The 54899-nt window shown below is 68.5% G+C and carries 59 protein-coding genes and 1 rRNA gene (1 of these 60 running past the window's edge); 29 read left to right on the plus strand and 31 right to left on the minus strand.

Features of this window, described 5'->3' with window-relative positions:
* Window positions 1-114: ribosomal RNA gene (rrf, locus tag G4X40_RS15125) — 5S ribosomal RNA — on the plus strand; the annotation flags it as partial.
* Window positions 115-196: 82 nt separating this feature from the next.
* Here the strand turns inward: rrf and G4X40_RS15130 are convergent.
* The 6 genes from G4X40_RS15130 to G4X40_RS15155 all read right to left on the minus strand — a co-directional run bounded on the left by G4X40_RS15130 (window position 197) and on the right by G4X40_RS15155 (window position 5139).
* A complete protein-coding gene (locus G4X40_RS15130; protein ID WP_277833644.1) occupies window positions 197-568 on the minus strand; it encodes a thiocyanate hydrolase in 372 nt (123 codons plus the stop codon).
* Between the two features lie 17 nt (window positions 569-585).
* The gene (scnC, locus tag G4X40_RS15135) at window positions 586-1326 is read right to left on the minus strand and encodes a thiocyanate hydrolase subunit gamma (protein ID WP_408642219.1); all 741 of its coding nucleotides are present in this window, start codon (window positions 1324-1326) and stop codon (window positions 586-588) included.
* Window positions 1327-1359: 33 nt separating this feature from the next.
* Entirely contained in the window at window positions 1360-2160 is an 801-nt protein-coding gene (locus tag G4X40_RS15140) for an SH3-like domain-containing protein (RefSeq protein ID WP_277834142.1), read from the minus strand.
* Window positions 2161-2358: 198 nt separating this feature from the next.
* Window positions 2359-3219: a MaoC/PaaZ C-terminal domain-containing protein gene (locus G4X40_RS15145; RefSeq protein WP_277833646.1), complete on the minus strand. Its 861-nt coding sequence runs from the start codon at window positions 3217-3219 to the stop codon at window positions 2359-2361.
* Window positions 3209-4921, minus strand: coding sequence for a 3-oxosteroid 1-dehydrogenase (gene kstD, locus G4X40_RS15150; RefSeq protein WP_277833647.1), 1713 nt, complete (start codon window positions 4919-4921; stop codon window positions 3209-3211). The genes G4X40_RS15145 and kstD overlap by 11 nt, the downstream gene beginning before the upstream one ends.
* Before the next feature lie 59 nt (window positions 4922-4980).
* Window positions 4981-5139, minus strand: a complete 159-nt coding sequence (locus G4X40_RS15155) for a hypothetical protein (protein ID WP_277833648.1) — start codon at window positions 5137-5139, stop codon at window positions 4981-4983.
* 87 nt (window positions 5140-5226) lie between these two features.
* On the opposite strand from G4X40_RS15155, the gene G4X40_RS15160 reads away from it, so the two are divergent.
* The 3 genes from G4X40_RS15160 to G4X40_RS15170 all read left to right on the plus strand — a co-directional run bounded on the left by G4X40_RS15160 (window position 5227) and on the right by G4X40_RS15170 (window position 7822).
* A complete protein-coding gene (locus tag G4X40_RS15160; RefSeq protein WP_277833650.1) occupies window positions 5227-6012 on the plus strand; it encodes a 2-keto-4-pentenoate hydratase in 786 nt (261 codons plus the stop codon).
* Between the two features lie 107 nt (window positions 6013-6119).
* Window positions 6120-6905, plus strand: coding sequence for a 2-keto-4-pentenoate hydratase (locus G4X40_RS15165; RefSeq protein ID WP_277833652.1), 786 nt, complete (start codon window positions 6120-6122; stop codon window positions 6903-6905).
* A 101-nt stretch (window positions 6906-7006) separates the two neighbouring features.
* A complete protein-coding gene (locus G4X40_RS15170; RefSeq protein WP_277833653.1) occupies window positions 7007-7822 on the plus strand; it encodes an acyl-CoA thioesterase in 816 nt (271 codons plus the stop codon).
* A 94-nt stretch (window positions 7823-7916) separates the two neighbouring features.
* On the opposite strand, the gene G4X40_RS15175 is transcribed toward G4X40_RS15170, so the two are convergent.
* Genes G4X40_RS15175 through G4X40_RS15185 form a run of 3 tightly spaced genes read right to left on the minus strand, consistent with a single transcriptional unit; the run spans window position 7917 to window position 10540 of the window.
* On the minus strand, window positions 7917-9017 hold the full coding sequence (locus G4X40_RS15175) for a ferredoxin--NADP reductase (RefSeq protein ID WP_277833654.1): 1101 nt from the start codon (window positions 9015-9017) through the stop codon (window positions 7917-7919).
* Window positions 9010-9366, minus strand: a complete 357-nt coding sequence (locus G4X40_RS15180) for a hypothetical protein (RefSeq protein WP_277833655.1) — start codon at window positions 9364-9366, stop codon at window positions 9010-9012. Before G4X40_RS15180 ends, G4X40_RS15175 begins: the two co-directional genes overlap by 8 nt.
* 4 nt (window positions 9367-9370) lie before the next feature.
* Window positions 9371-10540, minus strand: a complete 1170-nt coding sequence (locus G4X40_RS15185; protein ID WP_408642220.1) for a Rieske 2Fe-2S domain-containing protein — start codon at window positions 10538-10540, stop codon at window positions 9371-9373.
* Window positions 10541-10822: 282 nt separating this feature from the next.
* Here G4X40_RS15185 and hsaA point away from each other — a divergent pair, with 282 nt between their 5' ends.
* The 4 genes from hsaA (at window position 10823) to G4X40_RS15205 (ending at window position 14290) form a co-directional block, all read left to right on the plus strand.
* Window positions 10823-12004 (plus strand): 3-hydroxy-9,10-secoandrosta-1,3,5(10)-triene-9,17-dione monooxygenase oxygenase subunit, encoded by a 1182-nt coding sequence (gene hsaA / locus G4X40_RS15190; protein ID WP_277833659.1) that lies wholly within the window; start codon window positions 10823-10825, stop codon window positions 12002-12004.
* A 50-nt stretch (window positions 12005-12054) separates the two neighbouring features.
* On the plus strand, window positions 12055-12957 hold the full coding sequence (gene hsaC, locus G4X40_RS15195) for an iron-dependent extradiol dioxygenase HsaC (RefSeq protein ID WP_277834143.1): 903 nt from the start codon (window positions 12055-12057) through the stop codon (window positions 12955-12957).
* Complete coding sequence (hsaB, locus tag G4X40_RS15200) at window positions 12954-13565, plus strand: 3-hydroxy-9,10-secoandrosta-1,3,5(10)-triene-9,17-dione monooxygenase reductase subunit (RefSeq protein ID WP_277833661.1); 612 nt, start codon at window positions 12954-12956, stop codon at window positions 13563-13565. Before hsaC ends, hsaB begins: the two co-directional genes overlap by 4 nt.
* A gap of 188 nt (window positions 13566-13753) precedes the next feature.
* The gene (locus tag G4X40_RS15205; protein WP_277833663.1) at window positions 13754-14290 is read left to right on the plus strand and encodes a hypothetical protein; all 537 of its coding nucleotides are present in this window, start codon (window positions 13754-13756) and stop codon (window positions 14288-14290) included.
* Between the two features lie 7 nt (window positions 14291-14297).
* On the opposite strand, the gene G4X40_RS15210 is transcribed toward G4X40_RS15205, so the two are convergent.
* From G4X40_RS15210 to G4X40_RS15230, 5 genes are read right to left on the minus strand one after another with little or no spacing between them, the layout of a single operon-like run.
* A complete protein-coding gene (locus G4X40_RS15210) occupies window positions 14298-15389 on the minus strand; it encodes an acyl-CoA dehydrogenase family protein (RefSeq protein WP_277833665.1) in 1092 nt (363 codons plus the stop codon).
* Window positions 15389-16345 carry an acyl-CoA dehydrogenase family protein gene (locus G4X40_RS15215; protein ID WP_277833667.1) on the minus strand — a complete coding sequence of 319 codons (957 nt, stop codon included), beginning with the start codon at window positions 16343-16345 and terminating at the stop codon, window positions 15389-15391. The genes G4X40_RS15210 and G4X40_RS15215 overlap by 1 nt, the downstream gene beginning before the upstream one ends.
* Window positions 16342-17493, minus strand: a complete 1152-nt coding sequence (locus G4X40_RS15220; protein WP_277833668.1) for an acyl-CoA dehydrogenase family protein — start codon at window positions 17491-17493, stop codon at window positions 16342-16344. The genes G4X40_RS15215 and G4X40_RS15220 overlap by 4 nt, the downstream gene beginning before the upstream one ends.
* Window positions 17493-18416: an enoyl-CoA hydratase gene (locus G4X40_RS15225; RefSeq protein ID WP_277833670.1), complete on the minus strand. Its 924-nt coding sequence runs from the start codon at window positions 18414-18416 to the stop codon at window positions 17493-17495. Before G4X40_RS15225 ends, G4X40_RS15220 begins: the two co-directional genes overlap by 1 nt.
* Window positions 18413-19966: a FadD3 family acyl-CoA ligase gene (locus tag G4X40_RS15230; protein ID WP_277834144.1), complete on the minus strand. Its 1554-nt coding sequence runs from the start codon at window positions 19964-19966 to the stop codon at window positions 18413-18415. Before G4X40_RS15230 ends, G4X40_RS15225 begins: the two co-directional genes overlap by 4 nt.
* Before the next feature lie 95 nt (window positions 19967-20061).
* Between G4X40_RS15230 and G4X40_RS15235 the strand changes: the two genes are divergently transcribed.
* From G4X40_RS15235 to G4X40_RS15245, 3 genes are all read left to right on the plus strand, one after another.
* Window positions 20062-21249 carry an acyl-CoA dehydrogenase family protein gene (locus G4X40_RS15235; RefSeq protein WP_277834145.1) on the plus strand — a complete coding sequence of 396 codons (1188 nt, stop codon included), beginning with the start codon at window positions 20062-20064 and terminating at the stop codon, window positions 21247-21249.
* Window positions 21246-22055, plus strand: a complete 810-nt coding sequence (locus tag G4X40_RS15240; protein WP_277833672.1) for an SDR family oxidoreductase — start codon at window positions 21246-21248, stop codon at window positions 22053-22055. Before G4X40_RS15235 ends, G4X40_RS15240 begins: the two co-directional genes overlap by 4 nt.
* 106 nt (window positions 22056-22161) lie before the next feature.
* Window positions 22162-22941 (plus strand): SDR family NAD(P)-dependent oxidoreductase, encoded by a 780-nt coding sequence (locus tag G4X40_RS15245; protein ID WP_277833674.1) that lies wholly within the window; start codon window positions 22162-22164, stop codon window positions 22939-22941.
* Here G4X40_RS15245 and G4X40_RS15250 read toward each other — a convergent pair.
* Window positions 22929-23690, minus strand: a complete 762-nt coding sequence (locus G4X40_RS15250) for an SDR family NAD(P)-dependent oxidoreductase (RefSeq protein WP_277833675.1) — start codon at window positions 23688-23690, stop codon at window positions 22929-22931. The genes G4X40_RS15245 and G4X40_RS15250 overlap by 13 nt on opposite strands.
* Before the next feature lie 76 nt (window positions 23691-23766).
* Here G4X40_RS15250 and G4X40_RS15255 point away from each other — a divergent pair, with 76 nt between their 5' ends.
* From G4X40_RS15255 to G4X40_RS15275, 5 genes are all read left to right on the plus strand, one after another.
* The gene (locus tag G4X40_RS15255) at window positions 23767-24360 is read left to right on the plus strand and encodes a TetR/AcrR family transcriptional regulator (protein ID WP_277834146.1); all 594 of its coding nucleotides are present in this window, start codon (window positions 23767-23769) and stop codon (window positions 24358-24360) included.
* A gap of 9 nt (window positions 24361-24369) precedes the next feature.
* Entirely contained in the window at window positions 24370-25521 is a 1152-nt protein-coding gene (locus G4X40_RS15260; RefSeq protein ID WP_277833676.1) for an acetyl-CoA C-acetyltransferase, read from the plus strand.
* A gap of 193 nt (window positions 25522-25714) precedes the next feature.
* Entirely contained in the window at window positions 25715-26842 is a 1128-nt protein-coding gene (locus G4X40_RS15265) for an ABC transporter permease (RefSeq protein WP_277833677.1), read from the plus strand.
* Window positions 26839-27555: an ABC transporter ATP-binding protein gene (locus G4X40_RS15270; RefSeq protein ID WP_277833679.1), complete on the plus strand. Its 717-nt coding sequence runs from the start codon at window positions 26839-26841 to the stop codon at window positions 27553-27555. The genes G4X40_RS15265 and G4X40_RS15270 overlap by 4 nt, the downstream gene beginning before the upstream one ends.
* Window positions 27556-27595: 40 nt before the next feature.
* Entirely contained in the window at window positions 27596-28174 is a 579-nt protein-coding gene (locus tag G4X40_RS15275) for a TetR/AcrR family transcriptional regulator (protein WP_277833681.1), read from the plus strand.
* On the opposite strand, the gene G4X40_RS15280 is transcribed toward G4X40_RS15275, so the two are convergent.
* Window positions 28149-29543, minus strand: a complete 1395-nt coding sequence (locus G4X40_RS15280) for a cytochrome P450 (protein ID WP_277833682.1) — start codon at window positions 29541-29543, stop codon at window positions 28149-28151. The genes G4X40_RS15275 and G4X40_RS15280 overlap by 26 nt on opposite strands.
* A gap of 81 nt (window positions 29544-29624) precedes the next feature.
* Here G4X40_RS15280 and G4X40_RS15285 point away from each other — a divergent pair, with 81 nt between their 5' ends.
* Both G4X40_RS15285 and G4X40_RS15290 read left to right on the plus strand, forming a co-directional pair.
* Window positions 29625-30245 carry a TetR/AcrR family transcriptional regulator gene (locus G4X40_RS15285; RefSeq protein WP_277833684.1) on the plus strand — a complete coding sequence of 207 codons (621 nt, stop codon included), beginning with the start codon at window positions 29625-29627 and terminating at the stop codon, window positions 30243-30245.
* 49 nt (window positions 30246-30294) lie between these two features.
* Window positions 30295-30552 (plus strand): DUF2277 domain-containing protein, encoded by a 258-nt coding sequence (locus tag G4X40_RS15290; protein WP_277834148.1) that lies wholly within the window; start codon window positions 30295-30297, stop codon window positions 30550-30552.
* A gap of 144 nt (window positions 30553-30696) precedes the next feature.
* Here G4X40_RS15290 and G4X40_RS15295 read toward each other — a convergent pair whose 3' ends face one another.
* The 4 genes from G4X40_RS15295 to echA20 form a co-directional block, all read right to left on the minus strand.
* The gene (locus tag G4X40_RS15295) at window positions 30697-31764 is read right to left on the minus strand and encodes an NAD(P)H-dependent flavin oxidoreductase (RefSeq protein ID WP_277833686.1); all 1068 of its coding nucleotides are present in this window, start codon (window positions 31762-31764) and stop codon (window positions 30697-30699) included.
* A 64-nt stretch (window positions 31765-31828) separates the two neighbouring features.
* Window positions 31829-32578, minus strand: a complete 750-nt coding sequence (locus G4X40_RS15300) for a CoA-transferase subunit beta (protein ID WP_277833687.1) — start codon at window positions 32576-32578, stop codon at window positions 31829-31831.
* On the minus strand, window positions 32575-33465 hold the full coding sequence (locus G4X40_RS15305) for a CoA transferase subunit A (RefSeq protein ID WP_277833688.1): 891 nt from the start codon (window positions 33463-33465) through the stop codon (window positions 32575-32577). The genes G4X40_RS15300 and G4X40_RS15305 overlap by 4 nt, the downstream gene beginning before the upstream one ends.
* The gene (echA20, locus tag G4X40_RS15310) at window positions 33465-34250 is read right to left on the minus strand and encodes a (7aS)-7a-methyl-1,5-dioxo-2,3,5,6,7,7a-hexahydro-1H-indene-carboxyl-CoA hydrolase (RefSeq protein ID WP_277833689.1); all 786 of its coding nucleotides are present in this window, start codon (window positions 34248-34250) and stop codon (window positions 33465-33467) included. The genes G4X40_RS15305 and echA20 overlap by 1 nt, the downstream gene beginning before the upstream one ends.
* Window positions 34251-34341: 91 nt before the next feature.
* On the opposite strand from echA20, the gene G4X40_RS15315 reads away from it, so the two are divergent.
* Together G4X40_RS15315 and G4X40_RS15320 are read left to right on the plus strand one after the other, a co-directional pair.
* Window positions 34342-35118 (plus strand): SDR family oxidoreductase, encoded by a 777-nt coding sequence (locus tag G4X40_RS15315; protein WP_277833691.1) that lies wholly within the window; start codon window positions 34342-34344, stop codon window positions 35116-35118.
* Window positions 35119-35169: 51 nt separating this feature from the next.
* Complete coding sequence (locus G4X40_RS15320) at window positions 35170-36087, plus strand: SDR family oxidoreductase (protein WP_277833693.1); 918 nt, start codon at window positions 35170-35172, stop codon at window positions 36085-36087.
* Between the two features lie 58 nt (window positions 36088-36145).
* Here G4X40_RS15320 and G4X40_RS15325 read toward each other — a convergent pair whose 3' ends face one another.
* The 3 genes from G4X40_RS15325 to G4X40_RS15335 all read right to left on the minus strand — a co-directional run bounded on the left by G4X40_RS15325 (window position 36146) and on the right by G4X40_RS15335 (window position 38626).
* Window positions 36146-36562 carry a nitroreductase family deazaflavin-dependent oxidoreductase gene (locus tag G4X40_RS15325; protein WP_277834150.1) on the minus strand — a complete coding sequence of 139 codons (417 nt, stop codon included), beginning with the start codon at window positions 36560-36562 and terminating at the stop codon, window positions 36146-36148.
* Window positions 36563-36728: 166 nt separating this feature from the next.
* Window positions 36729-37406 (minus strand): GNAT family N-acetyltransferase, encoded by a 678-nt coding sequence (locus G4X40_RS15330; protein ID WP_277833695.1) that lies wholly within the window; start codon window positions 37404-37406, stop codon window positions 36729-36731.
* Between the two features lie 53 nt (window positions 37407-37459).
* Window positions 37460-38626, minus strand: coding sequence for a steroid 3-ketoacyl-CoA thiolase (locus G4X40_RS15335; protein ID WP_277833696.1), 1167 nt, complete (start codon window positions 38624-38626; stop codon window positions 37460-37462).
* 212 nt (window positions 38627-38838) lie between these two features.
* Here G4X40_RS15335 and G4X40_RS15340 point away from each other — a divergent pair, with 212 nt between their 5' ends.
* From G4X40_RS15340 to G4X40_RS15350, 3 genes are all read left to right on the plus strand, one after another.
* On the plus strand, window positions 38839-40086 hold the full coding sequence (locus G4X40_RS15340; RefSeq protein ID WP_277833698.1) for a cytochrome P450: 1248 nt from the start codon (window positions 38839-38841) through the stop codon (window positions 40084-40086).
* A 149-nt stretch (window positions 40087-40235) separates the two neighbouring features.
* Complete coding sequence (locus G4X40_RS15345; protein ID WP_277833700.1) at window positions 40236-41501, plus strand: cytochrome P450; 1266 nt, start codon at window positions 40236-40238, stop codon at window positions 41499-41501.
* Between the two features lie 293 nt (window positions 41502-41794).
* Window positions 41795-42172 (plus strand): type II toxin-antitoxin system death-on-curing family toxin, encoded by a 378-nt coding sequence (locus G4X40_RS15350; RefSeq protein WP_277833701.1) that lies wholly within the window; start codon window positions 41795-41797, stop codon window positions 42170-42172.
* Between the two features lie 54 nt (window positions 42173-42226).
* Here G4X40_RS15350 and G4X40_RS15355 read toward each other — a convergent pair whose 3' ends face one another.
* Window positions 42227-42418, minus strand: a complete 192-nt coding sequence (locus tag G4X40_RS15355) for a hypothetical protein (protein ID WP_277833702.1) — start codon at window positions 42416-42418, stop codon at window positions 42227-42229.
* A gap of 59 nt (window positions 42419-42477) precedes the next feature.
* Here G4X40_RS15355 and G4X40_RS15360 point away from each other — a divergent pair, with 59 nt between their 5' ends.
* Window positions 42478-43068: a hypothetical protein gene (locus G4X40_RS15360; protein ID WP_277833703.1), complete on the plus strand. Its 591-nt coding sequence runs from the start codon at window positions 42478-42480 to the stop codon at window positions 43066-43068.
* 45 nt (window positions 43069-43113) lie between these two features.
* Window positions 43114-44258, plus strand: a protein-coding gene (locus tag G4X40_RS15365; protein WP_277833705.1) for an IS3 family transposase whose coding sequence is annotated in 2 segments (ribosomal slippage) — window positions 43114-43387 and window positions 43387-44258 — 1146 coding nt in all. Because the reading frame shifts where the segments join, the coding sequence is not laid out codon by codon here.
* Between the two features lie 314 nt (window positions 44259-44572).
* On the opposite strand, the gene G4X40_RS15370 is transcribed toward G4X40_RS15365, so the two are convergent.
* The 4 genes from G4X40_RS15370 to G4X40_RS15385 are packed head-to-tail and all read right to left on the minus strand — an operon-like array spanning window position 44573 to window position 48281.
* Window positions 44573-44998 carry a nuclear transport factor 2 family protein gene (locus tag G4X40_RS15370; protein WP_277833707.1) on the minus strand — a complete coding sequence of 142 codons (426 nt, stop codon included), beginning with the start codon at window positions 44996-44998 and terminating at the stop codon, window positions 44573-44575.
* A 12-nt stretch (window positions 44999-45010) separates the two neighbouring features.
* Window positions 45011-46198: a thiolase domain-containing protein gene (locus G4X40_RS15375; RefSeq protein ID WP_277833708.1), complete on the minus strand. Its 1188-nt coding sequence runs from the start codon at window positions 46196-46198 to the stop codon at window positions 45011-45013.
* Window positions 46198-47289 carry a thiolase domain-containing protein gene (locus tag G4X40_RS15380; protein WP_277833709.1) on the minus strand — a complete coding sequence of 364 codons (1092 nt, stop codon included), beginning with the start codon at window positions 47287-47289 and terminating at the stop codon, window positions 46198-46200. Before G4X40_RS15380 ends, G4X40_RS15375 begins: the two co-directional genes overlap by 1 nt.
* 11 nt (window positions 47290-47300) lie before the next feature.
* A complete protein-coding gene (locus tag G4X40_RS15385; protein WP_277834151.1) occupies window positions 47301-48281 on the minus strand; it encodes a Zn-ribbon domain-containing OB-fold protein in 981 nt (326 codons plus the stop codon).
* A gap of 115 nt (window positions 48282-48396) precedes the next feature.
* On the opposite strand from G4X40_RS15385, the gene G4X40_RS15390 reads away from it, so the two are divergent.
* Both G4X40_RS15390 and G4X40_RS15395 read left to right on the plus strand, forming a co-directional pair.
* Complete coding sequence (locus G4X40_RS15390; RefSeq protein ID WP_277833710.1) at window positions 48397-49431, plus strand: LLM class F420-dependent oxidoreductase; 1035 nt, start codon at window positions 48397-48399, stop codon at window positions 49429-49431.
* Window positions 49431-49880, plus strand: coding sequence for a nuclear transport factor 2 family protein (locus G4X40_RS15395; RefSeq protein ID WP_277833711.1), 450 nt, complete (start codon window positions 49431-49433; stop codon window positions 49878-49880). The genes G4X40_RS15390 and G4X40_RS15395 overlap by 1 nt, the downstream gene beginning before the upstream one ends.
* 48 nt (window positions 49881-49928) lie before the next feature.
* On the opposite strand, the gene G4X40_RS15400 is transcribed toward G4X40_RS15395, so the two are convergent.
* Window positions 49929-50759 (minus strand): crotonase/enoyl-CoA hydratase family protein, encoded by an 831-nt coding sequence (locus G4X40_RS15400; protein WP_277833712.1) that lies wholly within the window; start codon window positions 50757-50759, stop codon window positions 49929-49931.
* A 76-nt stretch (window positions 50760-50835) separates the two neighbouring features.
* Between G4X40_RS15400 and G4X40_RS15405 the strand changes: the two genes are divergently transcribed.
* Together G4X40_RS15405 and G4X40_RS15410 are read left to right on the plus strand one after the other, a co-directional pair.
* Window positions 50836-52485 (plus strand): acyl-CoA synthetase, encoded by a 1650-nt coding sequence (locus G4X40_RS15405; RefSeq protein WP_277834152.1) that lies wholly within the window; start codon window positions 50836-50838, stop codon window positions 52483-52485.
* A complete protein-coding gene (locus tag G4X40_RS15410) occupies window positions 52485-53603 on the plus strand; it encodes an NAD(P)H-dependent flavin oxidoreductase (protein ID WP_277833714.1) in 1119 nt (372 codons plus the stop codon). Before G4X40_RS15405 ends, G4X40_RS15410 begins: the two co-directional genes overlap by 1 nt.
* A gap of 105 nt (window positions 53604-53708) precedes the next feature.
* Here G4X40_RS15410 and G4X40_RS15415 read toward each other — a convergent pair whose 3' ends face one another.
* Both G4X40_RS15415 and G4X40_RS15420 read right to left on the minus strand, forming a co-directional pair.
* Window positions 53709-54827 carry an acyl-CoA dehydrogenase family protein gene (locus G4X40_RS15415; protein ID WP_277833715.1) on the minus strand — a complete coding sequence of 373 codons (1119 nt, stop codon included), beginning with the start codon at window positions 54825-54827 and terminating at the stop codon, window positions 53709-53711.
* A gap of 26 nt (window positions 54828-54853) precedes the next feature.
* Window positions 54854-54899 carry the final stretch of an acyl-CoA dehydrogenase family protein gene (locus G4X40_RS15420; protein WP_277833717.1) on the minus strand. Its footprint extends 1136 nt past the window's final position, so only the last 46 of its 1182 coding nucleotides appear in the window; its start codon lies off the right edge, out of view — the gene reads right to left on this strand; the stop codon is at window positions 54854-54856.

Genomic DNA, 54899 nt, shown 5'->3' on the forward strand with positions numbered 1-54899 from the left:
GCGGCCATAGCGGAGCGGGAAACGCCCGGACCCATCCCGAACCCGGAAGCTAAGCCCTCCAGCGCCGATGGTACTGCACTCGACAGGGTGTGGGAGAGTAGGACACCGCCGAACACACATTCCTGAAGGCCCCCACCAGCAATGGTGGGGGCCTTCAGTGCATTCCCGGAACAATGTCCGCCGACCACCACACGCGTTACAGAGCCTCGAGGCGAGCACGCACGCTCCGTAACCGCTCGACAAGGTCCGCCTCGTCGATGATCCCTCGGGCGAGTAGTGAATGTGCCAGGGCGACGAGTTGGTTCTCCGGGTAGGGCAGCGAGTCGTAGACCGCGGTGGACAGGAGATCTTCCTCGTTGCGGCGATCTCGAAGCGGTAGTGCGCTCGCCTCCCGGTCGAGTGCCTCGCAGGTGGCGTCCAGCCTTGATCTCCACGGCGGTACGGGGTTGCCCACCCCATACTTCTCGGCCATGAGCGGCCACGCCTGTCCGCCGGCTGCGATCCGCTCCAGCGCCGGCACCCTGAGGGCGGCAACATCCTCACTCGACGGTGTGTGGTCCTGGGACATGTTCTCCTCCGGTCGGGCTATTTGCCGCCGTCGATCGGGTGTGCAGCGGGATGGACCGGACGGTCCGCGTTGGCCGTGATTCCGGGCGTGGGCAGCGCGACTCCGATGAGACAGTCGCGGGTGGCGATCTCTGCGAGTTGATCTTCACTCCAGTCCTCGGTGCCGGCGGGGCGGACCGGGAGGACCGCGAACCGGTGTTTGGAGTTGGAGTCTTCGATGCGGACCTCGACACCCTCGGGAAGGTGTAGGCCGAACTCTCCGAGCACCTGCCGCGGCCAGCGGACGATCCGGCGGCGGTAGTTCGGCGTCCGGTACCACTCCGGCGAGTTACCGAGTAGCGGTCGCGGATAGCAGGAGCACAACGTGCAGACGATCACGTGATGCAAGGTGGGCGTGTCCTCGAGTATGTGCCGTGCGGTGAAGTCGCTCGGCGTGCCGAAGCCGGTCGGCCGCAGCCAGTCGACGCCGACCTCTTTGCAAGCGGCGATGGGGTCGTCGAGCGCCAGTTGCCTGTAGCTGGGATCGCACCAGGCTTTGGCGACCAGTCGGGACCCCGGGACCGGACCCAGTTGCTCGAAGAACTCGGTGTAGCGACGGTGATCCTCGGCGGTGAACAGCCCCTTCTCGATCGCCAGTTCACGGAGGGCGATCTCCAGGACCTCGAAGTCGGTGACCTCCTCGACCATCGGCGCCCCATGGCGAGGCGGGGAATCGGACTGTGCCGTCGCGTCGCTGGGTCGCCCTGCCTTCTCGGTCATGTGTTCCTCGTCGTTGCCGGTGAATGGTCGATGTCAGCCGAACGGCTCGAGCCAGGGCTCCGAGATCTCTGCCTGGAGGGAGTCGCCGGCGCAGCCCGCATATGGCTCCCACAGGTCGGTCATGGCGAAGCGGACGATGTAGAACCACTCGGGCTTTCGGTCTTCGCGGTCGAATGCCTCGTCCTCCGGAATCGGACTTTCGTACGCCAACCGGACCACGGTCCCCGGCTTCCCCCGCAGGTACTCCTGTGTCCGTGTGTAGAAGAGCGTCGGCAGGCTGCGCACGAGCACGCGGTCACCCACAGTGAACCGGGCAGGGTCGGCCCGGCCGCTGAAACACTGCGGATCGCCCTTGCCGACCGCATCGACGTGGTGGTGGTTCCTGGTGACCGTCCTGCCGTCTCCGGTCCGCCGCGGCGCTGCCTCGAGTCGGCCCGCCCCGCTGCGAGCACGCACGTCGTCTGTGCGTTCGATCAGTTCGCGGAGCGTGATGTGTCGTTTGTCGATGAGGCAACGCGCGGCGGCGAGAACCCACCGGCCGTAATAGGGGAGGCCGAGGTAGTTGGTCCTCCCGACGTCGACGTTCCCGAGTCGCCTCCGCTCCTCGGATGTCCAGATGCCCCGCCAGCCCAGCACCTCGCACGTGATGAAGGTGTTGAGTTCCCAGAGTTCCTCGTCCTTCTCTTCGTAGAGGGCGGGTGCGTCGGGCTCGCCGCCTACGTCGTGGGGCGTCCGCATGAACGCGCGGAAGCAGGCGTGATCGATCTGGTCCGGATAGGCCCAGTCGCTGAGCTTGTGAAATGCGACGCGCAATTGACTTGCGTAGTCGTCCATGACGGAGTTGGCCACGGCCATCGCCTCCAGTGATCGGGTGGCCCGATATGGCAACGGTAGCGGTGGTCGACAGGTCGCACCGGTGATTCGGCCTGATGGGGCGGAAGTGGCCGGTGTCCGGTTCCCCATGGGTACCGACACGCAGAAACGGGGCCGACGCTGCGATACAGCGACGGCCCCGTTTCGGGTGGGACTGATTCAGCGAACGGTCAGGACCACGTCCGCGAGGACCGGCAGACCGTCGCGCTGGGGTGCAACTGCCGAGATGAGCAGCCGGCGGTCCTCGCGCCAGATGCGCACGCGCAGCGTCTCGCCGGGGAACACGACGCCGGCGAACCGGGCCTGGAAGCTCTCGACCCGCGACGCGTCGGAATCGAGCATCGCGTCCACTGCCGACTTGCAGACGATCCCGTAGGTGCACAGCCCGTGCAGGATGGGTGCGGGGAACCCCGCGGCCTTGGCGAACTCCGGATCGGAGTGCAGCGGGTTCCGGTCGCCGCACATGCGATACAGCAGTGCCTGCTGCGGCAGCACAGGGGCGTCGACCTCGGCGTCCGGCACGCGGTCCGGTAGCTCGACCTTGTCGGACGGGCCGCGCTCGCCGCCGAAGCCGCCTTCGCCGCGGGCGAAGATCGACGAGCGGGTGGTCCACAGTGGAGCGTCGTCGGCGTCGACGGTCTCGGCCTCTTGCACGATCACCGCAGCCTTGCCCTTGTCCCAGACCTCGGCGATGCGTGTCCGGGTCGTGCCGGTTCCCGCCGGCGGGATCGGGCGGTGCACGGTGACCGACTGGCTGCCGTGGACGACCTTCGCCAGGTCGATGTCGATGCCGGGGAAGGACACCTTCGGCGGCTCGGTCACATGGAAGGTGGCGGCCACCGTCGCGAAGGTCGGCAGCACCTGCGGGGTGTTGTCCCGCAGGTAGGTCAGCTCCTTCGGATCGGTCGGGCGGGCGCCGGCGCCGATGCCGAGGTGGTAGAGCTGCACGTCGGAGCTGGTCCAGCTGAACTCCTGCGCGGGCAGCTGTGCGCCGATCGCAACGGAGGGATCAATGGGCATTGGTGTCCTCCTTCGCGGCTGCCGGGGTCTTGTCCTGCCCGGCCTTGGCGACGATGTCGAGCACCGCGAGGTACGCGAAGGTCATCGCGGGACCGATCGTCGCGCCGGGGCCGGCGTAGGTGTGACCCATCACGGGAGAGCTGCAGTTGCCGGCGGCATACAGGCCCTCGATGATGCTGCCGTCCTCGCGAAGCGCGCGACCGTCGACGTCGGTGACGATGCCGCCCTTGGTGCCGAGGTCGCCCGGAACCATCTTGATCGCGTAGAACGGCGCCTTGCTGATCTCGGCGAGGCTCGGGTTCTTCAGGCGAGGATCGCCGTAGTAGTGGTCGTAGCTGCTGTCGCCGCGGCCGAAGTCCTCGTCCTTGCCGTTGCGGGCGAAGCTGTTGAACCGCTCGATCTCCGCGGTCAGCGCGTCGACCGGCAGGCCCGTCTTCTCGGCGAGTTCGGCGATCGTCCCCGCCTTCACCACGATCCCGGCCTTGAGCCAGCGACCCGGGAACGGGGTGCGCGGGGTGATGCCGGCGAAGGTGTAGCGGTTGCGGTAGCGCTGGTCGAGGATCATCCAGGTCGGGATGTTCTCGCCGGGACCCTCGCCCTGGCCGTACTCGCCGCCGTACATCGTGTGCACGGCCTCGACGTACGGGGCCGCCTCGTTGCCGAATCGCTTGCCGGAGGTGTTGACCATCATGCAGCCCGGAAGGGTGCGCTCGGAGAGCGCGAACCACGGGCCGCCGGTCAGCGGCATCGACGGACCCCACCAGGCGTCGTCCATGAAATCGACTGCCGCGCCGAGCTTCTGGCCCGCAATGATGCCGTCGCCGGTGTTCGCCTTCGCGCCGACGGTCCACTCGGTGCCGATCGGTGCGCGCTGGTACTTCTTGCGCATCTCGTCGTTGTGCTCGAAGCCGCCCGAGCCGAGGATGACTCCCTTGCGGGCGCGGATGATCTGTTCGGTGCCGTCGACGATCACCTTGACGCCCTTGACGGCTCCGTCCTCGGTGTAGAGGTCGGTCAGCGGGGTGTTCAGCAGGACCGGCACGCCGGCGTCGCGCAGGCCGAGTCGCAACCCCGCGATCAGCGCCTGGCCGCGCACCAGCAGATCCTTGCCGGTGGCCTTGGCCGCGAGGAATCGCATGCCGACCTTCATCGCGCGCATCGGCCCGCGGCGGTTACGCATGAGCAGGTTGAGCCACTTGTAGTCGGCCTGGGTGATGACGAAGTTCTTCGGAGCCTTGGCGTAGTCGGGCTCGAGGTTCTTGCGGTCCTCACCGAGCCTGTTGCCGTCGAAGATCTTCGGCTCGACCGAGCGTCCGCCGGGTCGACCACCGGGCGCCTCCGGGTAGTAATCCGAGTAGCCGGGCACCCACTGCAACTCCAGTGCGCTGTTCGCGAGCACGAACGAGAGCATCTCGGGGCCGCGCTCGAGGTAGGTGTCGATCTTCTCGGGAGCGACGACGTCGCCGATGATGCTGTGCAGGTAGGTGCGGGCCGCCTCCGCGGTATCGGTCACCCCGTCCCGCTCGAGCACCTCGTTGTTGGGGATCCACACGCCGCCACCCGAGCGGGCGGTGGAGCCGCCGTAGTGGGCGGCCTTCTCGACGATGACCGCGCTCAGGCCATGGTGGGCCGCGGTCAGGGCTGCAGTCATGCCGGCGCCACCGCTGCCGACGACGACGATGTCGTATTCCTGGTCACTCATGTAGAACAGGTTATAGAACGACCCTTGTGGAGCGCTACGCTGGATGGCCTGCGAATATGTCAGCGGTCGCCGCGTGCGATGAGCACCTGTTCCAATGCGACGGCAGGTGACGGGGCGCGGCGGGCGATGTCGCGGTTCGAGGTGCTTCCGCGAAATTCGGCGAACTGGACGCATGTCCGCGGCGGGACGAATATGATCAACTTCTGCACGATCTCCACTTCCGGCGCTCCGCCCCGGGCTGAGCGCACGTTCTGACCGCCGTGACGGAGCGCACGCCCCGCGATCGGCGCCGAGGGGTGAGAACGATGCTCTCTGCTGCGGTACGCGACGACATCGCACGACGGCTCGCGGAAGCGGAACGACGACGGCGACCGGTGACCCCGCTGTCCGTCGACCATCCGGCGATCGAGGTGCCGGACGCGTACGAGATCCAGCTGATCAACATTCGCCGCCGGACGGCGGCGGGTGCGCGCATCGTCGGCTACAAGGTGGGTCTGACCTCGAAGGTCATGCAGGAGATGATCGGAGTGGACGAACCGGACTTCGGGCACCTGCTAGAAGAGATGCGGATCGAGGAAGACCGCCCGGCCGACGCGTCACGGTTCTGCGCGGCGCGGGTGGAGGCCGAGATCGCCTTCCTCCTCGGTGCGGACCTGCCCGGTGGGCGTTGCACGGTGGACGACGTGCTCGACGCGACGGAGTTCGTCGCCCCGTCGATCGAGGTGATCGACACCCGGATCGAGGACTGGCGCATCGGAGTGTGCGACACCATCGCCGACAACGCCTCGTCGGCCGGCTTCGCCATCGGCGCCGCCAGGGTCGCTCCGGACGCGATCGACCTGGTCGGGATCGAGGCCAGCCTGCTCGCCAACGGCGAGAAGGTCGCCGCCGGCCGGAGCGATGCGGTCATGGGCCATCCCGCTCGCGCGGTGGCATGGTTCGCCGACCAGATGGACGGACTCGGTATTCATCTCAAGGCGGGCGACATCGTCCTGCCGGGCTCGTGCACCAAGGCGATCGACATCCATGCGGGCGATGAGTTCGTCGCGGACTTCACCGGATTGGGTGGGGTTCGTATCGCCTTCGGGTGATTTCACAGAGTTGCCCCGATTTCGGTCGGTCCCGATGTCGGTTACCGGCGGGACCCTCTATCGTGCCCCCTGCTCGGAAACTCACCGAGAAGAGTTGGGGGACCACGATGCTTTCTGCTGCTGTTCGGCACGACCTCGCCGGCAGGCTTTCCGATGCCGAGCGAAACCATGTCCCGATCGCACCGATCTCGGGTGCCTTCCCGGAGATCGACCTGGTGGATGCCTACGAGATCCAGCTGATCAACATCCGCCGCCGGACGGAGGCGGGAGCACGCGTCGTCGGTCACAAGGTCGGTCTGACCGCGAAGGTCATGCAGGAGGCGATCGGGGTGGACGAACCCGACTACGGTCACCTCCTCGACGACATGCACTACGACGAGTACGTGCCTGTGGACGCCTCCGGGTTCTTCGCGCCGCGGGTGGAGATCGAACTCGCCTTCGTCCTGGGCAAGGATCTGTCGGGTCGCGCGTGCACGGTCGACGAGGTGCTCGACGCGACCGAGTTCGTCACACCGTCTATCGAGTTGATCGACAGCCGGATCCGGGATTGGGAGATCACGGTCGTCGACACGGTCGCGGACAACGCGTCGGCGGTCGGTTTCCTGCTCGGGCAGGGGCGGAGCGGCCCGCGTGAGATCGACCTCACCCGTATCGACGCGACTTTGCGGGCGAACGGCGAAGTGGTGGCCGAGGGGCGTACGGATGCGGTGCTGGGTCACCCGGCGCGTGCGGTCGCCTGGCTCGCGGAACGGGTGGTGCGGTTCGGGGTCGAACTCAAGGCAGGCGACGTCATCCTGCCGGGATCGTGCACCCGGGCGGTCGATGCGCACGCCGGCGACGAGTTCGTGGCGGAGTTCGCGGGACTGGGGGAGGTCCGGGTCGCTATCAAGTGATCGTGGCATGGTGCTCCGGCGTTGCGTCGCGCCGCCGGGGATGCCCCTCCGCCGCCTGGGTATGGTTGACCGGAGTCAAGTCCCCGTCGCCAGGAGCAGCCGTGCCCGAGTCCACCCCACACCCCTTCGATCTCGCGACCGCGCTCACCGATGCGAGTGACGGCGTTCAGCGCGGCAACACCAGCGAGGCCTACGCCAACATGGTCGGTCCGTTCGGTGGGATCACCGCGGCGACGCTGCTCCGGGCGGTGCAGCGGCATCCCGACTGTCTCGGGGATCCGCTGTCGCTGACCGTCAACTATGCGGCGCCGATCACCGACGGCGCGTTCGGCGTCCGCGCCCGCCCGGTGCGGACCAACCGGTCCACCCAGCACTGGGCGATCGAACTGGTCCAGGACGGCGCGGTGACGACGACCGCGACCGCGGTGACGGGCATCCGGCGGGACACGTGGTCGTCGACAGAGGTCGCCGCCCCGGACGCGCCGCCGTTCGATCAGGTCGAGCCGGCGCCGCCGCTCGGTTTCATCAAGTGGATCGACAACTATGAACTGCGATTCGTCGTCGGTGCCATTCCGGAGGAGGCTTCGGGCGAGCAGGACGACTCGACCTCCACGCTGTGGGTGCGGGACCAGCCGGCGCGGCCGCTGGACCACGCGGCGCTGACCGCGCTGTGTGACGTGTTCTACCCGCGTGTGTTCCTGCGACAGGGTCGGTATGTCCCGGCGGGCACGGTGTCGCTGACCGTGTACTTCCACGCGCGGGCCGAGGAGCTGGCCGCCCAGGGCACCGAGCCGGTGCTCGCGACCGCACGGGCGCAGCGGTTCGGTGCCGGCTTCTTCGACCAGTCGGCGCAGTTGTTCGGACGCAACGGTGCGGTGCTGGCGACCAGTCACCAACTCGTCTACTTCAAGGCCTGAGCCCGAAAGCTGCCGGCACGGAAACGACGACGCCCGGGTGCCGCCCGGCCGATGAGGCCGATGCGACGCCCGGGCGTCGTCGTCGGTGGTGGGGTCAGCCGTCGTAGGTGACCTTGACGATGTCGGTCAGCGGCACGGCCTGGCAGCCCAGCACGATGCCGTCGGCGAGGTCCTCGTCCTCGAGGATGTCGTTGACCAGCATGTCGACCTTGCCCTCCTCGACCTGGCAGGCGCAGGCGCTGCAGGCACCCTGGCGGCAGGAGAACGGGGCGTCGAGGCCCTTGCTGAGCAGCAGGTCGAGCAGCTTGGTTCCGCGGGGCCAGTCGAAGGTGTGCTCCGTGCCGTCGAGGGTGACGGTGACGGTCGCCGGGAGCTCGTCACCGGCCTCGGGCTCCTCGAAGACGATCTCTGCGAACGGGTCGCCCTCGATCGACTGGAACACCTCGACGTGCACGCGGTGGTGGTCCATGCCGAGGTCGTGCTGCAGCGCGTCCTGGGTGGCGGACATGAACGGCCCAGGGCCGCAGATGAACGCTTCGTGCTCGCGGAACGGGGCGGCGAGCGTGCCGATCGAGGCGCGGCTGGGCAGGCCTTGCACGCTCTCGAGCCAGTGGATGACGGTGAGGCGATCCGGGTGCTCGGCCGCCAGCCGGCGCAGTTCCTCGGCGAAGATGACCGACTTCTCGTCGCGGTTGGCATAGATCAGGACGACCTTGCCCGATCCCTGGCTCAGCGCGGACTTGAGGATCGCCATGACCGGGGTGATGCCGCTGCCGGCGGCCATGAGCAGGAAGTTCTCGCCCAGATTCTTCGGGACGAACACGCCGGAGGGCTGAAGCATGTCGACGCTCATGCCCGCCGTCGCGTTGTCGCACAGCCAGTTCGACCCGTAGCCGTCGACGGTGCGCTTGACGGTCACGGTGAGCGCGGTGTCGGTGTGCGGCGAGCTCGACAGCGAGTAGCAGCGGGCGACCGAGCCGGTCAGGTCGCTGGGGATGCGCAGCGTCAGGAACTGGCCGGGCGAGTACCGGAACTTCTCCGACAGCTCCTCGGGAACCTCGAACACCAACGAGCGGGCCTCGGCCGTTTCGTCGATCACGCGACTCAGCTTGAGCTGGTGCACGTGGCTCCCGACCAGACCGACATTGGTCTGGATTCCCTCGGCGGTCGCCGTGGGCTCGATGGTGTCATTCATCAACGATGTCCTCTGAATGCGGTGCGACATGGATCAGTCCCTCACGAACAGCTTGCACGATGCTCGCCGAAAGGTCAGGGCAGGAGTCCCGGAGAGCGGACGGACGGCCGTTCTCCCCGGGCTCGTTCAAGCGAGGGCAGGTGCCGGTTGCGGAGGTCCACTGGATGCTGGTGTGGATGTCGCTGTTCTTCTTCACCAGTACGCAGGTCGAGCAGGCCCGGCACTGGACCGGCTGCAGTCCAGCGCTGGTGTAGCGCTTCTTGTCGCCTGCCGTTGCCAGTGTAATGGCCTCGACCTGGGCGCGATCGGACTGTGCGGGGGCCTTGGCCCAGTGCCGGGTGGTCGTCATGCGATCAGACCCTTGCTTCCTTGTCGGCGGCCTGCTTCTCGGCCTCCTGGCGGGCCAGGTTCTCCTGGACTTCCTGCTGCCAGTACTCGTTGGCCTTGGTGGTGTCGACCTCGTACTCGAACCGCTGGGTCATCTCCTCGGTGACCTCGGCCTTGTCGACGTAGAACTGGTCGTACCAGCGGCGCAGCTGGTAGACCGGGCCGTCCTCCTCGCACAGGAGCGGGTTCTCGATCTTGGTCTTGCTCTCCCAGATCTCCACGTCCTGCAGGAAGCCCATGCTGAAGAAGTCGGTCATCTTCTCCGCAATGGCGTCGGCGATCTTCTCGTCGACACCCTCGGGCTTCTTCACGATCAGGCCCCACTGCAGCACGAACGAGTCCTGCGAGACCGGGTAGTGGCAGTTGATCAGGACCACTTCGGTCTTGTAGCCGCCGTAGGAGTTGGTCAGCGGGTTGATCATGTACGAGGGACCGTAGTACGCGGCCACCGACTCGAGCAGCGTCTCGGCGCCGTACTTCGCGCCCAGTCCGGTGTCCGGCCGGCCCGTCGTGTTCAGCCACTGCGAGGCGACCTGCCCGTCGAACACGTTCTTGAAGTAGGTCGGGAAGGCGTAGTGAATGTAGAAGAAGTGCGCCATGTCGACCACGTTGTCGATGATCTCGCGGCAGTTGGCGCCCTCGATCAGCTTTGTGTTCCAGGTCCACGCGGTCCACTCGTCGCTGTGCGCGCCCTCGATCTCGGGGATGTAGTCCTCGGGCTCGTTGCCCTCGGGGTCGTTCCACACGAAGAGCTGCTTGTTGCGCTCGAGGGTCGGCCAGTTCCGGGTGCGCGCGCGCATCGGGATCCGCTTGGCGTACGGGATCTCCTTGCAACGGCCGTCGCCGCCCCAGCGCCAGTCGTGGAACGGGCACGCGATGTTGTCGCCCTTGACGGTGCCCTGCGACAGGTCGCCACCCATGTGCCTGCAGTAGCCGTCGAGAATCTTCAGCTCACCGTTGCTGTCCGCCCACACGACCAGCTTGGTGCCGAACGCCTCGATCGAGTGCGGCTTGCCGTCGCGGAAGGTGTCGGCCAGACCCAGGCAGTGCCACCCGCGGGCGTAGCGATCGCGGGCGGTGCCGACGTCGATCTCCCTGACCTTGTGGCTATCGGAAGCACTCTTGGTCACTGACATTGGGTTCCTCACATCCCTTGGGCTCGGTGGCACGCTCGTGCCGTGGCCGGCGCATGTCGACTGCTCGGTGGTCGGCCCCTGCAAGTAGAACAGGTTACAGAAATCGTAGCCCATCGACCACCTCCTTGTAGAGTGTCGATCCAGTGAGGTGCGTCCGACCTGCACGGCGACCCCGGTGTCGACACAAAGCAGAACCTGTTCTAGTCTCGGAGTGGTTTATGGAATTCGATCCATGAAAATCGCAGACGGGAGCGGGCAGTGGGTGGCGTGCAGGTAAGTGGCATGACGTCGGGTGAGATCGACAACCACGAGGTGATGCAGAGGCTCGACGCGTTGTTGCCGGCGCTGCGCGAGCGTGCGCAGGAGGCGGAGAACCTGCGCCGCGTGCCCGACGAGAACATCAAGGACCTGCAGGAGGCCGGCTTCTTCCGGCTGCTGCAGCCCGCTCAGTGGGGCGGCTACGAGGCCGACCCGGTGCTCTTCTACTCCGCTGTGCGCAAGCTCGCCAGCGCATGCGGTTCGACCGGCTGGGTCGCCGGCATCGTGGGTGTGCACAACTGGCACCTGGCCCTGTTCGACCAGCAGGCGCAGCAGGACGTCTGGGGCGAGAACACCGACGTGCGCATCTCGTCCTCCTACGCGCCCATGGGTGCCGGTGAGGTCGTCGACGGCGGCTACAAGGTGAACGGCTCCTGGGCATGGTCCTCGGGCTGCGACCATGCGAACTGGGTGGTCGTCGGCGGTCCGGTGATCAAGGACGGGCGCCCCGTCGACTTCGGCAGCTTCCTGATCCCGCGCTCCGAGTACGAGATCGACGACGTGTGGCACGTGGTCGGACTCAAGGGCACCGGATCGAACACGATCAAGGTCAAGGACGCGTTCGTGCCGCGGCACCGTTTCCTGAGCTTCAAGGCGATGAGCGACCTGGTGGCGCCGGGCCTCGAACAGAACACCGCGCCCGTCTACCGCATGCCCTGGGGCACCATCCACCCCACGACCATCTCGACCCCGATCGTGGGCATGGCCTACGGCGCCTACGACGCGCACGTCGAGCACCAGGGCAAGCGCGTGCGCGCGGCCTACGCCGGCGAGAAGGCCAAGGACGACCCGTTCGCCAAGGTGCGGATCGCGGAGGCGTCCAGCGACATCGACGCGGCCTGGCGTCAGCTGTCCGGCAACGTCGCGGAGGAGTACGCGCACCTGCTCGCCGGCGAAGAGGTGCCGATGAAGCTGCGCATGCGCGCGCGCCGCGACCAGGTGCGCGCCACCGGCCGCGCGATCGCGTCGATCGACCGGCTCTTCGAGGCCTCCGGCGCCACCGCGCTGCAGGAGGGCACCCCGATCCAGCGCTTCTGGCGTGACGCGCACGCCGGCCGCGTCCACGCGGCCAACGACGCCGAGCGCGCCTACGTGATGTTCGGTGCGGAGGAGTTCGGCCTGCCGATCTCCGACACGATGGTGTAGGTGCCGGACCTGATGACTGCCGAACAGCCACAGCACGACGGAGGTAGATGATGGGAATCCGTTCCCTTGCGTACATGCGCGTCGAGTCGACCGACATGGACGCCTGGCGTGAGTACGGGCTCAAGGTTCTCGGCATGGTCGAGGGCAAGGGCGCGAACCCGGACGCGCTGTACCTGCGGATGGACGATTTCCCGGCCCGGCTGGTGATCGTCCCCGGAGAGCGCGACGGGCTGTACTCGTGCGGCTGGGAGTGCGCGAACGCGCAGGAGCTCCAGGAGATCCGCGAGCGACTTGTCAAGGCGGACTGGGAGTTCGAGGAGGCCACGGCCGACGAGCTCGCCGAGCGTCGCGTGGTCGAGATGATCAAGTGCGTCGACGCGTCCGGCTCCCGGCTGGAGATCTTCCACACGATCGCGCTTCAGCACCGTCGTGTCGTGAGTCCGTACGGCCACAAGTTCGTCACCGGCGAGCAGGGCCTGGGTCACGTGGTGCTGGCGACCAAGGACGATGCGGCGGACCTGGCATTCTACCAGGATGTGCTCGGCTTCAAGCTGCGCGATTCGATGCGCCTGCCTCCGCAGGTCGTCGGGCGCCCGGCCGACGGTGAGCCCGCCTGGCTGCGGTTCCTCGGGGTCAACCCGCGCCACCACAGCCTCGCGTTTGCGCCGCTGCCCAACCCGTCCGGCATCGTGCACCTGATGGTCGAGGTGGAGAACTCCGACGATGTCGGGCTCTGCCTGGATCGGGCACTGCGCAAGAAGGTCAAGATGTCGGCGAGCCTGGGCCGGCACGTCAATGACCTCATGCTCTCGTTCTACATGAAGACCCCGGGTGGCTTCGACGTCGAATTCGGTTGTGAGGGTTTGCAGGTCGAGGACGACAGCTGGGTCGCGCGGGAGAGCACGGCCGTGAGTCTGTGGGGCCACGACTTCACGGTAGGGTTCAGGTCATGACAGAGGCGGCAAAGGACAAGGCCGGCGCGGACGAGGTTGCCATCGACCCGCGTCAACTGCGCAACATGTTCGGGCAGTTCTGCACGGGCATCACGATCATCACCGCGATGAACGGCGACGAGCCGGTCGGCTTCGCCTGCCAGTCCTTTGCCGCCCTTTCGCTCGATCCGCCGCTGGTCCTGTTCTGCCCGATGAAGACCTCGCGGGCGTGGTCGGTGATCGAGTCGACCGGCCGGTTCGGGGTCAGCATGCTCTCGGAGGCCCAGCAAGAGACCTGCGCGGTGTTCGGCTCGCGCAACCCCGACAAGTTCGCCGAGGTGCAGTGGCACCGCTCGCCGCTGGGTTCCCCGATCCTCGACGAGTCACTGGCCTGGATCGACTGCACGGTCGAGACGGTCCACGACGGTGGCGACCACTACGTCGTGTACGGACGGATCGCCGACTACGGGCACATCGGGGCGAGCAAGGACGGCAAGCAGCAGCGGCCGCTGCTGTTCTACCGAGGTCAGTACACCGGAATCGAGCCGGACAAGAACGTGCCGGCGCCGTGGCGTGCGGACCTGGACGAGTTCCTGTTCACCGCCTCGAGCCCGGACACCTGGTTGTGAGCGGCTGATCATCTCGGAAAAGGCACCCGGTCGAGTACTTCGGCCGGGTGCCTTTTCGTTGTGTGGCAGGTGAGGTCGTTGCCGCCGAACGGCCTTCGTGTCGTCGGTCGGCCGGCTTCGCCGGATCCTCAGAGATTCCTCAGAGCGGCCACAATGCGTCCACACGAGCGATTCCTACGGTTGTCGGCATGACAGATGACGACCAGCCAACCCAGCAGTTCCCCGTGTCTCCGGAGGTCCCCGGACGGGTGCCGACGCCGAAACCTCCGCTGTACAAGCGCAAGGGTGCGCTGATCGGTGCCGCGGGCGTGCTGGTCGCGGTGATGATCGGCGGAGCCGCCTGGGCGACAGTCGAATCCGGAAGTGGCGCTGCGACGACGAACACCGCCGCGCAGACGGAGACGACCCCGCACGCACATCCGCGAGCGAAGCATCGGGTGCCGGTGGTGGTAGGCACGATCGCGGCGGAGAACGGCAACACGTGGACGATCACGGAGCGGTCCGGCAAGCAGGTGAACGTCACGGTGTCGCCACAGACCAAGTGGGGGACGGCGAAAAGCCCTGCGCAGCAGACCCAGTTCCCGGTCGGTGCCGAGGTGGCCGTACAGGTGAAGAAGCCTGCGGTGCCGCCGACCGCGGTGCGGGTGGTGGCGCACAAGCCGCCGCAGCACACCGGGACCCAGCCCGGTGCGGCTCAGCAGCCTGCGGCCACCACCCCGTCGTGATCCGCGGCTAGGGAAGGCCCGCGGCGGTGGCCAGCTCGGTCAGGTAACGACGAGGTTGCCCGAACAGCTGGCTGCTGCCGTGCGCACGCTTGAAGTACAGGTGCGCGTCGTGCTCCCAGGTGATCGCGATTCCGCCGTGCAGCTGGATGGCGTCGCCCGCGACCTCCTCGAAGGCTTCCGAGCAGTACACCTTGGCCAGTCCGGCCTCGGCGGGCGAAAGCGACAGCGCCGCAGAGTACGACATCGAACGCGCGGTCTCGACCTCGACGTACAGGTCGGCCATGCGGTGCTTGAGCGCCTGGAAACTGCCGATGACGCGCCCGAACTGCTTGCGCGCCTTGGTGTATTCGACGGTTTTCTCGAGGATCTGGGCGGCGGCGCCGACCTGCTCCGCGGACAGTGCGATGACGGCGAGGTCGCGGACCCGCTCGAGCACGGCGGCCCCGTCGCCCTCGGTGAGCCGGCGGGCCGGGGTCGAGTCGAAGGTGACGGTCGCCAGCGGACGGGTCGGATCCATGGTGCCCACCCGTTCACGGCTGACGCCGGCGGCGGCCGGGTCGACCTCGAACAGCGCGGGCCCGTCCGCGGTCTGTGCAGCGACCAGCAACACGTCGGCGATCTCGCCGCCGAGCACGTAGTCCGCACGACCGGTCAGGGCGCCGTCAGCGCCGGCGCGCACCGGAAGGTCGGTGACCTCCCAGTTGCCCCAGCACAGCGCGAGCGTGGTGGCTCCCTCTGCGACGCCGGGCAGCAGGCGCTCGCACGCCTCGGTGTTTCCCGAGGCGAGCAGGGCCTGCGCTCCCAGGACGACCGAACCGAGCATGGGGGAGGGCACCAGCGCCCGGCCCAGCTCCTCGAGCACCAGGTGCGTTTCCATGGCGCCGGCGCCGATTCCGCCGAACTCCTCCGGAATGGCGAGTGCGGCGACGCCGATCTGCTCGCACAGCACCTGCCACAGCGACTCGTCGTAGCCGCGCTCGCTCTCGGCGGCCGCACGCACCGCTGCGCTGTCCGCGCGCTTGCCGACGAGATTGCGCACGGTGTCGGCCAGCGCACGCTGCTCCTCGGTGAGCAGCCCACCCTCTTCGATCGTCGCCATCACAGTGCCTCCATGACCCGGGTGCGGTGCTGCGCCGGGGTGCCCCACGCGGTGACCAGCGCGCGCGTCTTGGTCAGCCACAGCGACAGGTCGTGCTCCTGCGTGTAACCGATGGCGCCGTGCACCTGCAGCGCGATCCGCGAGGCCCGGTAGGCGGCGTCACCGCAGGCCACCTTGGCGGCGGACACGTCGCGGCTCGCGGTCGGGGAACCGTCGCGCACCGCCATGGCCGCGCCCAGCAGCAGCGGCTGCGCCATCTCGAGGCCGATCGCCACGCCGGCGAGGTGATGCTTGATCGCCTGCTGGCTGCCGATGACCCGGCCGAACTGCTTGCGCTGCTTGGCGTACTCGGTGGTGATCTCGAGCATCGCCTTGCCCAGACCCTGCAGCTGCGCGGCCGTGGCCAGCGCACCCAGGTCGAAGGCGCGGTTCGCGTCCGCCGTGCCGAGCTGCTCGGCAGTGGTGACCTCGAACAGGCGGCGGGACAGGTCCACCGAGCCGTGCACGGCGGCCGGCGTCGCGGTGGACACCGTCGATCCGTCGACCGTCAGGACCAGCTCGACCGCGTCGGCGTCGACCGCATAGGGTACGGCCGGCGGTGCGGCGACGGTCGCGAGCGAGCCCTCGGCGAGGGCCTCGAGGCGGGCCGGATCGGCCTGCGCGAGCAGGCTCGGGGCGACCGCGATGGTCTCGGCGACCGGCCCGGGGACCGCGTGCTTGCCGAGCTGTTCGACGGCGACGACCATGTCGATCGCGTCCGCACCGAGGCCGCCGTGCTCCTCGGCGATCAGCAGACCGGTCACGCCGGTCTCGGCGAGCCGCTGCCACAGCTTGACGCCGGGACCGGTGTCACCGGAGTTCCAGGCGCGGATGACCGCGGGGGTGTCGGACTTGCCCAGCAGCGAGTCGATGCTGGCGGCGAAGTCGGTGTGCGAGTTATCGAGCGCGAATCTCATCGGTCCGCCTTAGGTAGGCCGAGGAGACGCTCGGCGATGACGTTCTTCTGGATCTCGTTGGTACCGGCGTAGATCGGGCCGGAGAGCGAGAAGAGGTAGCCGTCCATCCACGGATCGGCGAGCTCGGCGCCGGGACCCTGCAGGTCCAGGGCGGTCTCGTGGGCGGCGACGTCCCATTCCGACCAGAACACCTTGTTGATGGAGGACTCGGCACCGAGTTGGCCGCCGTCGGCCAGCCGGGTGACCGTGCCCCAGGTGCTCAGTTCGTAGGCGCGCGAACCGATCCACGCGTCGACCACCCGGTCGCGCAGCGCGGTGTCGGTCGAGTCTCCCGATCGCTTCCACAGCTCGACCAGGCGGTCGGTGGTGGCGAGGAACCGGCCGGGGCTGCGCAGCGACAGGCCGCGCTCGTTGCTGGCGGTGCTCATCGCGACCCGCCAGCCCTCGTTGACGCCGCCGATGACGCCGCTGTTGTCCGCGTCGTCCGGCACGAAGACGTCCTCGAGGAAGATCTCCGCGAATCCCGGCTCGCCGTCGAGCTGATCGATCGGGCGGATGGTGACACCCTTCGACCGCAGATCGAACATGAAGTAGGTGATGCCCTTGTGGCGCTGGGCCTCCGGGTCCGAGCGGAACAGGCCGAAGCCCCAGTCCGCGAACGTCGCCCGCGAGCTCCAGGTCTTCTGCCCGTTGAGCAGCCAGCCACCGTCGACCTTGGTCGCGGTCGAGCGCAGGCTCGCCAGGTCGGAGCCGGACTCCGGCTCGGACCAGGCCTGCGCCCAGATGACGTCGGCGCGGGCCATGCTCGGCATGATCCGATCGAGCTGGGCCTTGGTGGCGTGCTCGAACAGGGTGGGAGCGAGCAGGAAGATCCCGTTCTGGCTGACCCGTCCGGGTGCGCCGGCGCGGTAGTACTCCTCCTCGAAGATCACCCACTGCTCGAGGGTGGCGTCACGGCCGCCGTACTCGGCCGGCCAGGAGACCACGGACAGCCGCGCGTCGGCGAGCTTGCGCTCCCACTCGCGGTGCGCCTCGAAGCCTTCCGCCGTGTCCATCGACGGCAACGGGTCCGCGGGTACGTTCTCCTTGAGGAACGCGCGCACTTCGTCGCGGAACGCGACTGTGGCGTCGTCGAAATCGAGATCCACTAGTTTTCTCCAGCTTTCTTCATCCCCGCGGCTGCGCCGCGCTTCATTGCTGTGGCGTCCATGCCGCCGAGGGGTCCCAGGCCGATTTCGGCATTGTGTGCGTGAGCGAAGTGGTGCAGGCCGAACACCGAGTCCATCCCGGACCGGATACCCATCAGGTCCTCACACTGGTTGACCGCCTTCTTGGTCAGGGCCAGTCCGAACTGCGGCATCGTGGCGATCCGTTCGGCCAGGTCGATCGTGGTGGTCTCCAGCTCGGCGCGGGGGACCACCCGGCTGACCATTCCCCACTCGTACGCGCGCTGCGCGGAGAACCGGTCGCCGGTGAAGAGGATCTCCTTGGCCGCGCGCGTGCCTAGCACCCAGGGGTGTGCGAAGTACTCCACGCCCGGAATGCCCATCCGGACAACGGGATCGGCGAAGAAGGCGTCCTCGGAGGCGACGATCAGGTCGCACACCCACGACAGCATCAGTCCACCGGCGATGCACGCGCCCTGCACCATCGCGATCATCGGCTTCGGCAGCTCGCGCCACCGCCGGCACATCCCGAGGTAGACCTCCATCTCGCGTGCGAAACGTTGGTCGCCGCCCGGTCGGTCGACGTGGTCCCACCACACGACCGCCTTGTTCTCGTACGAGACGTGGTGGTCGCGGCCCACGGTGCCGATGTCGTGTCCCGCGCTGAAGTGGTCGCCGTTGCCCGCCAACACGATCGCGCCGACATCGGGATCCTCGACCGCCCGCGTGAACGCGGCGTCGAGCGCGTAGGTCATCACCGAGTTCTGCGCGTTGCGGTACGCCGGCCGGTTCATCGTCACGACGGCCACGCGTCCGCGCACCTCATAGGTGACGACGTCGCCCTCGTCGGGAACGCCCTCGCCGGGGATCGGTCCGCCGGACCCCTGATCGGTCGATCCGGTCACGACGTGCTCGCCCGGAGCTCGTTCTTGAGAACCTTCCCGGAGGGGTTGCGCGGCAACGACTCCACCAGGCGGACCGAACGGGGCACCTTGAAGTTCGCGAGGTGCTCCTTGCAGAAGGCGATGACCTCCTCCTCGGTGACGGTGCGCCCGGGCTTGGTGGCGATGTACGCCCGCCCGACCTCGCCCATCCGATCGTCGGGCACGCCGATGACCGCGGACTCCGCGACGGCCTCCAGGCGGGCCAGGGTGTTCTCCACCTCGGCGGGGTACACGTTGAACCCGCCGCTGATGTACATGTCCTTGAGGCGGTCGGTGATGTCGAGGTAGCCTCGCTCGTCGAGCACGCCGACGTCGCCGGTGTGCAGCCAGCCGTCGGCGTCGATGGTTTTCGCGGTGGCCTCGGGATCGTCGAGGTACCCGAGCATGACGATGTCGCCGCGGACCAGCACCTCGCCCTGCTCGCCGATGCGGACCTCCACGCCGTCGATGGCGCGTCCGGAAGTCGTCGCGACGGTGACCGGGTCCTCGTCGGTGCGACACATGGTGACCACGACCGCCTCGGTCTGGCCGTAGGCGGTGATCACCGCGTCGTAGCCGAGTTCGGACTGCATCCGCTCGACCAGGGTGACCGGGACGGCGGCGGCACCGGTGATCGCCACGCGCAGGCTGGACAGGTCGTAGTCGTCCCGTCCGGGCAGGTCGAGGATCGACTGGTGGATGGTTGGGGCGCCGGGCAGGATGCTGATCTTCTCGTCGGCGATGGTCTGGACCACCTTGGGCACGTCGAAGAGCGCGATGGGCACGATGGTCGCGCCGTTGAGGACGCACACGATGAACCCGGCCTTGTACCCGAAGGTGTGGAAGAACGGGTTGATGATCAGGTAGCGGTCGGCATCGGTGACGTCCGCGCACGCCGCCCACGCGCGAGCGACGCCGACGGTCTGGCGGTGGGCGCTGAGCACGCCCTTGCTCTTGCCGGTGGTGCCCGAGGTGAACAGGATGTCCGCGATGTCGTCCGGCTGGACCGCGGCGGCGCGCGCGTCGGCCTGGATGTCGCTGACCGGTTCCGCGATGGCGGACAGCTGGTCCCACTCGATGACGCCCTCGGTGGGGTCGGCCGGATCGCAGGGGACCCGGATGACCGTGTGCAGTGCGCTCAGCTCGTCCGCCGACGCGGCCTCGCCCAGCTTCGCCCATCGGTCGGAGCCGAGGAAGGGGCCGACGACGAACAGGCCGGCCGCGTGCGTGCGCTCGATGATGTCGAGTGCCTCGGTGCCGGTGTAGCGCGTGTTGATCGGCACCAGGATCGCGCCGGCGTAGTGGATGGCCAGCGCCGCCTCGACCCAGTGGTGGGTGTTGGGGGCCCACACCGCGATGCGGTCGCCGGGCTCGATGCCACGGGCGATCAGCGCGCGGGCGATCGTCCGGACGCGGTCGAGCAACTCGCTGTAGGTCACTCGATAGTCGCCGTCGGCGATGGCTTCGTTCGTGCCGAACAGTTCCGCGGCGCGCCAGAGCGCGACGGGTGTGGTTCCGGGTTCTTGTGTCACTTCCGTGCGCACCCTTTCTCCTCGGCGAGGCAACACCGTCTATACAAAGCAAGTGCTTGGTAGGGTACCGTATCGCTGTGGACGATAGCCAGGGTATGGAGGGCGTCGGCGGTACCTCGCCGGAGGACGCGGCGTTTGCAGCGGAAGTGCGTCAGTGGCTCGAGGAGAATCTCTCCGGCCGGTTCGCGGAGCTCAAGGGCCTCGGTGGTCCGGGTCGCGAGCACGAGGCATTCGAAGAGCGACTCGAGTGGGACAGGCATCTCGCAGCAGCGGGATGGACCTGCCTCGGGTGGCCCAAGGAGTACGGCGGCCGCGAGGCGTCGGTCAGTCAGCAGATCATCTTTCATCAGGAATACGCGCGGGCGAACGCGCCGGCGCGGGTCAGTCACATCGGTGAGGAGCTGCTCGGGCCGACGCTGATCGCGTTCGGCACCGAGGAGCAGAAGCAGCGCTTCCTGCCGGGCATCAAGAACGTGTCGGAACTGTGGTGCCAGGGCTATTCCGAGCCCGGCGCCGGTTCCGACCTGGCGGGCGTGTCGACCAGCGCCCGACTGGACGGCGACAGCTGGGTGATCAACGGACAGAAGGTGTGGACCTCGCTGGCCCACCTGTCCGACTGGTGCTTCGTGGTCGCCCGCACCGAGCCCGGGTCGTCCCGGCATCAGGGCCTGTCGTACCTGCTGGTCCCCATGGACCAGGACGGCATCGAGGTGCGCCCGATCGTCCAGCTCACCGGAACCTCCGAGTTCAACGAGGTGTTCTTCACCGACGCCCGCACCGAGGCGGACCTCGTGGTCGGCGAGCCCGGACAGGGCTGGAAGATCGCGATGGGCACCTTGGCGTTCGAGCGCGGCGTCGCCACCCTCGGCCAACAGGTGCAGTTCGCGCGCGAACTCGACAAGATCATCGCGCTGGCCGAGAGCAACGGGACCGCGCAGGACCCGATCGTGCGCGAGAAGATCACCCGCGCCTGGGTCGGGCTGCAGGTGATGCGCTCGCACGCGATGCGGACCCTGGGTGAGGGCAACACCGAGGTGCCCGGTGCGCCGTCGGTGGCCAAGCTGCTGTGGGCCAACTGGCACCGCGATCTGGGCGAGCTCGCCATGGAGATCGCCGGGGCGCCCTCGCTTCTCGCCGAAGGACCCGAGGGCGAAGAGCTCGACGAGTGGCAGCGGCTGTACCTGTTCACCCGCGCCGACACCATCTACGGCGGATCCAACGAGATCCAGCGCAACATCATCGCCGAGCGTGTGCTCGGCCTTCCGCGAGAGGCACGCCCGTGACCGCATCAGCCAAGTCCCCGTTGTCCGTCGCCCCCGAGGAGATCGAGGGCCACAACCTGCTCAAGGGTAAGAAGGTCGTCGTGACGGCCGCGGCCGGCACCGGCATCGGGTTCGCCACCGCCCGGCGCGCGCTGCTCGAGGGCGCCGACGTCCTGGTCTCCGATTTCCACGAGCGCCGCCTCGGCGAGACCGTCGAGAAGCTGTCGGCCGAGTTCGCCGCGCAGCAGGTCGAGTCGTTCGTGTGTGACGTCTCGAGCACCGAGCAGATCGACGCCCTCATCGCTGCCTCCGCCGAGAAGCTCGGCCGCATCGACGTGCTCGTCAACAACGCGGGCCTCGGCGGCGAGACCCCGATCGTCGACATGACCGACGAGCAGTGGGACCGGGTCCTCGACATCACCCTGAACAGCACCTTCCGTGCCACCCGCGCGGCGCTGCGCTACTTCAAGTCGGTCGACCACAACGGGGTGCTGGTCAACAACGCCTCGGTGCTCGGCTGGCGCGCGCAGCACTCGCAGTCGCACTATGCCGCGGCGAAGGCCGGCGTCATGGCGCTGACCCGCTGCTCGGCGATCGAGGCCGCCGAGTACGGCGTCCGCATCAACGCGGTCTCGCCGTCCATCGCCAAGCACCCGTTCCTGGCGAAGGTCACCAGCGACGAGCTGCTCGACAGTCTCGCCTCACGCGAGGCCTACGGCCGCGCCGCCGAGGTGTGGGAGATCGCGTCGGTCATCGCGATGCTCGCGAGCGACTACACGACCTACATGACCGGCGAGATCGTCTCGGTCTCGAGCCAGCGGGCCTGACCCGGCCGGCCGGCACTGCAGGCCCTCACTTCCGCTGCGCCCACGCCCGGGTGGCCCGCGGTCCGTTCCCGGACCGAACGGCCACCCGGGCGTTAGCCTTTTATCCGTGCGCATACGCGAACGCGTGGCCTTGGTGACCGGCGCCTCATCCGGTATCGGATGGGAGACCGCGGTGCTGTTGGCCGAGCGTGGGGCGAAGCTGGTCGTGCACGGACGCGACGAACGCCGGCTGGCCGAGTTGTCCGCGCGCACCGGCGCCATCGCGGTGGTCGCCGACCTCGCCCGCCCAGACGAACTGAACCGGCTGGTGCAGCAGGCGCAGGCCGCGCACGGCCGGATCGATCTGCTTGTCAACAATGCCGGGCTCGGCTGGGCGGGGCCGTTCGCCGCGATGCCCCAGCGTGACATCGCGGAGCTGTCCGCAGTGAACCTGGGCGCCCCGATCGCACTGACCCGGGCCGTGCTGCCCGACATGATCGAGCGCGGATACGGGCACCTGATGTTCGTCTCGTCCATCGTCGCCCGCACCGCGGTGGCCGGCGAGGCGCTGTACGCCGGTACGAAGTCCGGGCTCGACACCTTCGCCGCGAGTCTGCGGATGGAGTTGCGCGGCACCGGGGTCGGTGTCGGGGTCGTCGTCCCAGGGGTGGTCGACACGGCCTTCTTCGAGCGCCGCGGCAGGACCTACGGGCGACGGCGGCCCCGTCCGCTCGAGCCGGCTGCGGTGGCCGACGCGCTGGTCCGGGCGGTCGAGCGCGACCGCCCGGAGGTGTATCGGCCCGCCTGGTTGCGCTGGCCGGTGGCGGTCCGGGGTGCGGCGCCGGCGACCTACCTCCGGCTGGCCGCACGATTCGGCGGTCAGACCGAATACGGTCAGACCGAATAGCCGCCGTCGACGTCGAGCTTCTGGCCGGTGATGAACTGCGCGGCGTCGCTCGCGAGGAACTCGACGGCCGCGGCGATGTCGTCCGCGGTGCCGAAACGTCCCAGTGGGATGCGCTCGCGGGCGACCGAGAGGGCCCGCTCGTCGAGTTCGCGTGACGAGATCAACCGCTCGGCCATGCCGTCGGTGAGCATGCCGGGGCCGACCGCGTTGACGCGCACACCGTAACGGCCCTCCTCGGCGGCGAAGGCCCGCACGAGTTGATCGATGGCGCCCTTGGTGCCGGCCGACAGTCCGTCGCGTACCGGGTAGCGGGAGGTGGCCGCCGTGGTGATCGCGACGATGGCGCCCGAGCTCTCGCGCAGCGCCGGCAGACAGGCGTGGACCACCGCGAAGAAGCCGCCGGCCTCGGCTTCGAGCTGGCGGGCGTACGTGCGAGGGTCGACGCGCGACAGGTGGACCATCGGCACGTGCGGGCCCGCGGCGTGGACCAGGGTGCGGATGCCGTCGAAACGGTCGCACACCTCGGCCACCGCGGCCGCGACGGCGTCCGGGTCGGTCACGTCGAGCCGGAACGCCGCCGCGACGCGCCCGGCGGCGGCGAGTTCGTCGACCAGTTCCTGGGCGGCCTCGGGCCGCGACCGGTAGGTCAGTGCGACCGGGCCGCGGGAGGCCAGGCGCCGCACGACCGCCGCGCCGAGCCCGCCGGAACCACCGGTGACGAGGGTTGCTTCCACTGCTGTGTCCACCATCCCGATACCCTAGCAAGCGCTTGGTTGATAGTATGGTCACGTGACTACCGATCAGGCGGGGAAAGTCGCGCCCGTGATGTCCGAACGTCGGGCCGAATTGCTGCGCATCGCCGCAGGGCTGTTCGCCGAGCGCGGCCTGCGCGCCACGACCGTGCGTGACATCGCCGACGCCGCAGGGATCCTCTCGGGCAGCCTCTACCACCACTTCGATTCCAAGGAGTCGATGGTCGACGAGATCCTCTCCGGGTTCCTCGACGAGTTGTTCGGCCGATACCAGGAGATCGTGGCCTCCGGGCTCGACTCGCGGTCCACGCTCGAGGCGCTTGTCGAGGCGTCTTTCGAGGCCATCGACGCCCGGCACGCGGCGGTGGCGATCTATCAGGACGAGGCGAAGCACCTGGCGACACTGCCGCGCTTCGACTACCTCGACAAGCGCAACCGCGAGTTCCGGCAGCTGTGGATGACGGTGCTCCGGGAAGGCGTCGCCGACGGCACCTTCCGCGCCGATCTCGACGTGGACGTCGCCTATCGCTTCATGCGCGACACGGTGTGGGTGGCCGTGCGCTGGTACCGGCCCGGTGGCGCCAGAACAGCCGACGTGATTGCCAAGCAGTACCTTTCGATCGTGCTCGACGGGATCTCCGCCCCGGCCGGCACCGACAACTCCTAGGAGACTCGCATGCCAGAAGCATTCATCATCGACGCGCTGCGCACCCCGACCGGCAAGCGCGGCGGCGCGCTCGCCGGGATGCACCCGGCCGACATGGGCGCGCACGTGCTCAAGGCCGTGGTCGAGCGCAACGACTTCGACCCCGCCGACGTCGACGACGTGATCTTCGGCTGCGTCGATGCCATCGGCGGCCAGGCCGGCAACATCGCGCGCACGTCGTGGCTCGCCGCCGGTCTGCCCGACGCGGTCCCCGGCACCACCGTCGACCGTCAGTGCGGCTCGTCGCAGCAGGCGATCCACTTCGCCGCCCAGGCCGTGATGAGCGGCACCGCCGACCTGATCGTCGCCGGCGGCGTCCAGAACATGAGCCAGATCCCGATCAGTGCCGCGATGATCGCCGGCAAGGAGTTCGGCTTCGACGACCCGTTCACCGGGTCGAAGGGCTGGGTCGAGCGCTACGGCACCCAGGAGGTCTCGCAGTTCCGCGGCGCCGACATGATCGCGCAGAAGTGGGACATCTCGCGTCTCGACATGGAGGAGTGGGCGCTGCAGAGCCACACCCGCGCCCGTGCCGCGATCGCCGAGGGCCGCTTCGAGCGGGAGACCGTCCCGGTCGGAGACTTCACCACCGACCAGGGGCCCCGTGAGACCTCGATGGAGAAGATGGCCGGACTGCCGGTGCTGGCCGAGGGCAGCCGGCTGACCGCCGCTGTCGCCAGCCAGATCTCCGATGCCGCCTCGGCCACGCTGGTCGCGTCCGAGGCCGCGGTCAAGCGCTTCGGGCTCAAGCCTCGCGCCCGCATCCACCACATGAGCGTGCGTGGCGCCGACCCGATCTTCATGCTGTCCGCGCCGATCCCGGCGACCGAGTACGCGCTGAAGAAGGCCGGCCTGACCATCGGCGACATCGACGAGGTCGAGATCAACGAGGCCTTCGCGCCGGTCGTCATCTCCTGGCTCAAGGAGACCGGCGCCGACCCGGCCAAGGTCAACCCGAACGGCGGCGGCATCGCGCTGGGTCACCCGCTGGGCGCGACCGGCGCCAAGCTGTTCTCCACCATGCTCTGCGAACTCGAGCGCACCGGCGGCCGCTACGGCCTGCAGACGATGTGCGAGGGCGGCGGCACTGCCAACGTCACCATCATCGAGCGCCTCGGCTAGTCCGAACCTGCGGCACACAGCCGGTGGGCGTCACGGAATCCGTGGCGCCCACCGGCTTTCGTGCGTCTGGGGGCCGTGCGGTATTCGTCGTGACCGGTGCCGCCCTGCCCCACACCTTCTTGCCGACGCCACGTTGGTATCTTTGCTGACGGTGCGTCGGGAAAATGCGGCGACCGGACGGTGAGGAGAAGTGATGTTCTTTCTGGCCCGGCGTGAACTGTGGTTTGCGCGGTCGAGATTCGGGTTGATGGGAGGTGTCGTCGCGCTCATCGCCGTGTTGATGGTGATGTTGTCCGGACTGTCGTCCGGTCTCGTCGAGGACGGCGTGTCCGGGTTGAAGGCGATGCCGGTCGACGATTTCGCGTTCGCCGCGGGCACCAAGACCGATTCGGCCTTCTCCCGCAGCGTCGTGGACATGCGGCAGGTGCAGGCGTGGAAGTCGCGGCCGGACGTGGCCGACGCGGCGCCGTTCGGCAACGCACTGGTCAATGCGCACTCGTCGCGGGGTGTGGCGATCGACCTGGCGTTGTTCGGCGTCGAACCGGGCTCCTACCTGGCCCCCGCCGTGGCGCAGGGCGAACGGATGGGCAGTGCGGACGGCATCGTGGTGAGCAAGACGGCGCTGGACGCGGGCCTGCACATCGGCGACACCGTGACCGTCGACCGGCTCGGCACGACCATGAAGGTGGTCGGCGCCACCGGGGACAAGCAGACCTTCGGCCATGTCGACGTCGCCTACGTCCCGCTGCACCTGTGGCAGTCGATCCACGCCGGCGCCGAACCCGGCGAGCCCGTGCGACCCGAGGCCTACCAGGAGGCCAGTGCGGTCGCGATCCGCGCACAAGCCGGACAGTCGGTCGACCTTGCCGCCGGCGACGCGGCGGCCGGTACCTCGGCGATGGCGATCAAGGCGTCGTTCGACGCGTCGCCGGGCTATTCCGCCGAGATGTCGACGATGACATTGATCAAGGTGTTCTTGTATGCGATCTCCGCGCTCGTGGTCGGCGCGTTCTTCACGGTGTGGACCATCCAGCGCCGACCGGAGTTGGCGGTGCTGCGCGCGGTCGGCGCCCCGACCGGCTATCTGCTGCGCGACGGGGTGATGCAGGCGCTGATCGTGCTCGTCGTGTCGACCGGGGCCGGGGTGCTGGTCGGCGTGGCCGGCGCAAGCCTGATCAGCGGTATGCCGTTCGCCCTCGAAACCGGCCCGGTCGCGCTCGGTGCGGCCCTGCTGGTCGTGCTGGGCCTGCTCGGCGCCGCGGCCGCCATCGTCCGTATCGCCAGGGTCGACCCGCTGACCGCACTCGGAGGAAACCGATGACCGCCACCGAACCCACCACGGCGCTGGGGCTCGCCGTGACCGACGTCAGCCTCACCCTCGGCGACGGCGAGGCGACCGTCGCCGCACTCGACCACGTGTCGCTGTCCGTCGAGCCCGGCGAGTTGGTGGCCGTCGTCGGGCCCTCCGGCTCGGGCAAATCCAGCCTGCTCGCGGTGGCCGGCGGGCTGACCACGCCGGACGGCGGGACCGTCACGGTCGCCGGCACCGACGTTGCCGCACTGAGCAGACGCCGCCGCACCCGGTTCCGGCTCGAGCACATCGGATTCGTGTTCCAATCCGGCAATCTGCTGCCGGCGCTGACCGCCGTCGACCAGTTGCGGCTGATGACCCGCATCGACGGGGCCGCCACCGGGCGTGATCCGATGCAATTGCTCGACGAGGTGGGCATGGCGGACAAGGCCGGTCGCCGGCCGCACCAGCTCTCGGGCGGGGAACGCCAGCGGGTCGGCATCGCGCGGGCATTGATGGCCCGTCCGTCGCTGTTGCTGGTGGACGAGCCGACCGCGGCGCTCGACCGGGCGCGTAGCCACGACGTGGTCGAACTGCTTGCGCGGGAGACCGCGCGGGCGCGGGTCGCCACGGTGATGGTCACCCACGACCACGACGTCCTACGGCACTGCGATCGGGTCCTGGAGATGGTCGATGGGAAACTGTCTGGCGGCACCGTCACCGGAGCGGTGCAGCCGAGGTGAGATGACCGAGGTGAACGACTGACGAGAGGCAGGAGCACTCGTGCCGAAGATCCAGGCGGCCACGGTTGCGGAGCACCGGGCGACCCAACGCCGGACCCTGCTCGACGCGGCGCGGGCGCTGCTCGCCGAGAAGCCTGCCGATCCACCGACCCTGGCCGAGGTGGCGGCCAGGGCCGGGCTCGCGCGACCGAGCGTCTACCAGTACTTCGCTTCCCGCGAGGACCTGTTCAGTGTGGTCCTCGAAGAGGCCTTTCCACGCTGGTCGGCGCGGGTGTCCGCCGAGATGGAGCGGGCTGGGGGACCCGGCGAGAAGGTGCTCGCCTACGCGCGGGCGAACCTCGAGTTGGTCGCCGAGGGCGAACATACCCTCGCCCGGTCGCTGGCCGCGTTCGCCGCCGGCGGGGAGTTCGCCGATCGCAGCCGGGTGTTGCACCAACAGTTGGGCACCCCGCTGACGCAGGCGCTCACCGACCTGGGTGCCGCCGACCCCGCTGTGACGGCGAAGCTGATCAACGCCGTCGTGAATGCCGGCTCGCAGTTGATCGAGTCCGGCGCCACGTTGGACTCGACCGCCGCGCGGGTGCGCGAACTTCTCACGCCCTATCTGCTCGGCGGGTGAACTCGAGCGTGAATCCCTTGGGCATCAACGTCAGTCGTTCCTGGACGCGGAGCCGATAGCCCGGATCGGCGTGCAGGTCGTACCGGCGCAGCAGCGTTCCCAGCACGAGGACCGCCTCGTGCAGCGCGAACTGCCTTCCGATGCAGGCACGTTCGCCCGTGCCGAACGGCTTGTACACATGGGCCGGTCGGGCCCGGACCCGCTCGGACAGGAACCGGTCGGGGTCGAAGGCATCGGCATCCTCGCCCCACACCGGATCCCGGTGTAGCGCGGGGATGAGCACGAGCATCCAGTCGCCGGCGGACATCCGGTGCCGCCCCAGCAGCGTCGTGTCCGCGCGCGCCTCACGTGCGTAGGCGGGAGCCGTCGGCCACAGCCGCAGCGATTCGTCCAGCACCCGCCGGACGTAGCGGAGTTTCGGAACCTGTTCGAACGCCGGGCGGTCGTGCGCCCCCCACACCTCGTCGACCTCCGCCTGTGCCCGCGCCAGTGCCTCGGGGTGCCGGGACAGGTAGTAGAGCGCGAATGACAGTGCGCCGGAGGTGGTTTCGTGGCCGGCGACCAGGAAGGTGATGACCTGGTGGCGGATGTTGACCTCGTCCACCCGCTCGGGGTCGAGTTCACGCTGTGCGCGCAGCATGATCTCGAGCAGATCGGATGGTCCGTCCTGCGGACGCTCGCGGCGGACGCGGATCACCTCGTCGACGACCTCGCCCAGGTAGGCGACGTCGGCGGCGTGCCGGGCCCGCGCCCGTCGGCCGACGAACCGGCCCATCGGCGTGACGTCGCGCTGGGCGTGGCCGAGTGCGCGGACCATCGCCTCGACGAACGGATGGGGTCGGTCCCGGTCGAAGGAGTCGAACCGGAAGCTGAAGCCGGTGCGGCCGATGGTCTCCAGCGTCAGTTTCGTCATCGCCGAGGAGACGTCGACGGGCGTGCGTGCGCTGGAGTCGAGGTGCGCGGTCAACTCCTCGGCAACGTCGGTCATGATCTCGTGGTACGAGCGCATCGCCGGTTTGGTGAAGGCCGGGGCGAGCAGGTTGTGGGCCCGTTGCCAGTTCGGTTCGTCGGAGAAGGCGGTGAACAGCCCGTCGCCGGCGATGGGGCGCAGCGCCGCGACCGCGGGCGCCAGATGTTTGCGGAATCGGCTCTCGTCGGACAACTCGGCGACGATGTCCGGATCCGACACCAGCACGAACCGCCGGCCGAGCACCTTGCGTTCGAAGATCGGACCGAGTTCGGCGGCCATGCGCATCGAATCCTGCAGGGGAGTGCGCACGTGCACGCCCAGCACGTCGCCGAGCAACGGCACTCTTCGGCGCGGGTGGGGGATCGCGATGTCGCCGGAAGTCAGCAGGTCCACACTCATCGGTTGCCTCCGCTGTTGAACTGACGTCTGATAACGCAACGTACCGCTTACTGAACCTGTGTCAAGTAGTCTGTGCACATCATGTGTCGACCCCGCCGACGGCTGGCGCCCGAGCAGCGCCGCGCCCAGCTCCTCGACATCGGTGCCCGGTTGTTCGCCGAGCGGCCGTACGAGGAGGTGTGGATCGAGGAGGTCGCCGAGGAGGCAGGGGTCTCGCGCGGCCTGATGTACCACTACTTCCCGACCAAGCGGGACTTCTTCGCGGCCATCGTGCGGCGCTCGTCCGAGCAGCTGCTGGCGGCGACCGAGCCGGACCCGCAGTTGCCGGTGACCGGCCAGCTCGCGGCCGGCCTGGATGCGTACATCGCGCATTTCGCGGAGCACGAGCACGGGGTGCGCGCGGTCAACCAGGGTGCATTGTCGGCGGATCCGGGCATTCGCGACATCGTCGACGCGCAGATCGGGATGCAGGAGCGTCGCATCGTCGAGGCTCTCGGGCTCGGCGGCGACGCGGCCGAGGTGTCCGGTGTCGCCGTGCGCGGGTGGCTGGTGTTCGTACGGACCGTGTGCCTGGACTGGCTGGACCACCGGACCGTGACACCCGAGCAATTGCGGCAGTTGTGCCTGCGGACGCTGGCGGGGGCGCTGGGCGTAGGGGAGCCGGGTCTGGGCGCGACGGGGACGGACGCGGGTCGTCCGTGACCCCGACACGCGTCGCACGTCGGCGCTACCGTCGGAACATTGCCGAAACATCACGGAACTGCGCGGCCTCGAACCCGCCGCCACGCCGGACGAGATCGAGGCGGCGGCGGTGCAGTACATCCGCAAGGTCAGCGGCGTACACACGTTGTCGGATGCCACCCGCGAGCCGTTCGAGCGGGCCGTGGCGGAGGTCGCGGCAGCGACGGCGCGGCTGCTCGGCGAGCTGCCGGCGCGTCGGCAGCCGCCGAAGACGGTGCCGCCGCTACGCCGGCCGGAGGTCCGCGCGCGCCTCGCCGGAAAGGGATGACGCCCCGGCCGATGCCAGGAAATGGCTGAGGACCGTCCCGCCATTGGATGCGAAGGCGGAACGGTCCTCAGGGTCTCGCGCATTGGGTACTGCGCGGAGTTCATCGGGTCGGGCAGGTCGATGCGGCCTGCCTTCGGCCAGGGCTCAGACGCGGAACTTGCCGATCGCGTCGATGCGCTCGACGGCCTCGGTGACGATCCGGTCGATCAGTTCCTGGCAGCTGGGCAGGTCGTCGATCATGCCGACCACCTGACCGGAGGCCAGCACGCCGGCCTCGGTGTTGCCCTCGACCAGGCCGGCCTTGAGCAGCATCGGGGTGTTGGCGGCCATGATGATCTGCTGCCACGTGCGGTCCGACGACTTCTTCATCGCCAGCCCGTCCTTGGCCAGCGTCGAGAACTTCATGCCGGTCATCGCCTTGAACTTCAGTGCGTTCTTGGCGGCGGCCGTGAGTCCCTTTGCGTAGCTGGACTTCTCGAGCGCATCGACCAGCTCGGTGTTGAGCACCCGGTGCGGCATGCCGTCGACCTTGCGCGAGACCGTGGTGTCCTGCAGTCCGCGCTTGAGGTACTCCTGCTTGACCGAGTCCGGTACCGCCGAGTCGCTGGTGAGCAGGAAGCGGGTGCCCATCGCGATACCGGCCGCGCCGTACGACAGGGCCGCGGCCAGGCCGCGCCCGTCGAAGAAGCCGCCGCCGGCGATCACCGGGATGTCGACCGCGTCGAGGACGGACGGCAGCAGTAGCGTCGTCGCGACACCGCCGGTGTGGCCACCGCCCTCGCCGCCCTGCACCACCACTGCGTCGGCGCCCCACGAGGCGACCTTCACGGCGTGCTTGGCCGCACCGATCGACGGGACCACGACGATGCCGTTGTCCTTGAGCTTGGCGATCAGGTCCTTCTTCGGCGCGAGCGCGAACGAGGCGACCTTGACGCCCTCACGGATGAGTAGGTCGCAGCGCTGCCCGGCGTCGGACGCGTCGGCGCGCATGTTGACGCCGAACGGCTTGTCGGTGAGCTGCTTGGTCTTCTTGATCGCCGCTTCGAGCTCGTCGTAGGTCATCGTCGCCGAGGCGAGGATGCCCAGACCGCCCGCGTTGCAGGTGGCCGAGGTCAGCCGCGGGCCCGACACCCAGCCCATGCCGGTCTGCACGACCGGGTGCTCGATGCCGACCAGTTCGGTCAGTGCGGTCTTCAGCACCTGCTGCGTCATGCCGCGGCCTCCGATCGTTCCGGTCCTCGCTGCGCTGCGATCCTCACTCGCGTAGCCTCGGTGATCACGCCGGAATCTCCCTGTTGCGCAGTCCCTTCGGGTCCAGGACCTCGCGGATGATGCGCAGTTCGTCGACGGTGGGCTCCCGGGTGACGCCGGCCTCGGCCAGCCCGGCGACCTCGAAGGAGGTGTTCTCGGTGACCTCGTCGGCGGTGACGCCGGGGTGCAGGGTGACGGCACGGAAGGTGCGGTCGGGGCCCTGGAAGTCGAACACGCCCAGGTTGGTGATCACCTGGTAGTTGTTCAGGAAGCGGAACGCCGGGTTCTCCGGGTCAACCTTGTCGTAGCCGACACCGCACACCACGTCGACCTGATCGGCGAACACTCGGGTGGAGTGCTTGCCGACCCAGTAGCTGGTGGCGTGGTTGATGGAGTTGCCGGGGGCGCCGCGCAGGCCGAACATCTGGCGGGTCGGCTTGTCGAGCGGGCCGAACGCGGAGAGGTTCTGGTTGCCGAACCTGTCGATCTGGTTGGCGCCCATCACCACGTGGCGACGACCCGACGCGACCACGTCGAAGACCTTCGAGAAGGGGATGTAGCCCTCGATCGGTGCGGTGCCGCCGATCGCCGGGGCGTCGGCGAGGATCAGGGCCTCGCCGTCGGTGATGATCAGGTCCGGCTCGGAGGTGAGCTTCGCCAGGCGCGCGCCGATGAGCGACATCGTCGACATGGGTGAGGCGAAGATCTCGCCGGCACCGGCGAACAGGTCGGCGCACGCGACTGCGCAGTACTCGGCGCGGGTTACCTCGGTCATGCGTTCTGCTCCTCTGCGAACTTGCGCACGGCGGCCTGGTAGTCGTCCTCGCTGCCGGACAGGTAGGTGTCGGCGAAGGACTGCCATGCCTCGGGGGTCTTGGCGGACTCGGCGTAGTGACGTTGGAACTTCTCGTCGCGCTTGTACTCGCCGGCGAAGGTGAAGTGTGCGCCGTTCGGGGCCTCGGTGACGGTGTCGACCATCGCGCGGTTGAGGATCAGGGCCTGGTTCGGGACGGACTTCACGAGTTCCTCGGTCGAGACGATCTTGTCGGCGCTGAGGATGCGCTGTTCGGCCGCGAGGCAGAACAGGTCGTCGAAGTACGGGTCGACGCCGGTGTAGGCGGCGTTGCCGCGCTCGTCGGCCAGGTCCAGGTGCACCAGGGCGGCGTCCAGCTCGAACGCGGGCATGGCCAGCAGCGTCTCGGTGCGGCCGTCCGCGTCCGGGTACGGGGACGCGACGGTCTTGAGCTCGTCACCCCAGACGGTCTGCACGGCCGAGCCGAGGCCGGCGCGGATCGGCATGAACGGCAGGCGCGCGGCGGCGGCCTGCAGGCCGGCCTTGACCATGCCCTCGTCCATCTCGCGGGACTCGATGGTCCCGGCGACGCGGGCCTGGGCGAACCAGGGGTCGTAGAAGGGCGCCGAGTCCAGGGAGACGAAGCCGTAGTAGGCGCGCTTGACCTTGCCGGCGGAGATCAGCAGGCCGAGATCCGGGCCGAGGTATCCGACGACCGTCAGGTCCTTGACGTCGCTGCGCAGCAGCGCGCGGACCAGGGCCATGGGCTTGCGCCGTGAGCCCCAGCCGCCGATGCCGATGGTCATTCCGCTCTGGATGCCGGCGACGGCCTCGTCCAGTGAGCGGCGCTTGTCGCGCTTCTCGGCCATTACTTGCCCTCTTCCTTGGGTGCGGGGGTGTTCGACTTCGGCTTGCCGGTGGCCACGAACTCGTCGCGGTGCTCGTCGGCCACGCCGGCGAGGTTGAGCTCGAAGGTGAAGCCCTGCTCGATCCGGTAGCTGGTGTGCACGTCCATGACGTCGATGCGGTTGATCGCTTCCTTGGCACGCCGGATGACCCGGGTGTCCTTCTTGGCGATATCCGTTGCGATCGCGATTGCTGCGGCATCGAGCTCGGCGCGGGGGACGACGTCGTACACGGACCCGAAGTGCTTGAGCGTCTGGGCGTCGACGTTCTTCGCCGTGTAGTACAGCGTGCGCATCATGTGCTGCGGGACCAGGCGCGCGAGGTGGGTGGCCGCGCCGAGGGCGCCGCGGTCGACCTCGGGCAGGCCGAAGACCGCGTCGTCGGAGGCGACGATGACGTCGGCGTTGCCGACCAGGCCGATGCCGCCGCCGACACAGAAGCCGTTGACGGCGACGACGACGGGGACCTCGCAGTCGTAGACGGCGCCGAAGGCGGCCGCGCAGCCTCGGTTGGCGTCGATCAGGGCGCCATGGCCCTCGGTGGCCTGCATCTCCTTGATGTCCACGCCCGCGTTGAAGCCGCGGCCCTCGGCGCGCAGGATCACCACGTGGGTGCTGGGGTCCTTGCCCGCCGCGAGGATGGCGTCCGCCAACTCGAACCAACCCTTGGAGGGGATGGCGTTCACGGGTGGGTAGTCGACGGTGACCGTGGTGATGCCGGCCCCATCGGAGGTCGAGGTGATGCCCATGGCACGTCCTAACGTCAGTTACCAAACCAAGCGATTGCTTGGTAAGTTATCACAGGTGGGCCGCCCGGCTCCATCGCGCAGGGAGGTAGACGTGGATCTCGGTCTCGATGGCAAGGTGGTGCTGGTCACCGGTGGTGTTCGCGGGGTGGGCGCCGGCATCAGCCGGGTGCTGCTCCGGGCGGGCGCGGTCGTCGTGACGTGCGCCCGGCGACCGGCCGAGTCGCCGATCGTCGAGGGCGGGGCCGAGGCGGAGTTCGCGCCGTGCGACATCCGCGATCCGGAGGCTGTCGAGCAGCTCATCGCGGGGATCGTCGAGCGGCACGGCAGGCTCGACGTGCTGGTCAACAACGCCGGCGGGGCACCGTTCGCGCTGGCCGCCGACGCCAGCCCCAAGTTCCACTCGAAGATCGTCGAGTTGAACCTGCTTGCGCCACTGCTGGTCTCGCAACAGGCCAACGCGGTGATGCAGCAGCAGGCCGACGGGGGCGCGATCGTCAACATCTCCAGCGTGAGCGGGTCGCGCCCCTCGCCGGGCACCGCGGCCTACGGCGCGGCCAAGGCCGGTGTCGACTCGCTGACTGCGAGCCTGTCGGTGGAGTGGGCTCCGAAGGTCCGGGTGAACTCGATCGTGGTGGGCCTGGTCGAGACCGAGCTGAGCCACCTGCACTACGGCGGCCCGGAAGGGATCGTCGAGGTCAGCAAGACCGTCCCGATGGGGCGGATGGCGCAGCCCGAGGACATCGGCAACTGCGCGGCATTCCTGGCGTCGCCGCTGGCGTCCTATGTCAGCGGATCGACGTTGACCGTCCACGGCGGCGGGGAGCGCCCCGCCTTCCTGGCGGCGGCCGACGCGGCGTCAACGAAGTAAGTGTCAACCCCGGCGGATCCGAGCGGGATCCGCGTACTCGAGGAGAATGAAGTGAGCGGATTGCTTGACGGCCGAGTCGTCATCATCACCGGCGCCGGCCGTGGCATCGGCCGGGAGCACGCGCTGGCCTTCGCGGCCGAGGGCGCCAAGGTCGTCGTCAACGACCTGGGCGCGGGCGCGGACGGGTCCGACACCGGCGAGCACCCGGCCGAGCAGGTCGTCGCCGAGATCAAGGCCGCCGGCGGCGAAGCCGTGGTCAACGGCGACGACGTCGCCTCGTGGGAGGGCGCGCAGAACCTGATCCAGACCGCGATCGATGCCTTCGGCGGCCTCGACGTGCTGGTCAACAACGCGGGCTTCCTGCGCGACCGCATGCTGGTGTCGATGACCGAGCAGGAGTGGGACGCCGTCACGCGCGTGCACCTCAAGGGCCACTTCGCCCCGCTGCACCACGCCGCCGCGTACTGGCGGGCCGAGGCCAAGGCGGGCCGTCCCCGCCAGGCCCGGATCATCAACACCACCTCGGGTGCGGGCCTGATGGGCTCGGTCGGCCAGGGCAACTACGCCGCCGCCAAGGCCGGCATCGCCGAGATGACCATCCAGGCCGCCGCCGAGATGGGCGGCTACGGCATCACCGCCAACGCGATCGCCCCCGCCGCGCGCACCCGCATGACGCTCGGCGCCGGCGGCGAGATGGCCGACGCGATGGCTGCCCCCGAGGATGGCTTCGACGCCATGGACCCCGCCAACATCTCCCCGCTGGTGGTCTGGCTCGGCAGCACCGAGTCCGAGGGCGTCACCGGCCGCGTGTTCGAGGTCGAGGGCGGCCAGGTGACGGTCGCCGAGGGCTGGCGCCACGGTCCCACCTGGGACAAGGGTGCACGCATCGACCCGAAGGAGCTCGGCCCGATCGTCGCCGACCTGCTGGGCAAGGCCGAGACGCCGACCCCGGTGTACGGCGCCCGCTGAGTCCGCTCGGACCGACCGACCGTGGCCGCATCCCGTGTGGGGTGCGGCCACGGTCGTGTCAGCGCGGTTCGCAGACGACCACCGGGATCTCCCGGTCGGTCCAGGACTGGTAGTTCTCGAAGTCCGCGTACAACTCGACCAGCCGGGGCCAGAGCGCGGCCCGTTCGTCGGGTTCGGCCACGCGTGCGCGCATCGGCCGGACCGTGCTGCCGGTCTGCACGGTCACCTCGGCGTTCGCACGAATGTTCAAGTACCACATCGGATTCTTCGGCAAACCGCCCTGCGAGGCGACCACGACCACACTGTCGCCGTCGGGCAGGTACAGCAGCGGACTGATCCGAGGTTCTCCGCTCTTGCGTCCGGTCGTGGTCAGCAGGCACACCGGCACCGGGCTGCGGAAGGCGCTGCCGATCCGCCATTTCCCGCCGATGCGGCCCCCGGTGGCCCGGTAGAGCCGGACATTGGCCCGGGACATCACCTTGATCACTTTCGCCGTCACGGGGGAGTCGAGCCCGTTCGGTCGCGTCTTCACATGCACTCCTGGTCGCCGCGTTGTCGGTGTCGCCGACGTGACGGTACCGTCAAAACAACGCCCGCCGCACCGGAAACCGGTGTGGCGGGCGTTGTTTCGAGGAGCTGTGCTAGTGCGCGCCGTGAATGGCGGTGCGCACGATCAGGCTGACGCCGGGGAAGTACGCGGCGAGTTCCGCCGGGCACTTGAGCATCAGGGCCGTGCCGTAGCCCTGCTTGCGCTGCTCGGGGGTGACCCACAGCCGGACCTCGACGCCGGCGTCGACCAGTTCGCCGATGACCAGGCCGACCGGTTGCGGGCCGGCCTTGTCGGTGGGGTCCTCCGCCACCAGCCATGCGGTCGACTCCTCGTTGATCCGGCGCAGGCCGCCGGCGATCTCGTCGTCGATCCGGTCCTCCGGGAACAGCGTGGTCCCGTCCTCGCGGGGCTCGGTCGCCCGCGCCCGGAAGAGCGCCCGGTCGGCGTCGGAACCGGAGAAGGGGCGCAGCCGCACGCGGTCGGCCCGTCCTCCGCCGGGAGTCCAGTCCAGCGCGGAGTTGACGTCCTCGAGTTCCTGCTGGATGCGGCGCCGGTCCTGTCGGTTCAGGTGCCAGAACTGAAGCGTGAGAACGGCTTCCGCGTGCTCCTCCGGAATGTCGAGCAGTCGCTGGACCGCCCGTGATGCGTCGTCGCGATCAGTGCTCTCGATGATCGCGTCCAGCACCTGGTGCCGTTGCTCGAGTGCGCGCGCGAGACTGTCGAGCAGCTCGCGTCGTTCGAGCGTCTGGGCCTGATCTCCGGTGGTCATTGCTGTCCTGCCTCCGATGCTGACGATGCGCGGCTGGTGTGCGCCGAGGGAACCTAGATCCGCTCGATAATCGTACCGGCGGCAAGGGCGCCACCGGCACACATCGTGATGAGCGCGGTCGAGCCGTCGGTGCGCTCGAGCTCGTGCAGCGCGGTCGTGATCAGCCGGGCGCCGGTCGCGCCGACGGGGTGGCCGATCGCGATGGCGCCGCCGTTGACGTTGACCTTGTCCATGTCCGGCTTGTGCACCTGCGCCCAGGACAGCACGACCGATGCGAAGGCCTCGTTGACCTCGAACAGGTCGAAGTCGGACATCTTCATGCCGGAGCGGTCGAGCAGGCGCTGGGTGGCCTGCACCGGGCCGTCGAGGTGGAACTCGGGCTCGGCGCCGACGAGGGCCTGGCTGACGATGCGGGCGCGCGGCTTGAGGCCCAGGGCCTTGGCCTTGTCCTCGTCCATCAGCAGCACCGCGCTGGCGCCGTCGGAGATCTGCGAGGAGGTGCCGGCGGTGTGGATGGCGCCCTCCATGACCGGCTTGAGCTTGGCGAGGCCTTCCTTGGTGGTGTCGCGCAGGCCCTGGTCGCGGGTGACGGTCTGCCACTCACCTGTCGGTCCGGTCTCCTTGTCGATGACGGGGGCCTTGACCGGGATGACCTCGCGGTCGAAGCGGCCCTCGTCCCAGGCGCGCTTGGCGTTCTGCTGCGAGCGCAGACCCAGGACCTCGATGTCGTCGCGGGTCAGGCCGCGGCGCCGGGCGATCCGCTCGGCGGCCTCGAACTGGGCCGGCATGTCGATGTTCCACGACTCGGGGCGACGCGGGCCGGCGTGGTCTCCGACGACGTTCGCGCCGAGCGGCACCTGGCTCATGGCCTCGATGCCGCAGGCCAGGCCGATGTCGATGGCGCCGGTGGAGATCAGTCCGGCGATCAGGTGGTTGGCCTGCTCGGAGGAGCCGCACTGGCAGTCGATGGTGGTCGCGCCGGTCTGCCACGGCAGGCCCGCGTGCAGCCAGGCGACGCGGGTGACGTTGTTGGACTGGGCGCCGACCTGGGTGACACAGCCGCCGATGACCTGCTCGACGAGTGCGGGGTCGATGCCGCTGCGCTCGAGCACGCCCACCTGGGCCGCGCCGAGGATCTCCGAGGCGTGCAGGCCCGAGAGCCACCCGTTGCGCTTGCCGATCGGGGTTCGGCCGGCCTCCACGATCACTGGATTGCCCACGATGGGCTCCTTTCTTCCGTTACCTCGGAAAATAGAACACGTTCCCGAGGTGCACAACTCTGTTCGGCTTGGAGCCTTTCCAGGCCCGCCGCCCTGTGCTTGAATATCGGTAGAACGTGTTCCACCTGACGTGAACGCAGTCCGACAGCCTGGGAGGACTGTTCGGGTGGAGACAAATCAAGCGACCGACAAGCAAGGCTCAGGAGACCACCGTGGCACAGCCGAACATCGCCGAGGGCTTCGATCCCACTGATCCGGACATCTACGCGGAGCGAGTTCCCCGCGAGGAGTTCGCCGAACTCCGCAAATCCGCACCGGTGTGGTGGTGCCCGCAGTCGCCCACCGTCGGCGGCTTCGCGGACGACGGCTACTGGGTGGTCACCAAGCACGAGCACGTCAAGGAGGTCTCGCGCCGGGACGACGTCTTCTCCACCTGGGAGAACACCGCCATCCCGCGCTTCAATGACGACATCCCGCGTGAGGCGATCGAGCTGCAGCGCCACATCCTGCTCTTCAAGGACGGCGAGGAGCACGCCAAGCTGCGCCGCGTCATCTCCCGCGGCTTCACCCCGCGTGCCATCGGTGCGCTGCGCGCCGCGCTGAAGGATCGCGCCGAGTCGATCGTGACCCAGGCGGCCGCGTCGGAGAAGGGCGACTTCGTCACCAAGGTGGCTGCGGAGCTGCCGCTGCAGGCCATTGCCGAGCTGCTCGGCGTCCCGCAGGAGGACCGCAAGCAGGTCTTCGACTGGTCCAACCAGATGACCGGCTACGACGACCCGGAGTTCGAGGGCGACCCGGCGGTGTCCTCGATGGAGATCCTCGGCTACGCGTACAAGATGGCCGAGGCCCGCCGCGAGTGCCCGGCCAACGACCTCGTCACCCAGCTGGTGCAGGCCGACGTCGACGGCGAGCAGCTCAGTCCCGAGGAGTTCGGCTTCTTCGTGATCCTGCTGGCCGTCGCCGGCAACGAGACCACCCGCAACGCGATCACGCACGGCATCATCGCCTTCCTGGACAACCCCGAGCAGTGGGAGATCTACAAGAAGGAGCGCCCGTCCACCGCTGCCGACGAGATCGTTCGTTGGGCCACCCCGGTCACCGCGTTCCAGCGCACGGCGCTCGAGGACGTCGAGGTGGGCGGCCAGGTGATCAAGAAGGGCCAGCGCGTCGCGATGTTCTACGCCTCGGCCAACCGCGACGAGGAGGTGTTCGAGAACCCGGAGAAGTTCGACATCCTCCGCCAGGACAACCCGCACCTCGGCTTCGGCGGCACCGGCGCCCACTACTGCATCGGCCACAACCTGGCCCGCGTCGAGATCGACCTGATCTTCAACGCCATCGCCGACCACATGCCCGACCTGACCAAGCTCGGCGACCCGCAGCGCCTGCGTTCCGGCTGGCTCAACGGCATCAAGGAGTTCGACGTCGACTTCACCGGGAAGTGTCCGGTCGCGCACTGACCCGTTCTGCACCGCACCCCGGCGAGGCCCTCTCGCCGGGGGTGCGGCCTATTTGACGCAAAAGTGTGCTCTAATTCAGTCAGTAACGTGTTTCAGTCGGTGGGATGCCGACGTGCAGCCTCGCCGCCGATGGTGGATGGAGGCGCGTGATGACACAGGCAGAGCCGACGACCGGAATCCCGTCCGGACTCGACCCCACCGATCCGGATCTCTACGAGCGCGGTGTGCCGGCGGAGCTGTTCGCCCGGCTGCGGCGGACCGCGCCGGTGCTGTGGTGCCCGCAGCCGCCCGGCATGGGCGGCTTCGCCGACGAGGGCTACTGGGCGGTGACCCGGCACGCCGACGTGCGCGAGGTGTCGCACCACAACGAGATCTACTCGAGTTGGCAGAACACCGCGATCGTGCGATTCGAGGACGATCTGCCGCGCGAGAACATCGACATGCAGCGCGCCATCATGCTCAACAAGGACGAACCCGAGCACACCAAGCTGCGCCGGATCGTCTCGCGCGGCTTCACCCCGCGGGCGATCGAGTCGCTGCGCGGGGTGCTGTCCGAGCGGGCCGAGGCGATCGTCACCCGGGCGTTGGCGAACGGGTCCGGCAACTTCGTCACCGAGGTCGCGTGTGAGTTGCCGCTGCAGGCGATCGCCGAACTGCTCGGCGTCCCGCAGGCGGACCGCGGCAAGCTCTTCGACTGGACCAATCAGATGGTCGGCTCCGAGGATCCCGAGTTCCGCGAGAAGTACGACCCGATCACGTCGGTGGGGGAGTTGCTCGGTTACTCATACCAATTGGCCGACGAGCGGCGTCGCTGTCCGGCCGACGACATCATCACCAAACTGGTGCAGGCCGACGTCGACGGCGAGCGGCTCAGCCCCGAGGAGTTCGGCTTCTTCATGCTGCTGCTGGCGGTCGCCGGCAACGAGACGACCCGCAACGCGACGAGCCTGGGCATGATCGCGTTCCTGGACAACCCCGAGCCGTGGGAGTTGTTCAAGGCAGAGCGGCCATCGACCGCCGCCGACGAGATCGTCCGCTGGGCGACGCCGGTGCGCGCGTTTCAGCGGACCGCGTTGTCGGACACCGAACTCGGTGGTCAGCACATCCGCAAGGGGGACCGCGTGGCGATGTTCTACGCCTCCGCGAACTTCGACGAGGAGGTGTTCGAGAACCCGTACACCTTCGACATCACCCGAGATCCCAACCCGCACGTCGGTTTCGGGGCGGCCGGTGTGCACTACTGCATCGGCCACAACCTGGCGAAGATGGAGATCGACCTGATCTTCGGCGCCATCGCCGACCATATGCCTGACCTGGCCCGGCTCGGTGATCCGCGGCGGCTACGGTCGAGTTGGCTCAGCGGCATCAAGGAGTTCCCGGTCGACTTCAGCGGTGGGTGCCCGGTCGCGCACTGAGATCGTTGGGCGCTGGGGCGTTGTTTACCGCGGTAAACAACGACTCGCACCTGCAGGAAATTGGTGCCGCATCAGGTGCCTGAATAGGTACCATGCGGTGGCCTGCCGGCACTCAACATCCAGTTCACCGACGAGCAGGCGCTGATCCGTGAGGCAGCGAACCGCGAAGGAGTCTCCCTCAAGGCGTGCGTCCGCAGTGTGGCGCTCGATGCTGCCAGTTCCCGAAAACACCTGCGCGACGCACTGCTCACCGACATCTTCGACAAGTCCGCCGAACTGAACGAGCGCCTGGCGTGACCGCCTACCTCGATCGTGATGATCTCCTCACGATCGCGGCTCGTATCAACAACGGGAATCCAGCGGTTCGGGAGATGGGGTTGCTCGACGCGGCGATCGCCCGCCCTCGAAGCACCGTGTTCGGTGTCGACGCCTACCCGACATTGTTCGAGAAGTCCGCCGCGCTTCTCCACTCGGTCGCCCGCAACTATGCGCTCATCGACGGCAACAAGCGCACTGCGTGGGCCGCGGCATGGCTCTTTCTCGGCTACAACGGTATGCGCCTGCGTCGCGGGTTCGACGTCGACGGCGCCGAACAACTGATGAACGAGGTCGCCGCGGGCGTTCACGACGTCGATGGCGTCGCCGCGGCGCTCGGATCGTTCGCGGAGTGAGCCGAGAGCGACTCCACGGATCGAGCGCCCGGAACGGGCGGGCCGCAGGTCGGTTCACCCACACAGTGCGGTGTCCACGACTTTCTCGATGACGGCGCGCCCGTAGTCGGTGGCGCCGCCCCGGGTCTCGTATCCGGGGAGGTCGCCGCCGTGGCCCCAGTAGACGCCGCCGCACGACAACGGCCGGCTGATCAGCCCCAACCCGTAGCCGGCGCCGGTGCCGCCCATGGGCACGGTGGTGCGCATCTGGACGAGTAGGGGTGCCGGGGTTCGCGGGCTGGCCGGATTTCCTCGACAATGGATGGGTGGCATTCGATGCAACCCCGACGGTTGAGCAGTTTCGGGCCCTTGCTCGATCGTCGCCGTGGCGGTGGTCGACGCTGGACTTCGATTGGCGTGCGGGCGCTGAACGCCGACGTATGCAGCTTCGTCGGCCCGATTCACTGCGCGTCGAGTTCGAGGACGGCACGCTCGACGAGATCAGGACGCGCCGCCGGCCCTTCGAAGGCCGCCGATACCGCGACTCGACCACGGGTGGGAAATGGAAGCAGTACACCGGTGTGTGGGCGAATGAGACCACCCCGACGTTCCGAGACGACGGGTTGGTCTCCGATCGGCTTGGTTCATCGCATGTGGACTATGACCTGCCGACGTACGGCGACTATCACTTCGTGGCGGCGCTGGATCCCGCGGAGTTCGCCGATGCGTCGTTTGCGGACGACGTCGATCCGTCCGGTCCGGTCGCACTGACGGAGCTGGAACTCGTTGATCATCACGGTCGTCCGGCCTGGCAGGCAGTTGCCGAGCCGACCACGGCATATGACCCTCGGTGTCCCTGCTGTGCGCTACTGGCAGGCGAGTTCGACGAGGGCTGGGACTGCCCCGGCTTTGGTTGACTCCTGACCGGTGAGGATTCGTCCTCGCCTGGAAGGATCACACTCATGCCCAGGCCCTACCCCGCGGAGTTTCGCCGCGACGTCGTCGCCGTCGCCCGCAAAAGCGACGCGCCGTTGACCCAGATCGCGAAGGACTTCGGCATCTCCGAAGCCACCCTGCACAACTGGCTGAAGAAGGCCGACGTCGAAGACGGAGTCCGTCCCGGCGTGACTGCGCAGGAGTCCGCCGAACTGCGTGAACTGCGCAAACGTAACCGCCTGCTTGAGCAGGAGAACGAGATCCTGCGCAGGGCGGCGGCGTTCTTCGCCCGCGAGTTGCCCCCAAAATGATCTACCCGCTGGTCCTCGACCTTGCCGCCGACGCGATCCCCGTCGCCTTGACCTGCCGGGTGCTCGGCTTCTCCACCCAGGCGTTCTACAAGTGGCACGCCGATCCGGTCTCGCAGCGTGACTGGGACGACGCTCATCTGATCAACGCCGCTCTCGACGTCCACGCCGACGACCCAGCATTCGGGTACCGGTTCATCGCCGACGAACTGCCCCGCCACAGCGTCAGTGCCGGCGAGAACAGGGTCTGGCGGTTGTGTTCCCAGCAGCAGATCTGGTCCACCTTCGCCAAGAAGCCCGGGCGAAACCGCAGGTCGGGTCCACCGGTCCACGACGACCTGGTTGCCCGTTCCTTCACCGCGGACGGGCCGAACATGCTGTGGCTGACCGACATCACCGAGCATCGCACCGACGAGGGCAAGCTCTACCTGTGCGCGATCAAGGGCTGCTACTCGAACAAGATCGTCGGATACTCGATGGGCCCGCGCATGACTGCTGACCTGGCGGTCGGCTCGCTACGCAACGCTATCGCCCTACGCGATCCGAAAGCGACCGTTGTACATTCGGACCGGGGCAGCCAATTTCGATCACGAGCCTACGTGGAAGTGTTGACCGACAACGGCTTACAAGGATCGATGGGACGCGTCGGGGCATGCGGTGACAACGCTGCCATGGAATCGTTCTTCGCTCTGCTGCAGAAGAATGTTCTTGACCGGCAGCGGTGGGCCAGCAGGGAGGAACTGCGATTGGCGATCGTCACCTGGATCGAGCGCACCTACAACCGACGCCGACGGCAACGTGGCCTCGGCCGACTCACCCCGGTCGAGTATGAGACCCTCAATCAGGCCCCACTCGCGGCCTGAACCACCACACCTCGCGAGTCAACCGAACTCAGGGCAGTCCCGCTCCCAGCAATGGATCCCGATGGGCCCGAGCCGGATCCGGCTCGACTGCGAGACCGGTGTCTGTGTTCTTATGGACTACCTCGACAACTCCGGTCCACATTTCAACCTGGAGGTTACGATGCGGACTGTCGATGCGCCGATGAGTGATGAACTGTTCAGTCGGCCGCCGCGTCACTGGTGGGGCAAGCGCCCACACTGACAGGAAGGCCACCCATCCGGCAGCGGTCCGGAGGAAGGCTCCTTCGGACCGCTGCCGTACTTGCCGATAGATCTCAGGCCGGCCGGACGGTCTTCATCGCACGGTCGATCTCCCAGAACGCGCGCAGCGACTGGATCTTGCCCTCGGTGGTCACCCGGTAGGTGAACACGCCCTCGGCGTCGATCACGTTGCCTGCCAGGGTGGTCCGGATCGTCCCGACGTTGACGACCTCGTCGCCGCACGCGAACGAGTCGTCGATCAGGAACTCGATCGTGTCGGTGTTCGCGATCGCCATGTCCCAGAACGCCGCGATGGCCTCCTTGCCGTGGTGACCCTTGCCCTCGGGGTCGAAGCCGGACTTGCCGACAGGGTCCTCGACCCAGCCGTCGTCCGCGAACAGCGACAGCCACTCCTGCTTGTTCTTGGCCTTGACTGCCTCCATGGAGCGACGCGAGGCCGCTCGTGCGGGATGCACTGCCTCAGTGGTGGTCTCGGTCATCAGAGCTGTCTCCTATGCCTCGGCCGGATGCTCGGGCTTGTCGGCGCCGACCACCCACATCGAGAAGTACTGCGAGCCGCCGCCGTACGCGTGACCGAGCGCCTTGCGTGCGCCCTCGACCTGGTGCGCGCCGCCCTTGCCCATCACCTGGATCGCGGCCTCGGCGAAGCGGATCATCCCGGAGGCGCCGATCGGGTTCGACGAGAGCACGCCGCCCGAGGCGTTGACCGGCAACCGGCCGCCGATCTTCGTCTCGCCGGCCTCGGTCAGTTTCCAGCCCTCGTTCTGTGCGGCGAATCCGAGGTTTTCCAACCACATCGGTTCGAACCAGGAGAACGGCACGTAGATCTCCGCCGCGTCGATCTCGCTGATCGGGTCGGTGATGCCGGCCTGCTTCCACAGCGCGGCCGCCGCATCCCGTCCGGCCTGCGGCGAAACCTGGTTGCGCCCGGCGAACCAGGTGGCCTCGGTACGCATCGCGGTCGCGTGGATCCATGCGACCGGACGGCCGTCGGCGACCGCGGCGTCGGCGGACTGCTCGTCACCGATCACCATGGCGCAGGCGCCATCCGAGGACGGGCAGGTCTCGTCGTAACGGATCGGGTCCCACAGCATCTGCGACTGCTGGACCTTCTCGACGGTGATGTCGGACTGGTGCAGGTGCGCAAGCGGATTGATCGCACCGTTGAGGCGGTCCTTGACGACGACCATCGCGCCGATGTGCTCGGGTGCACCCGACTGCCGGATGTAGGAGCGGACGTGCGGCGCGAAGTACCCGCCCGCACCGGCACCGACCGGCTTGTTGAACGGCGACGAGATCGACAGCGCCCACATGGCGTTCGACTCGGACTGCTTTTCCCAGGCGACGGTCAGCACACGCTTGTGCACGCCCGACGTGACCAGCTTCGACGCGACGATCGACGTCGAGCCGCCCACCGAACCCGCGGTGTGCACGCGCAGCAGCGGCTTGCCGGGGGCGCCGAGCGCGTCGGCCATCGACAGTTCGGGCATCATCGAGCCCTCGAACAGGTCGGGGGCCTTGCCGATCACGATCGCGTCGATGTCATCCCAGCCGACCTGCGCGTCGGCCATGGCCTTGTCGATCGCCTCGCGGCACAGCCCCGCCATCGTCACGTCGTGGCGCTTGGCGACGTACTTCGTCTGCCCCGTGCCCAGCACGGCTGCCAGCTGCTTGCCCATCAGTTGCGACCTTCCATGACACACACGAGATTCTGCTGAAGCAGCGGACCGCTGGTGGCGTGGGCGAGCACGCGCTTGTCGGTGCCCGCGATCACGCGCAGCGCCGCCTCGCCGATCCGCTCGAGGCCAGCCGCGAACATCGGGTTGCCGCACAGGACGCCGCCCGACGGGTTGATGGTGACGTCGTCGCCGAGCCCGATCGCCCGGCGCAGGATCAATTCCTGATGGGTGAACGGCGCGTGCAGTTCGGCCGCGGTGATGCCGGAGAGGTCGCCGCCGGTGGCGACCTGCGCGGCACGGGTGGTCGACGGCGAGGCGAGCAGGTCGCGGCCGCCGATCTCCGCGGAGTCGATGATGTGTGAGAACCCGGTGATCCAGGCGGGGTTGTCGCACAGTTCGAGGGCGCGCTCGCCGCGGGCGAGGATGACTGCCGCGGCGCCGTCGGTGATCGGTGCGCAGTCGTGCTCACGCAGCGGGTCGGCGACGAACGGCGTCGAGAGCAGGGCATCGACGTCCACGGGCCCGGAGATCTGCGCGGCCGGGTTCGCGGTGGCGTCGGCGCGCGAGCGCGCGGCGACCTCGGCCATGTCGCGTTCGCTCCACGAGCCCTCGTCGAGGCCGAGGCGCGCCTGCATGCCGGCCATCGAGAGCGAGTCGGGCCACAGCGGCGCAACGACATACGGGTCGGTCTGCAACGCGAGTACCTTGCGCAGGTTGCCCGCCGAGGACTTGCCGAAGCCGTAGGCCAGTGCCGTCTCGGCCTCACCGGTCAGCAGCTTGACGTAGGCCTCGTAGAGCGCCCAGGCGCCGTCCATCTCCACGTGCGACTCGTCGATGGGCGGGACCGCGCCGATCGCGTCGACCGAGGAGATGAACGAAAACGCCCGTCCGGAAAGGTAATCGGACGATCCCGAGCACCAGAAGCCGATGTCGTCCTTGGTGATCCCCAGATCCGCGTACAGCTGCTGGAAGACCGGGACGAGCATCTCGGTGCCGTTGGTGGTGCCGACGCTGTTGCGTTCGTTGCGGGTCTGGCAGAAGCCGACGACGGCGATGTCGTCCGGCCCCGGCCGAAAGTTCGAAGTTGTCATGATCGGCTCGCTCACAGGTGCTGGGAGTAGGACTCGAACGGGGCGTCGGGCTCGCCGGTCGGTTCGAAGTGGTCGATGTTCTCGTTCGAGTAGCCCCGCTCCTCGGCGGGCTTCCACACCGCGCGCACCCGCATGCCCATGCGCACCTCGGAGGGGTCGCAGCCGAGCACCAGGTGGAGCATCGGGATGTCGGCGCCGTCGACGAGGATGTAGGCGGCGACGTAGGGCGGCTTGATCCGCTGCCCCTGGAACGGGATGTTCACGATGCAGAAGGTGGTCACGGTGCCGGTGTCGGGCAGCGGGACCTCTTCCTTGGTCGGCACGCCGTGGGTCGGGCTCGCGCCGCGCGGCGGGAGGTACACCTTGTTGCTGGCGGGGCAGCGCTGACCGATCAGCTTGCCGTCCTTGAGCGCGCGCAGGAAGGCGCTCTCCTCGCTCGACGCGGAGTGGTCGATGTGCAGGCCGATCGGCGTGATGATCATTTCCACGTCGTCGACCTCGCCGGCGTCCACCGGCGCGGGGGTGTCGCCCGGTTCGAAGCAGGCGATGTCGGTGATGGCGCCGACGGTGGTCTCGGCCCAGCGGATCCGTACCCGCATGCCGGTGCTGATCTGCTCCGGAGTGCCGACGTCGACGGCGTGCAGCATGGTCGTGTCGGCACCGTCGAGCTTGATCAGTGCGAAGGCGAACGGGCGGTCGAGGGGATGCTCGGGAATCGGCGTCGCGACCCACGACCAGCTGACGACGGTGCCCACCGCGGACACCTCCACGAACTCGTCGAGCGGCGCGGCGGTCACGGGGTCGTACTCCACGGGCGGGACGTGCACCCGTCCGTCGGATCCGCGCACCCCGATCACGCGATGGGCGCGAAGGCCTCCGAGGAACCGTCCGATCGTCGGACCGACAGAGCGCGTGTAATCGAATGCGAGATCCAGCGCGGCACTGAGCGGTTCGAGGGAAGGCGGTTCCAATTCAACGACACTCTTCCTCATGGTCACGACTTCGAGTAGAACAGGTTCTAACTAAGACGGCAAGAGTCACCTGTGGGTGAGTTGCGGGGGCGGGGCCCCGCAACTCACCCACAGGCGACCGAAGGGAGCACTGACGATGAAGCTCGGACTGCAACTCGGGTACTGGGGGGCGCAGCCTCCGACGAACGTTCCGGAACTGGTCGCGGCTGCCGAGGAGGCCGGGTTCGACTCGGTGTTCTCGGCGGAGTCGTGGGGCAACGACGCGTTCGCGCCGCTGGCGTGGTGGGCGTCGGGGACCGAACGGATGCGGTTGGGCACCTCCGTGGCGCAGCTTTCCGCCCGCAGCCCCGCCGGATGCGCCATGCACGCGCTCACGATGGACCACCTCACTGGCGGCAGATTCATTCTGGGCCTGGGTGTTTCGGGTCCGCAGGTGGTTGAGGGCTGGTACGGGCAACCGTTCGCCAAGCCGCTCGCCCGCACACGCGAGTACGTGGGGATCGTGCGGGACGTGCTGGCCCGACAGGCGCCGGTGACCAACCCCGGCGTCCACTACCCGCTGCCGTACTCGGGTGCCGGCGCGCTCGGCCTGGGCAAGCCGCTCAAGCCGATCACCCACCCGCTGCGCGCCGACTTGCCCATCTGGCTGGGCGCAGAGGGGCCGAAGAACGTCGCGCTGGCGGCCGAGATCGGCGACGGCTGGCTCGCGATCTACTACTCGCCGCGACTGGCGCCGATGTACAACGAGTGGCTCGACGAGGGGTTCGCGCGCCCCGGCGCCCGGCGCAGCCGGAAGGACTTCGAGGTCGCCGCGACCTGCCAGGTGGTGATCACCGACGACCGGGCCGGTGTGATCGCCGGGATGAAGCCGATCGTCGCACTGTACGTGGGAGGCATGGGGGCGCCCGAGCTGAACTTCCACGCGCAGGTCTATCGCCGGATGGGCTACGACACGGTCGTCGAGAAGGTGATCGAGCTGTTCCAGTCCGGGCGAAAGGACGAAGCGGCGCAAGCGATCCCGGACGAGATGGTCGCCGAGACGATGATCGTCGGCACGGCCGCCGAGGTGCGCCGCGAGGTCGCCGAGTGGGAGCGCGCCGGGGTGACCATGCTGTTGGTGACCTGCCGTGACGCCGGACAGGTGCGGGCCCTCGCGGACGCGGTCCTGTAGTGAAGTCGCTCCAGGAGATCTCCGATCGGATGGAGATCGAGGACCTGCTGGTCGACTATTGCCACGCGATCGACACCCGCGACTGGTCGGCCCTCGACGCGATCTTCACCTCGGACGCGGTGATCGACTACACCGCGACCGGGGGCATCGCCGCGAAGCCGTCCGAGATCAAGGAGTTCCTGGCGACCGCACTGTCCGGGTTCGCCGGCTTCCAGCACATGATCGGGGCGAGCCGGATCCGTATCGACGGTGACAGTGCGACCGCGCGGACCATCTGCCACAACCCGATGGTGCTCGACAGCGGGTCCGGGCAGAAGCGGGTGATGTTCGTCGGCCTCTGGTACGTCGACGACCTGGTGCGCACCGAGGCCGGCTGGCGCATCACGCATCGACGAGAAGAACTGTCGTTCTTCCACAATGCGCCCGGCGGGGAAGCCTCGCAGCGATGAGAACCGGCCGGGGTGCGTCCGCAAGAGCGGCGGCCCCGGCCGGTTCCCTCACCTACCGGTGAAGTGGGGTGTGCGCTTCTCGGCGAACGAGCGCGGCCCCTCCTTGGCGTCGTCGCTCTTGAACACCTCGGCGCCGATCTCGGCCTCGATCGCGAACGCCTCCTCCTCGTGCATGCCCTCGGTGACGCGGATGGTCTTGAGGATCGCCTGCACGGCGATCGGGCCGTTCGCGGCGATCCGCTCGGCGATCTCGAGGGCCTTGGTCAGTGCCTGGCCGTCGGGGACGACGTGCCCGATCAGGCCGAGTTCCTTCGCCTCCGGCGCCGGGACCGTTCGGCCGGTGAGCAGGATCTCCGCGGCGACGGTGTACGGGATCTGCCGGACCAGCCGGACGGCCGATCCGCCGAGCGGGAACAGACCCAGCTTCGCCTCGGACACACCGAAGCGGGCGCTCTCGGCGGCGACGCGGATGTCGGTGCCCTGCAGGATCTCGGTGCCACCGGCGATGGCGGCGCCCTCGACCGCGGCGATCAGCGGCTTGGTCAGCCGGCGGCCCTTGAGCAGGGCGGGCAGCCGGGTCGGGTCGAGACTGCCCTTGGCGAACGCATCGCCGGGGGCACTGCGGTTCATCGCCTTCAGGTCCATGCCGGCGCAGAAGGTGCCGCCCGCGCCGGTGAGGATCGCGACGCGGATGTCCGGGTCCTCGTCGATCTGATCCCAGGCCTGGGTCATGATCGACATCATCTCGCCGGACAGCGCGTTGCGGGCCTCTGGACGGTTCATCGTCACGATCAGCACGTGGCCGCGCTTCTCCACCAGGCAGTGCGGCTCGCGCTGTTCGGTGGCCGACGGCGGGGCGGCGGTTTCGGACGTGGGCATCGGCGGCTCCGAACTCGTGTGAATCAGATCTCAAATTGCTCTTGCCGTGAACGGTAACACGTTCTACTTTGTGGACGTGGCCCTCAACATTGCTGACTTCGTAGAGCACTCAATAGACCTGAACCCGGACCGCCTGGCGCTGATGGACGGCACGCGCGAGTTCACCTATGCGCAGTTGGAGGAGCGGACCAACCGTCTGGCTCACTACCTGCAGGACCACGGCGTGAAGCCGGGCGACAAGGTCGGCATCTACTGCCGCAACATCGTCGAGGCCATCGAGGCGATGGTGGCCGTGTTCAAGGCCCGCGCGGTGATGGTCAACGTCAACTTCCGGTACGTCGAGAACGAGTTGCAGTACATCTTCGAGAACTCCGACATGGTCGCGCTGATCGTCGAGCGCCGCTACGTCGACAAGGTCGCCAACGTGCTGCCGCAGACCCCGCTGGTGCAGACGGTCGTGGTCGTCGACGACGAGTCGGGCCTGGACTACGCGTCCTTCGACGGCGTCGAGTACGAGCAGGCACTGTCGGAGGGGTCGCCCGCGCGCGACTTCGGCGAGCGCAGCCCCGACGACATCTTCATGCTCTACACCGGCGGCACCACCGGTATGCCCAAGGGCGTGCTCTGGCGGCACGAGGACTGGTGGCGCGTGCTCGGCGGCGGCACCAACTTCGTCACCGGTGAGCGGGTGGAAGACGAGTGGGAGCTGGCGAAGGTCGGTGCCGCCAACCCCGCGATGGTCCGGTTCCCGATCCCGCCGATGATCCACGGCGGCTCCCAGTCGGCGGTGTTCCACAGCCTGTTCGGGGGCGGAACCCTGGTGCTGCACCCTGAATTCGATGCGCACACCGTCTGGCAGCTCATCGAGCGGCACCGCATCAATCTCATCTTCATCACCGGCGACGCGATGGCGCGGCCGATGCTCGACGCGCTCAAGCAGGGCAACCCCGAAACGGGCGCGCCGTACGACCTGTCGACGCTCTATGCGATGGCTTCCAGCGCCGCGCTGTTCTCGCCGGCGATCAAGGAGGAGTTCCTCGATCTGCTGCAGAACACGATGATCACCGACTCGATCGGCTCCTCGGAGACGGGCTTCGGCGGTCTGGCCGCGATCACCAAGGGCTTCGAGCACACCGGTGGCCCGCGGGTGAAGATCGACGCGTCGACGGTCGTCCTCGACGACGACGGCAACAAGGTCGAGCCCGGCTCGGGCAAGGTCGGCCTGCTCGCCCGCAGCGGTCACATCCCGGTCGGATACTACAAGGACGAAGAGAAGACCGCGAAGACCTTCCGTGTGATCAACGGTGTGCGGTACTCGATTCCGGGCGATTATGCGACGGTCGAGGCGGACGGTACCGTGACGATGCTCGGCCGCGGGTCGGCGTCGATCAACAGCGGCGGCGAGAAGATCTACCCCGAAGAGGTCGAGGGCGCGATCAAGACTCACCCCGAAGTCTTCGATGCACTCGTGGTGGGTGTCCCCGACGAGCGGTGGGGCAACCGGGTCGCCGCGGTCGTGTCCACCCGTGACGGTGCCCGCCCCCGCCTGGCCGAGATCAATGCCGCGGCGCGCCGGGAGATCGCGGGTTACAAGGTGCCGCGCAGCCTGTGGTTCGTCGACGAGATCAAGCGCTCGTCGGCCGGCAAGCCCGACTACAAGTGGGCGAAGGCACAGACCCAGGAACGCGACGCCGACGAGCACTACGTGAGCGAGAAGGATTCCTGATGCACAACGACCTGGCCGACAGGTTCGGGATCGAATACCCGATCTTCGGCTTCACCCCGTCCGAGCATGTGGCGGCGGCGATTTCACGCGCGGGCGGCCTGGGTGTGCTCGGCTGCGTGCGGTTCAACGACGCCGACGAACTCGACGCCACGCTGAACTGGATGGACGAGAACACCGACGGCAAGCCGTACGGCATCGACGTGGTCATGCCGGCCAAGGTGCCGACCGAGGGCTCGTCCGTCGATCTCGACAAGTTGATCCCGGCCGAGCATCGTGCGTTCGTGAACCGCACCCTCGACGAGCTGGGCGTGCCGCCGCTGTCGGACGACGTCGAGCACGCCGCCGGCGTGCTGGGCTGGTTGCACTCGGTCGCGCGGGCGCAGGTCGACGTCGCCCTCAAGCATCGCCCGGCGCTCATCGCCAACGCGCTCGGCTCCCCGCCGAAGGACATCATCGACGAGGCGCACGCGGCGGGAGTTCCGGTCGCGGCGTTGGCCGGCGCGGTCGCGCATGCGCGCAGTCACGTCGAGAACGACGTCGACATCGTCATCGCCCAGGGCTACGAGGCGGGCGGTCACACCGGCGAGATCGCGTCGATGGTGCTCGTCCCCGAGATCGTCGACGCGGTAGGCGATTCCGCGACGGTGCTGGCGGCCGGCGGCATCGGCAGCGGCCGGCAGGTCGCCGCGGCGCTGAGTCTGGGCGCGAGCGGAGTGTGGATGGGGTCCTACTGGCTCACCGCTGCCGAGTACAAGCTCGGCAGCGCGTCAGGGGAGGGGCCGTCGACGATCCAGCGGGCGCTGCTGGCCGCGACGTCGTCGGACACCGTGCGCACCCGGATCTACTCCGGAAAGCCCGCGCGACTGCTCAAGACCAAGTGGACCGAGGCCTGGCAGAAGCCCGGCGCGCCGGACGCACTGCCGATGCCGCTGCAGAACCTGCTGGTCTCCGAGGCGCATCAGCGGATCGCGGCGTCGACCGATCCCGAGGTCGTGGCGATGCCTGCCGGCCAGATCGTCGGCCGGATGAACGAGATCCGCCCGGTCGCCGATTCGATGGCAGATCTGGTCGGCGAGTTCGAGCGGACCGTCGCGCGTCTGGACGGCATGAAGAAGTAACAGCCGGGCCCGGCGCAGCGTCGAGCGTGCGCCGAACCCGACACGAATCGGCCGGATCCCGTGGCAATCACGGAATCCGGCCGATTTGCGTCGGGAAGCCGTCGATCAGGCGGGCACGGCGGCCAGGTGCGCGCCGAGCCGGCGCAGCTGTTCACTGGCCGAGCCGAGCGCGAACTCGGCGTGCTTGGCGGCCAGGAAGTAGCGGTGCACCGGGTGGTCACGGTCCAGGCCGACACCGCCGTGGACGTGGATCACGGTGTGCGCCACACGGTGTCCGGCGTCCGCGGCCCAGAACTTGGCGGTGCGGATCTCCTCGTCGCCGGGCAGGCCCTCGCTCAGGCTCCACGCTGCCTGCCACATGGACAGCCGCACGCCCTTGATGTCGATGAACGCGTCGGCGAGCCGCTGTGCGACCGCCTGGAAGCTGCCGATCGGACGGTCGAACTGTTCACGCTCGCGGGCGTAGGCACTGACCAGTTCCAGCGACCGCTCGAGCGTGCCGAGCTGCTGTGCGCTCAGCCCGACCGTGCCGCGCGCGACGATCCGGTCGACGATCGCCTTGCCCGCGCCGGCGTCGCCGAGGATCCGGTCGGCCCCGAGGTGGACGCCGGTCAGTTCGACGGAGCCCTCGCTGGAGTAGTCGACGGAGATCTGCCGCTCGATGTGCACGCCCGCGTCGCCGGGCTGGACCAGGAACACGGTCACCCCGTCCGGCGTGGTGGCGGGCACGAGGATCAGGTCGGCGATCGGCGCTGCGGCGACCGTCGTCTTGAATCCGGTGAGAACCCAACCGTCCGAGGTCTTCTCGGCGGTGGTGACCGGTGCGGACGGGTCGCCGCCCGGCTCCTCGTCCAGTGCGACGGTCAGCACCGCGGCGCCGGTGGCGGCCTTGGCCGCCCACTCGCGCTGGGGCTCGTCGCCGAACTCGGCGAGCGCGTCGGCTGCCATCACGATCGACGCCAGATAGGGGACCGGGGCGAGCGTGCGCCCCAGCTCGCGCAGGATCGAGCACTGCTCGAGGATGCCCAGCCCGCCGCCGCCGACGGACTCGGGCAGTGCGGCGGAGAGCACGTCGGCGGCGGCGAGGGCCTGCCACTGCGGCCGGTCGAATCGGTCCTCGACGCCGTCGAGTTCGGTGAGTCGTTCTGTGGTGCAGAGCTTCTCGCTGATGCTCCGCGTCAGTTGGGCGAGGTCCTGCTGGGCCTCGGTGAGGGTGAAGTCCATGGATGCTCCTCCGGGTGTGTGCGGGCTCAGCGCTTGGCTGCGGGCTGGCCGAGGGCGGTCATCGCGATGATG

It is taken from the genome of Speluncibacter jeojiensis (genome assembly GCF_029589495.1).
In the GTDB taxonomy this organism is placed as follows: Bacteria; Actinomycetota; Actinomycetes; order Mycobacteriales; family Mycobacteriaceae; genus Speluncibacter; species Speluncibacter jeojiensis.

Coding starts and splice junctions, on each gene's coding strand:
- G4X40_RS15180 (WP_277833655.1), bottom strand. CDS start 9,366: ATGACGACCACCCGGCACTGGGCCAAGGCCCCCGCACAGTCCGATCGC.
- G4X40_RS15410 (WP_277833714.1), top strand. CDS start 52,485: ATGCACAACGACCTGGCCGACAGGTTCGGGATCGAATACCCGATCTTC.
- G4X40_RS15330 (WP_277833695.1), bottom strand. CDS start 37,406: ATGACCACCGGAGATCAGGCCCAGACGCTCGAACGACGCGAGCTGCTC.
- G4X40_RS15205 (WP_277833663.1), top strand. CDS start 13,754: ATGACAGATGACGACCAGCCAACCCAGCAGTTCCCCGTGTCTCCGGAG.
- hsaB (WP_277833661.1), top strand. CDS start 12,954: ATGACAGAGGCGGCAAAGGACAAGGCCGGCGCGGACGAGGTTGCCATC.
- G4X40_RS15415 (WP_277833715.1), bottom strand. CDS start 54,827: ATGGACTTCACCCTCACCGAGGCCCAGCAGGACCTCGCCCAACTGACG.
- G4X40_RS15380 (WP_277833709.1), bottom strand. CDS start 47,289: ATGACAACTTCGAACTTTCGGCCGGGGCCGGACGACATCGCCGTCGTC.
- G4X40_RS15370 (WP_277833707.1), bottom strand. CDS start 44,998: ATGACCGAGACCACCACTGAGGCAGTGCATCCCGCACGAGCGGCCTCG.
- G4X40_RS15265 (WP_277833677.1), top strand. CDS start 25,715: ATGTTCTTTCTGGCCCGGCGTGAACTGTGGTTTGCGCGGTCGAGATTC.
- G4X40_RS15285 (WP_277833684.1), top strand. CDS start 29,625: ATGTGTCGACCCCGCCGACGGCTGGCGCCCGAGCAGCGCCGCGCCCAG.
- G4X40_RS15375 (WP_277833708.1), bottom strand. CDS start 46,198: ATGGGCAAGCAGCTGGCAGCCGTGCTGGGCACGGGGCAGACGAAGTAC.
- hsaA (WP_277833659.1), top strand. CDS start 10,823: ATGACGTCGGGTGAGATCGACAACCACGAGGTGATGCAGAGGCTCGAC.
- G4X40_RS15165 (WP_277833652.1), top strand. CDS start 6,120: ATGCTTTCTGCTGCTGTTCGGCACGACCTCGCCGGCAGGCTTTCCGAT.
- G4X40_RS15235 (WP_277834145.1), top strand. CDS start 20,062: ATGGAGGGCGTCGGCGGTACCTCGCCGGAGGACGCGGCGTTTGCAGCG.
- G4X40_RS15355 (WP_277833702.1), bottom strand. CDS start 42,418: ATGCGCACCACCGTGCCCATGGGCGGCACCGGCGCCGGCTACGGGTTG.
- G4X40_RS15345 (WP_277833700.1), top strand. CDS start 40,236: ATGACACAGGCAGAGCCGACGACCGGAATCCCGTCCGGACTCGACCCC.
- G4X40_RS15175 (WP_277833654.1), bottom strand. CDS start 9,017: ATGAATGACACCATCGAGCCCACGGCGACCGCCGAGGGAATCCAGACC.
- scnC (WP_408642219.1), bottom strand. CDS start 1,326: ATGACCGAGAAGGCAGGGCGACCCAGCGACGCGACGGCACAGTCCGAT.
- G4X40_RS15385 (WP_277834151.1), bottom strand. CDS start 48,281: ATGAGGAAGAGTGTCGTTGAATTGGAACCGCCTTCCCTCGAACCGCTC.
- G4X40_RS15250 (WP_277833675.1), bottom strand. CDS start 23,690: ATGGTGGACACAGCAGTGGAAGCAACCCTCGTCACCGGTGGTTCCGGC.
- echA20 (WP_277833689.1), bottom strand. CDS start 34,250: ATGGGCATCACCTCGACCTCCGATGGGGCCGGCATCACCACGGTCACC.
- G4X40_RS15185 (WP_408642220.1), bottom strand. CDS start 10,540: ATGTCAGTGACCAAGAGTGCTTCCGATAGCCACAAGGTCAGGGAGATC.
- G4X40_RS15145 (WP_277833646.1), bottom strand. CDS start 3,219: ATGCCCATTGATCCCTCCGTTGCGATCGGCGCACAGCTGCCCGCGCAG.
- kstD (WP_277833647.1), bottom strand. CDS start 4,921: ATGAGTGACCAGGAATACGACATCGTCGTCGTCGGCAGCGGTGGCGCC.
- G4X40_RS15130 (WP_277833644.1), bottom strand. CDS start 568: ATGTCCCAGGACCACACACCGTCGAGTGAGGATGTTGCCGCCCTCAGG.
- G4X40_RS15210 (WP_277833665.1), bottom strand. CDS start 15,389: ATGGCGACGATCGAAGAGGGTGGGCTGCTCACCGAGGAGCAGCGTGCG.
- G4X40_RS15300 (WP_277833687.1), bottom strand. CDS start 32,578: ATGACCGAGGTAACCCGCGCCGAGTACTGCGCAGTCGCGTGCGCCGAC.
- G4X40_RS15305 (WP_277833688.1), bottom strand. CDS start 33,465: ATGGCCGAGAAGCGCGACAAGCGCCGCTCACTGGACGAGGCCGTCGCC.
- G4X40_RS15160 (WP_277833650.1), top strand. CDS start 5,227: ATGCTCTCTGCTGCGGTACGCGACGACATCGCACGACGGCTCGCGGAA.
- G4X40_RS15215 (WP_277833667.1), bottom strand. CDS start 16,345: ATGAGATTCGCGCTCGATAACTCGCACACCGACTTCGCCGCCAGCATC.
- G4X40_RS15270 (WP_277833679.1), top strand. CDS start 26,839: ATGACCGCCACCGAACCCACCACGGCGCTGGGGCTCGCCGTGACCGAC.
- G4X40_RS15255 (WP_277834146.1), top strand. CDS start 23,767: ATGTCCGAACGTCGGGCCGAATTGCTGCGCATCGCCGCAGGGCTGTTC.
- G4X40_RS15400 (WP_277833712.1), bottom strand. CDS start 50,759: ATGCCCACGTCCGAAACCGCCGCCCCGCCGTCGGCCACCGAACAGCGC.
- G4X40_RS15140 (WP_277834142.1), bottom strand. CDS start 2,160: ATGGACGACTACGCAAGTCAATTGCGCGTCGCATTTCACAAGCTCAGC.
- hsaC (WP_277834143.1), top strand. CDS start 12,055: ATGGGAATCCGTTCCCTTGCGTACATGCGCGTCGAGTCGACCGACATG.
- G4X40_RS15390 (WP_277833710.1), top strand. CDS start 48,397: ATGAAGCTCGGACTGCAACTCGGGTACTGGGGGGCGCAGCCTCCGACG.
- G4X40_RS15325 (WP_277834150.1), bottom strand. CDS start 36,562: ATGTCCCGGGCCAATGTCCGGCTCTACCGGGCCACCGGGGGCCGCATC.
- G4X40_RS15295 (WP_277833686.1), bottom strand. CDS start 31,764: ATGACGCAGCAGGTGCTGAAGACCGCACTGACCGAACTGGTCGGCATC.
- G4X40_RS15280 (WP_277833682.1), bottom strand. CDS start 29,543: ATGAGTGTGGACCTGCTGACTTCCGGCGACATCGCGATCCCCCACCCG.
- G4X40_RS15260 (WP_277833676.1), top strand. CDS start 24,370: ATGCCAGAAGCATTCATCATCGACGCGCTGCGCACCCCGACCGGCAAG.